Source organism: Hahella sp. CR1, assembly GCF_029813005.1.
GTDB lineage: Bacteria > Pseudomonadota > Gammaproteobacteria > Pseudomonadales > Oleiphilaceae > Hahella.
Genome location: NZ_JAPELK010000016.1, coordinates 57,672 through 114,294 on the forward strand (window position 1 = coordinate 57,672; position 56,623 = coordinate 114,294).

Here is a 56,623-nt window from a genome sequence, read left to right on the forward strand (position 1 = left end):
GGGATGGATAGCAAGAAAGAGAAGCGGGCCGCCGTATCCCTGTTCAGACCAAGAAATAAGGCTGACGTCATAGTGATGCCGGAGCGCGACGTGCCAGGAATCAGCGCCAGCGCCTGGGAGACGCCGATAATCAATGCATCTTTCAGAGTAAACTGGTCAATATCACGCGTCCCTACCTTGCGGTCGGCCAGCCCCAACAATACCCCGAAACCTATAGTCGCCAGTGCGATAACCAAAGCGGAACGCAGGTTCTCTTCAATCCAGCTGTCCAGCAGTACTCCCGCCAGGCCCGCTGGAATAGTGCCGAGAATAACCGCCCAGGCGAGGCGCGACTCTTGCGATGCGCCGCCGCCAGTAATCTGCTTAATCCATCCATTGAGCAAGTTGAAAATATCGGCGCGGAAATAAACCATAACCGCCAGTAAGGTGCCGACATGAACGGCCACGTCAAACGCCAATCCCTGATCCTGCCAGCCCCAAACCTCAGAGGGAAGAATCAAATGCGCGGAGCTGGAAATAGGAAGAAATTCCGTCAGCCCTTGAATCAGCGCCAAAACAACGATTTCAAGCCAAGTCATCTAAAATGTTCCCATAAAATATTAAGCACAAAAAAGCCCCTTAAAGTTCCACTTGTCGCGGTCGACGTCAAGCACGACATTCGTGAAAGTTTGGAGAGGTAAACAGAAAAGAAACACTAACGGCTTTTAGCGACCGGGAAGTTTTTTCCAGGCCACTTCATCACGCAAATAAATAGGCTGAGCTTCAATGGCGGACACAGTGCGCCCCATCTCAAACATCGACACAGACATTTCCGCCATTGCAGCCGCACGCGGCCCCCACTCAGGCTCCTGTATGGACGAGCTTTCGATCAACGCTGCCGGCAGACGCTCAAGATAAACCAGACCGCTCCCCAATATCGCCAGCTCCTGTTCCGAGACTTGCACATCGACCATTTCTGGAGGAGCCACTTGCTCTGCATAAACTTCTTTAACGCTACCCGAGGAATGCTCATAGCCCGCCCAATAGACTTCGTTCATACGCGCATCGAGCAGACAAACAACTTGGCCGGCAGGGCTTTCCTGGCGTTTGAACCACGCGAACGCCATCGCTTGCAACGTAGAAACAGGAATAACGGGCAAATCGGAGCCAAAAGCCAATCCCTGCACAATACCGGCTGCAATGCGGAGCCCGGTAAATGAGCCCGGCCCTCTTCCAAACGCCAGCGCATCCAACTGCCCCACACGCAGGCCGCTATCGCCAAGCAAACTATCAATCATAGGCAGGCAGCGCTTGGCGTGAGCTCTTGGCGTCGCTTCCAGCAATTCGGTCAACTCGCCGTCGTTCCATAAGGCTACGGAACAGGCGTCACTTGATGTATCGAGCGCGAGTATTTTTGCCATGAGGATTGTTCAATCAATTCTGAAGAGAAGGCGGCGCAGAACAGCGCCGCCCGGAGATGAAGATATAAATATTACTTCTACAGACCAGCGAAGACACGGTCACGAATTTCGTCTACTGAGCCAACGCCTTCAACGCGCAGGTATTCAGGCGCAGCGTCCGCATCCTTCTCCGCCCAGTTGCGGTAGTAATCGACCAGAGGCGCGGTTTGAGAATGGTAAACTTCCAAACGCTTACGCACAGTTTCTTCTTTATCGTCTTCACGCTGAACCAGTGGTTCGCCGGTAACGTCGTCCTTACCTTCCACCTTGGGTGGGTTGTAGTCGACGTGATAAACGCGACCGCTCGCTTCATGTACGCGACGTCCGCTCAAACGCTTGATGATTTCTTGATCATCTACGGCGATTTCTACGACATTATCAATTTTCACACCGGCTTCACGCAGCGCTTCCGCTTGCGGAATCGTGCGAGGAAAGCCGTCAAACAGGAAACCGTTGGCGCAATCGTCTTCTTTAATGCGGTCTTTGACCAGCGCGATAATGGTTTCATCTGACACCAATCCGCCCGACGCCATGACCTCTTTCACTTTCAGGCCCAGAGGAGAGCCTGCTTTTACCGCAGCGCGCAGCATGTCGCCAGTGGAAATCTGGGGTATCCCGAATTTCTTCATAATATTCTGCGCTTGCGTGCCCTTTCCGGCGCCGGGTGCGCCCAACAAAATAATTCTCATACCAATTACACTCCTGATCCAAGCAACAAATTCCTGTGCGCTTGCGCCGGCTACAGGCCGACGCAGCAGTCTGTCGACGAGTTATTATTGTCGAGTTCCATCATGGCCTTCTGTGAGACCACTCTCAACACATTGATTCTAATCGCATTTCCCCGCGATTCCGGCGACAATTCACATCCGATTAGAGACGCTGCACATTGTAGGGAAGATTAGCAAAGAGCTGAATTATACGGATATAGGCAGGTAACCTGAAGCGCCAATCTCGATAAAGCCGCCCGTGCGGCGGCTCCTTGGCGGATCTACCCCATCTGGAAGGCCAGTTGATTCAGTGAATCGCTGGATTGCTTCAGTTGTTCAAACACTTCAAATACGATCTCTGGCTGCATATCCAGACGCTTGGCGTAGTACACCGGATCATCTGGAACTTGATCGTCGCCTAGCTCAAGCTCTTTGAGCAAGCAGTTAGACAACTGAATCAGCAAGACATAATCCTCATAAGGGCCGTGATAATCTTTGACCTGATGCCCTGCGGCAGTCATGGAAACTTCCTTCGGCAACCGCCAATGCTCCAACAAAATGGAGCCCAGCATCCCATGCCCCAAACCGACCAGCTCCTTGGCGCCGCCCATGCCAAGCACTTGCTTTTCCAACACGGCCAACTCAGTCATCGGGTCCGCTTCCGCAAGTTTATTGAGCATGGTGTATTCGGGGCGGAACAAATGCCCCAAGAGCAAAATACCAAAGTTGTGCAGCAACCCGGTCAAATACGCCAGGGATGGATTGATGCGCTCATCCGGCACGTGAAAAGCCAGACGCTGCGCCAACAGGGAAACATGCAGCGCATGTCGCCAGAAACACACGATGCCAAGCGGGCCTTCATTGGGCAAATCAAAAGCCTTACTGGCGGAAATGGACAGCGCCAACTGACTGACGCGCTCAAATCCAAGGACGCGCATCACCGCATCTTTGACGCTTTCCAGCTTACCTCTGTATCCGTACAACGCCGAGCGGGCCTGTCGCATAATCTGCGCCGCAAGGCTGGGGTCCTGCTCAATAATCGCCGCCAATTCGCCTGCCGTCGCGTCTGGATCTGAGGTGGCCTGCAGTATCCGCGTCGCAACCGTTGGCATCGGCGGCAACTTGTAAAGACGCTTCAGCCGCTCCGCCACGCGCTCAGCGTTGGCTTCGCCTACATCGGGACTTTCTGGAGTATCTGATGATAAAGGATTCATTGCCTGCGCCTCGCAACAACCTTGCTTAAGTTTTATAGCACTACTCATCACTCTCTGAAAGCTTTCGCGATCCAAGCGCAGCAAAGTGTTATGACACCCTGACTGAATATATATCTGTTCCTTGGCGAACAGACGCTCATCGCATACGGCATGAACGCCATAAGCGTTGGCGATGGGGGGATGTGAGCCCGGTTCGCAGTCCCGGAAAAGGCGATCCGCCTGTCGGCCGGTCAGGCGCTGCAGGTTGCGCCGAATCGCGCCATTGAGGGCATCCAGGTTCATTTGCGTCCCGAATTCGGTGATCGCCATCACGACACCTTTGGCGTCCACCAGGATTTCCGCAACCGCCACACAATCAGGCAACACCTCAGCCGCCTTCAAAGCAGCGTCGATATTGCCTGCGCGATCATGGTGTATCTGTTGATACGGCACTCCCTGCCGATTCAGATACTGCATAACTCTGGATGCAAGCGGCACACTTCCCCCGTTCTACTAAATGAGTACAAATAATAGTTTAGTTTATATGTGGTTGAGGGGACGTGCGTGATATGAATCACATGCAAAGGTAAGCTTGCGTTGCGCAATGTTGGAGTTTGGTAACCGACCCGGCGACGCCGGGTCGGCGGCGGGATTAACCGGTATTACGCATACCGGCGGCGACGCCCGCCATCGTAACTTTGAGCGCTTTTTCAACCGTTTCCTTGTTGGTCTCGCCCTCAGCCCGATCACGCACCAATAGCTCTACCTGCAAGTAGTGCAGCGGGTCCGTATAGGGGTTACGAACCTGCAGAGAATGCATGAAGACCGGGTTATCCAGCAACAGTTCATCCTGCCCTTTCAGCTCATTGATCAAGCGCACGGCGCACCCCGCCCGGCGACGCAACTCATCCCCCAATGGATGCAGCTCGGGCTTAACCAGACGCTCCTCATAAAAGCGCGCGATCTCCGGGTCGACTTTGGACAACACCATTTCCAGCATGTCCACATGTGTCTCAAAGAATGGCCACCCGGTCAGCATCGCTTTCAACGTATCGGCGCCGCCATCGTTTACTGCGGTTTGCAGTGCGGTATCGCTACCCAACCAGGCAGGCAACATCAGTCGCATTTGCGTCCAGGCGAAAATCCATGGAATCGCGCGCAGACTTTCAACGCCGCCAGACGCCTTACGACGCGCAGGACGGCTGCCTAACGCCAGCTTGCCCAACTCCTGCTCCGGCGTCGCGGAACGAAAATACTCGACGAAACCTGGACGTTCACGCACCACTTCGCGATAGGAGTTCACCGCCAGTCCGGATAACTTGTCCATCATCTCGCGCCAAGCAGGCTCAGGCTGAGGCGGCGGCACCAGGGAAGCCTCCAATACCGCGCCGAGGTAGAGATTAAAGCTCTGCTTCGCGACCTTGGGCTGCCCGAACTTAAAGCGGATCATTTCACCTTGTTCAGTAATCCTGAAGTTACCCGCAACGGAACCTGGCGGTTGCGACAAAATGGCGCGGTTAGCAGGCCCGCCGCCACGACCGACCGTTCCACCACGACCGTGGAAAAGCGTCAGTTTCACATCGTGCTTCGCAGCCACTTTGACCAACGCCTCCTGCGCCTGATACTGAGCCCAGGCCGCCGCCATCTGCCCCGCATCTTTGGCGGAATCCGAGTAGCCGATCATGACCTCTTGTTTACCGCCGATGTACTCCCGATACCATGGAAGGTCCAACAAACGGCCAATGCTATCCGCCGCGCCTTGCAAGTCGCTCAGGGTCTCAAACAGCGGCGCAATCGGAATGCGATGGCGCATGCCGCTCTCACGCAGCAATAGAATCACCGCCAGCACATCGGATGGGTCGCTCGCCATGGAGATAACATAGGAAGCCAGTCCTTCTGGAGGCTGCATCGCCACCACCTTGCAGGTATCCAGGACCTCCTTGGCTTCCGCAGACGCGGGCCATTCTTTGGGAAGTAGCGGACGCCTGCCCTCCAGTTCCCGAATCAAAAACGCCTGTTTCTCTTCTTCCGTCCATTGCGAGTAATCGCCAATATCGAGGTAAGCGCATATTTCCTTCATAACGTCGCTGTGACGCTCGGAGTCCTGTCGGATATCCAGTCTTACCAATTGCAGGCCGAAACATTGCGCCCGACGAATAACGTCCAGTAGCGGCCCGTTGGCGATAACTTCCATGCCGCAATCCCGTAGCGAGCGATAGCACACCATTAACGGCTCAATCAGCTCCGCATTATTGAGCAATACATCAGCGGAAGGCTTTTTCGTGGAGTCCAAAGCCTCAGCGGCCCAGGCCCTTGTCGCCTCCAACCGGCTGCGTAACTTGGCGAGTATCTTCCGGTAAGGCTCACGGCTCTGCCCCGAAGCACGCGCCAGTTCGCCATTACACGCAGTCATAGATAGCTCTGAACGCAATGCCTCGATATCACGCAAATACAGGTCCGCCGCCATCCAACGACTCAACAAAAATACCTCGCGAGTGACCTCTGAGGTGACATTGGGATTACCGTCCCTGTCTCCTCCCATCCAGGATGCGAACCGCACGGGATTCACATTAATCGGCAGCCCTTCGCCAAAACGTTCCTGCAGAGCGGCGTCCATTTGACGCATGAAATCCGGCACCGCCTGCCATAACGAGTTCTCTATCACGGCGAAGCCCCACTTAGCCTCATCCACTGCGGTGGGACGCTCATAACGGATCTCATCCGTATGCCAGGCTTCGGTGATAAGGCGACGCAAACGCTCAACGATCTTGGCGTACTCTTCGTCCAGCAAGTCGCTACGGTCCAGGGATTCAAGACACTCAGAAATCTGGTCATATTTCTGAATCAAAGTGCGACGGGTAATTTCAGTGGGGTGCGCCGTCAGCACGAACTCCAGATTCAAGTCCGCCAGTTGCGCGAAGAATTTATCTTTACTGACGCCTTGGCCAATCAGGCGGTCAAACACGACTTCGATAGTGTCCAGGCGATTATCGACCAGTTCGCTGGCGGGCGCCCGACGCCTTACAATATGATATTGCTCAGCGATATTGGTAAGGTTAAGAAACTGGTTGAACGCTCTTGCAACCGGCGCCAGTTCCTCATCATTCAAGCCCGAAAGCACCTCTTTCAGCTGCTTTCTCTGGCTGATTTCCGCATTGCGGTCTGCTTTTGCGGCGATACGGATTTTCTCGATTTTATTGAATATTTCGTCGCCAAGGTGGTAGCGGATGCTCTGTCCCAACAACTCTCCCAGAAGGCGTACGTTTTCTCTCAGCTCTGGATGCAATTCCTTCATCATTTCTCTTACTCCGCCGCTTTTTCAAAAGTCTTTTCTTCGTTGACGTTTTGTTGCAATCGCTTTTTCTTAACTATAACTCAGTGAAATATCGAAAAATTCCGAACTAGAACAATAGCACCCCCCGTCTTGGTTGTCTCACCATTCATCCGCTTCGGAAGCCGCCCCGCCGTATACGGTCTAAACTGAATATAACCCCCGCGGAACCGCCCGCGTCACGTTCGGCCACCTTCTCAGGCCGCTACGTACATGCTCTTATGGCCCGATTATTGGGGGCCTCCTAGACTGAAATTGATGTCGTTTGTTTTACATAGGCCGCTTTATGAAAATTAACGCTCTCGTACAAAACTGGGAAAACACCGCTAACGTTCGCCTTACGAACAAGGAATATCCCCTGCGCCTGCGCATAGAAGATGCAGCCAGAGTCGCAGCCCTTGCAGAAATGTATCCACTTCGCAGTCAGGAAGAAATCATCAGCGAACTCCTGTCCGCCGCGCTGGATGAGCTGGAAAGCAGCTTTCCTTACGTGCAGGGAGTCAAAGTAGTGGCGGAAGATGAAATGGGCGACCCCATGTACGAAGATGTCGGCCCAACGCCAAGATTTTTGCAGTTGAGCAAGAAGTACATCAGCCTGCTCAAGCAAGAGCTGAAAGCGGCCAATAGCTAACCGTATGCAAAGATGCGCGCTGTCTGCGCGCATCTTGCCTTATAGGCCTTCTTCTTTAGCTTTATCCCAAAGCAAGTCCATTTCCTGCAACGACGCATCGTCCAGAGTCTTGCCCTGCTCTTGCAGTAGTGACTCGATGCGGGAAAAACGCCTGATGAATTTGGCGTTAGCCCTGCGCAAGGCCGCCTCGGGATCAGCCTTGACGAATCGCGCCAGATTCACGCAGCAAAAAAGCACATCTCCCAACTCATCTTCCAGCTTATCCTGATCTAGAACCGGCGCCGCCAGCTCGTGGCGTAGCTCATCTATTTCTTCATGGATCTTGTCGAGAACAGGGTTGATTTCCGGCCAGTCAAAGCCATGCAACGATGCTCGCTTCTGCAGCTTTTGCGCTCGCTGCAGCGCAGGCATGGCGTTGGGAATATCCGCCAATACACTTGAGGGCGCTGTCGACTCTTGCACTTCGCCCTGCTTCTTCAGCTCTCGTTCCTGCTGCTTAATGCGCTCCCAATTGGCCTTAATCTGTTCTTCGCTGATAGTTTCCCCTGGGGGCAAACGGCTTTCCAGGGTTCCATCAGGAAATACATGAGGATGCCGGCGCAACAGTTTACGCACGACGCCATCCACAATATCCGGCCATTGAAACAAGTCTTTCTCTTGCGCCAGTTGTGAATAGAAAACCGCCTGAAACAGCAAATCCCCCAGTTCATCACGCAAGTGCGGCCAATCTTCGCGCTCAATCGCATCCGCTACTTCATAGGTTTCCTCTATGGTGAACGGAACGATGGATGCAAAGTCCTGCTTCAAATCCCAGGGACAACCGTCCTTCGGGTCCCGCAGGCGGCGCATCAGATATAAAAGATCTTCCAGGGTGTATTGGACGCCCTTGTCTTTCTCGCTCATCACCCTTCTCCCGGTTTGGCGCGGCGCGCATCGATAATGTTGGGCAGCCTCCGAATACGGTCGAACATGCGGCCCAATACATCAATGGAAGTTACTTCCACGGTCAGACGAATATCCGCGGTACTCTGATTCTTGTCGGTATTTGTCAATGCCGCGGTCACGTTGATCTTCTCATTCGCCAGCAACAAGGTGATATCCCGCAATAGTCCGGGGCGGTCATAAGCATTAATAACCACATCCACAGGATAGGTGTACTCGGTATCGCCCCAACTCACTTCTATCATGCGATTGGGCTCGACCGTCTGTAGCTGCAGCGCGTTGATGCAATCTTGTCGGTGAATGGAAACACCCCGGCCAATAGTGATATAGCCGACAATGGGGTCGCCCGGGGCGGGCTTACAGCAGTTCGCCATCTGAGTCATCAGGTTACCGACGCCACGGATGTGAACATCGGAAGACTTAGCGCTTTCCTGCGCTGTTCGTAGGTGCAGCGACAACTGCTCATCCCGCGGCTCCAGCATGTTCTGCGCCGTGTGCGCCACCTGCATCGGCTTGAGATCGCCGGCGCCAATGGCGGCGAACATGTCTTCCGCGGAAGGATAGTTTACTTTTTGCGCCAGATCGTCGAAGTCCAGCTGCTCCAATGACAGACGTTTCAGCACACCTTGCAGGATATCGCGCCCTTCTTCGACATTTTGATCGCGATCCTGCAGCTTAAACCAATGGGTGATTTTCGCCCGCGCCCTGGAAGTATTGGCATAGCCCAGATCCGAGTTAAGCCAGTCGCGACTGGGGCGAGCCTGATTCGAGGTCAGAACCTGCACCTGATCGCCGGTTTTCAACTTGTAGTTAAGCGGTACGATTCGGCCGTGAATCTTGGCGCCCCGGCAAGCGTGCCCGATTTCCGTATGCACCTTGTAGGCGAAATCAATAGGCGTCGATCCTGCTGGCAAATCAATAACATGCCCGTCTGGCGTGAACACATAGATGCGGTCGCTGACGATGTCGTTGCGCCACTGATCAACAAGCTCTGAAGTCTTGCTTCCCAGTTCGTCCTGCCACTCGAGCACTTGCCGAAGCCAGGCGATTTTCTGCTCGTAACCGTGTGATTTCTGCTGCGTATCCGTGCCTTTATATAGCCAATGCGCACAGACGCCCAGCTCCGCTTCTTCATGCATTTTTTGCGTGCGGATCTGCACCTCCATGATTTTCCCGGAAGGACCCACTACTGCTGTGTGCAAAGATTGATACCCGTTTTGCTTCGGGTTGGCGATATAGTCGTCAAACTCATGGGGAATGTGGCGCCACAACGCATGCACCACCCCTAAGGCGGAGTAGCAGTCGCGAATGCTGGGAACCAGAATACGAATGGCGCGGATATCATAGACTTGCGAAAAGTCGATCCCCTTACGATGCATTTTGCGCCATATGCTGTAAATGTGCTTGGCCCGACCGGAAAGCTCCGCTTTGATGCCACTGGCTTCCAGCTCCTGACGCAAAGCGGAGAGCGCCTCCTCAATAAACTTCTGCCGGTCCAGGCGGCGCTCGTCCAGCAACTTGGCGATCTTTTTATAGGCGGTCTCATGCAGATAGCGGAAAGACAAATCTTCCAGCTCCCACTTCAGATAACCAATCCCCAAGCGGTGCGCCAACGGCGCGTAAATATCGAAAACTTCTCTGGCGACGCGGTGGCGTTTGTCGGACCCTGCGTTTTTGACGTCTCGAATGGCGCAGGTTCGCTCGGCCAGCTTAATCAACGCCACGCGCACGTCGTCGATCATGGTGACAAGCATGCGGCGAATGTTGTCCACCTGAGTCTGAGTCTGCCCCAGCACACTGCCCTGAATAGGATGACGCAGGCTGGAAATCGCCGCCATCTGGGAAACGCCTTCAATCAGTTTGGAGACTTCTTCGCCAAACTCTTCGTTCACTCTGACAAGGGAGAGCTTACCTTCACGCACCGCGCGGTAGAGCACAGCCGCAATCAAGCTGGGCGTATCCAGCTGCAGCTCTGACAGAATCTGCGTCATTTCCAAACCGGTCAGAAAGCTGCTGGAGCCTTCCGACCAAAGATTTCCGGCGCGCACCGCCTCTGATTCGATCTCTTTCGCCAGCAGGCAGGCGCGACGAAACGACGCCACATCCTCCAGTTCAACCTGTTGCTGTAAACGGTCAATCCAACCGTTGATATCAACTGACCCGTCCTGAGCCAAAGGATAATCTTCGCGAACTTTAACCATAGTGACGCCTTTCGCCAGACTCTCTTATTTTCTGAGTAACGGGCTTACGCTTTCTCGAATAAGGCCATTGACTCGACATGGGCCGTATGCGGGAACATATCCATTACCCCGGCCTTGATCAGCTTGTATCCCTGCGCCGCCAGAATGCCGGCGTCCCGCGCCAAAGTAGCGGGGTTACAGGACACATAAACAATTCGCTTCGCCCCAAAACGGGTCATTTGCTTCGCTAACTCTTCCGCGCCAGAGCGCGGCGGGTCCAGCAGGACTTTGTCATAAGTGCGCAGCCATGCATGCTTCGCCTCATTCACCGGAGCCAAGGGAAGATGCAGGTCCGCCGCATGAAACTCTACGTTGCTGACGCCGTTGATTTCCGCATTGGCGTAGCCTCGACGCACCATATCTTCGCTGCCCTCTACACCCACCACATGCGCCGCCGAGCGGGCAATAGGCAGAGTGAAGTTACCCAGTCCGCAAAACAGGTCAAGGATAGTCTCGCCCTCCTGCGGCTGCAGCCATTCCAGAGCCTGCGTCAACATGCGACGGTTGATATCGCGATTGACCTGAGTAAAGTCCATTGGATGGAACTGCATCGTCAAATCATAGTCGCTCAGTTGATAACTGAGCAGTTCCTGGCCATCTTTCGGCCACAATTTGGCGACGGTATCGGGACCTTTTGGTTGCAAATAGATTGCCAACCCGGTTTGCTCGGAGAAAGCGATCAGTTTTTGCAAATCATCTTCAGTAAGCGGGTCCATATGACGAATTACCAAGGCGCAAACATCATCGCCCGCCGCCACTTCGATCTGAGGAATGCGCTGATAGCCGGAGAGGCTTCGAATCAGCGCTTTCAGCTCAGGAATACGGCCGCCGACGGACTCGATCAATATCGGGCATTCGTCAATGGCGGTCAGGAAATTACTGTAGCGCTCGCGGAAGCCGACCAGAACTTCATCGCGCTTGGCGACATAACGCACGCCCAATCTTGCTTTTGTGCGATAACCGCGCCCCGCGCCCACCAGAGGCGGAACAACCTGCTCAGGCTTCAGGTCGCCAAAATGTCTTAGGTGATCCAGCAGCACAGACTCTTTGTGGCTGATCTGAAAGCCCAGATCAACATGCTGCATGCTGCAGCCGCCGCATAGTTTTGAGAATTGACAGTCAGGCTCAATGCGTTGTGGATGCTGCGTCAGCACCTCTTCTACAGCAAGCTCATCATAGCTGCGACGACTGTTTACATATCGCGCAGTCACAGTTTCGCCAGGCAATGCGCCTTCGACAAACAGGGTTTTGCCGTCTTTATGGGAGACGCCACGCCCTTCGTGACTGAGAGATTCAATTTCGCAGGTAATGGACTCTTGGGGTAACTTCTTTCTACGACGAGACATGCTTATAAACCTGGGCTATGGGGCCGATCTGGATAAAAAGCCGGCCATTATAGCGGCCTCCCGCAACAGATATAAGGGCTTTGGCGTCACGCTCCGGCGCGACCGCTTTAGCCGCGGAATACGCCGGTAGACAGGTAGCGGTCGCCCCGATCACAGATAATGGCGACGATCACCGCATTTTCAACCTCACGGGAAATTCGCAGCGCTCCAGCGATGGCGCCGCCGGAAGATACGCCACAGAAGATCCCCTCTTCCCGGGCCAGGGCGCGCATGGTCTCTTCGGCTTCCTGTTGAGCGATATCCAAAACCAGATCCACGGACTCAGGCTGGTATATTTTGGGCAGATACTCTTCCGGCCAGCGACGAATGCCAGGAATAGAGGCTCCGTCAGCAGGCTGCAGCCCGACAATCTGAATCTCCGGATTGCGCTCTTTGAGGTAACGAGAGGTCCCCATGATGGTGCCGGTGGTTCCCATGGAGCTGACGAAGTGAGTAATAGCGCCATCAGTTTGCCGCCAGATTTCCGGGCCCGTCGTCTTGTAGTGCGCCAGGGGGTTATCCGGGTTAGCGAACTGATCCAGCACCTTGCCTTTTCCTTCTGACTCCATTTGCTTGGCGAGGTCACGCGCGCCTTCCATGCCCTCTTCTTTGGATACCGAGATGATTTCCGCACCATAGGCGGTCATTGCGGCGCGGCGCTCTTCACTCATATGCGCAGGCATGATCAGGACCATACGGTAGCCTTTGATCGCTGCAGCCATAGCCAGAGCAATCCCGGTATTGCCGCTGGTCGCTTCAATCAACCTATCGCCAGGCCGGATGTCGCCCCGATTTTCCGCCTCATGAATCATGCTCATGGCGGGACGGTCTTTGACTGATCCCGCTGGATTATTCCCTTCAAGTTTCGCCAGAATGACGTTACTGGTGTCGCCGGGCAGTCTCTGCAATCGAACAAGCGGTGTGTTTCCAACGTAGGCTTCAATCGTGGGGTATGACATCTTTAACGTTCGCTTCTTTTTAAATTCAATCAATTAGCTGTAGAATCGGAAAAGTCCTTGTCCGCTGCGGCGGCGCTGTGACAATGACTCGACGTCGCCTGAGCAAAAATCCGGTCCCTGTTACGCCATCGAACCATTTCCGTCGATAGCCGCGTTCGGACTTGATATTGGCCGAACATCGGCCATGATAAGCAATAATCTGAGAGTGGCGATATATTCTTTTTTAATATAAAAATCACTTTATATCATAAATACCATAATATGCCGTTTATCCGCGCCTCCTCTACAAGCCGCCGAAGGGCCCCTGCATGAAACGTTGGGGAATAAAAGTAAAGGTCATCTTATTGACCTTGGCGCCATCGCTCACTATTGCGTTCACGTTGTCCGCAGCCTTTGTATTTACACGCCTGGACGATCTTAGCGACGTGCTTCTGGAGCGCGGCTCCGACTCCGCCCGTCACCTCGCAAACGCTGCGGAGTATGGCGTTTTCACCGGAAACCGTCGTCAATTGATTGGGTTAACCAACGCCGTATTGGAAGAGAAAGACATTCGTTCAGTCTCGATTTACGGACGCCAGCGTCAGATATTGGCCCATGCCGGTCCGCGCATTCAGGAAGAGCATACAATCCCCGCCAGCTTATCCACCCAGCTTACGATTTACTCCAGCGAGGATGTGCTGCGCTTCACCGCGCCGGTCACCTTACAGGACCTTAGCCTGAGCGAAGACGCCAACTTACAGGAGTCTGAAACCACCAATGGTCTGCAGGACAACATTTTGGGCTGGGCTGTCATTGAAGTCTCCCGAGCGCCGACACAGGTCGCCAAATATCGGACCATTCTCTTTGCCGTCAGCGCCGTGTTCAGCGCAATTATTGTCTGCACTATCCTGGCGTTGCGTTTAAGTCGCGACCTTACCTCGCCACTGTCTCAAGTGGCGCAAGCGCTTACTCGTATAAAAGAAGGCAAGCTGGACACACGTGTCTATATAGAAGCGAGCCCCGAGCTGGCTTTGCTGCAAGACGGCATCAACTCCATGGCGGAAGCTCTCGCCAAGGCCCGCAGTGAGATGCAGCAGAATATAGATCAAGCCACGGAAGACCTGAGAGAGACTCTGGAAACCATAGAAATCCAGAATATTGAATTGGACATGGCTCGCAAAGAAGCGATCGAAGCCAGCCGGGTGAAGTCCGAGTTTCTCGCCAACATGTCCCATGAAATCCGCACACCGCTTAACGGCATCATCGGGTTCACGCATCTTCTGCTGAAATCCAATTTGGGACCACAGCAACGGGACCAGCTCAACACCATCCTGAAGTCGTCCGAGATCCTGCTGACGATCATCAACGACATCCTCGACTTCTCAAAAATCGAGGCTGGCAAGCTGGTGCTGGACAACACCACCGTCAACCTTCAGGAAATCGTGGAAGACGTTCTCACCATGCTCGCCCCGGGGGCCCACGAGAAAAACCTGGATCTGGCGGGACTCGTCTATTCCGATGTTCCCAGCCACATCATGGGCGATCCGCTGCGCATCAAACAGATCGTCACCAATCTGGTCAACAACGGTATTAAATTCACTCAAAGCGGCGAAGTGGTGGTGCGCGTCATGCTGGAGGACGAGTCCGACGAGCGCTCGCTCATCAAAATAACGGTCACAGACAGCGGCGTAGGACTCTCTCGCGTTCAGCAGCAGACGCTCTTCAGCGCATTCAGTCAGGCGGATGCGTCAACGGCAAGGCGTTTTGGCGGCACGGGTCTTGGTCTGGTCATTTCCAGACGCCTAACCGAGCAAATGGGCGGTCAGATCGGAGTAGAGAGCGAGCTTGGCAAAGGGTCGACATTCTGGATCGAGCTTCCTGTTGAAATCGCCCCCAACCAACCGGACAACGAGCTTAACCACCGTTTGTTCGAGGGCGAGCGCGTCATCTATCTTGAGCACCAGAAAAAAACTGGACTGGCGGTGGAGCACACACTCAACAAATGGGGCTCCAATGTCACGCAGGTGGACAATATCAAAGACTTGGCGGACAAGGTGGAAGAGGCTCAACGCAAAGGCGAAGGCTTCGCCGTCGCGATTATTGGCCTGACCCGCCACCACTTGCGTTCTAACTCGTACCTGCAGACCGTGCGCAAGCTGGAATATAAACTCGACTGCCGAACGCTAATACTGACCCCCACCATCGACACCGGCAACGAAGAGCCGCCAATATTGACTGACGCCTCAACGTTCCTGATCAAGCCGGCGTCACAGCGACGGCTGGCGAATGCGCTTAGCTGGCTGATTGAAGGACGTTCTGAAGAAGAGGAAGCCCCATCAGCAATATCCATCAAGCAACTGAACGCCACCAGCGGCCGCAAGCCGTTGGTATTAGCGGTTGATGACAACCTCGCCAACCTCAAACTGGTGGAAGCCTTTCTGTTAGACCTGGGAGCCGTGGTGGAAACCGCCATGAGCGGCTACGAAGCACTCACCAAAGCCAAGCAGAAGCGCTTTGACGTGATTTTCATGGACGTACAAATGCCTGGAATGGACGGAGTGGAAACTACGATCAAGATTCGTGAGTTTGAGGCAGGCAAGCGACGCACGCCGATCATCGCCCTCACCGCGCACGCGATGTCAGAAGAGCGCAAACAGCTATTACAGAGCGGCTTTGACGACTACCTCACCAAACCCACTAATGAAGATGAACTGCAGCGCATTATAGAGCGCAGAACCGGCTTCCAGTTGTCCCCGCAACCATTGCTGACTCAACAGCCTGTGCGAGAGCCCGGCAAGATAAAGCCGTCAGTGAAAGCCGCCACCGAGCCATGTGTGGATATTCGCAGTTGCGTCACGCTTGCTGGAGGCAAAAAAGGACTGGCGGAAGAGTTATTTTCCATGCTGCTTGAGAATCTACCGGAAGAGCGCAAGTCTATTGAAAGCGCCTGGGAGCAACAGGACAGGTCTGAGCTGCTGGAGCGTGTTCACCGCCTGCATGGCGCGACGCGCTACTGCGGAGTCCCCTTGCTACGCAACGCGGCAGCGGAGCTGGAAGGACAGATCAAGCGCGACGTAGAGCCACTGGAAACGGCTGTTTCCGCGCTCTTTGAAGAGATAGAAAGAGTGCTTTACTGGTCAGACAGAAATGACTGGCAAACGGAGTTCAGGGAGTATCAAACTCAGTCAGCTCCTCAGTCCTAGCGAGGCTGGGATTTCGCAGTACCTGACTTCGGCGGCGGTTAGCCCTTAGTTAGTTTAAGGTAACTGCGCATCAGCTCCCGGGAGTGCAGCGGACGACCGCCTAACAGTTCATCCAGGCAGCGACGCGTCAGCTTCTTGGCGGCGGCGAGACTCCCAGGAACAGACCAGTCCCGCTCAGCCATTGCAAGCAGATGCCGCCCCTCTATCACAATTGAGTATGGCTCTGGCGTTCGACTAACGCCTTCGGTAAGGGAAAAGTGATAAGCAATATTACTTTTCACCACATCCCCTGTCGCGCTCTCGACACAAAAATCCACGCCAAAGCCCAGCTCATTAAGCAGCGTAAACTCCAACTCCCGTAATCCGGGCTCAAGATTCGTTTGGGGAAGCGACAAAAATGTCAGGCTTGATTTATAAGCGTCAAAAACGTCCCGACTGCTTTCCAATGGCTGCAGCAGCTTCAGCAACAACTCATTGAGATAAAGGCCAGCATAGATAGCGGCCCCCGCCAGAGGATAACGGAGGTTAGTGGTTTCGCATCGAATGAGGGATTTGAGTTCGCCGCGCCCTCCCAGCTCAACCTCCAGTTCAGTAAAAGGCTGGAGTGTGTTTAGAGCGCCTTTCCTGCGACCGCCGCCTTTCATAACAGCGGAAGCTTTACCGTCAGCTTCGGTAAGCAGATCGACAATCTGGCTGCTTTCGCGATACGGCCGACTATGCAGCACATAGGCGGCTTGCAGCGAAACCCGGTGCATAGCGGCCGATATTTCCGTTAGCGGTCGTCGTAACCCAGGCTTTGCAGAGCGCGCTCGTTATCGCTCCAGCCAGACTTCACTTTCACCCAGGTTTCCAACATGACTTTGCTTTCAAACAACTTTTCCATGTCCTTACGCGCATCGGAACCAATCCGCTTGATTCGCTCCCCTTTCTGGCCGATCACAATCTTTTTCTGACCTTCTCTTTCCACCAGGATCAGAGCGCTAATACGCAGCAATGCGCCTTCACGCTTAAACTGCTCGATCTCTACAGCAATTTCATAAGGCACTTCGTTGCCTAACTGGCGCATGACTTTTTCACGAATAATTTCCACCGCCATAAAACGTTCGCTACGATCCGTGATTTGATCTTCAGGGAAGAAATGAATCCCCTGCGGCAGCATTTCGTTAATAACAGTTTCCAATCGATCAATATTCAGTCCACGTAGAGCGGAAAGTGGAATAATGTGCTGAAACTCGCACATCTTCTGCACTTTATCGATAAATGGCAGCAGATCGTCTTTATTTTCCAGCTTGTCCACTTTATTGATCGCCAGAATGCGCGGACGATTCACCTTGGCGATTTTTGACAAGACGTAGTCGTCTTCTTCTGTCCAGCGCTTCCTATCAACGACAAAAACTATCACATCCGCATCTTTAATCGCTGAAGAGGACGCTTTGTTCAGCACCCGATTAAGGGCTTTCTTGTCCAACTGGTGCAAGCCTGGCGTATCGACATAAATAGCCTGGTAGTCACCCTCTGTCTTGATACCTAAAATCTGATGCCGGGTAGTTTGCGGCTTCTTCGAGGTAATACTGATCTTCTGCCCCAGTATATGGTTCAACAGGGTGGACTTACCTACGTTCGGCCGACCTACAATCGCAACATAACCGCAGCGGCTATTTTCTTGTGAACTTACTTCAATACTCACTGATCCACTCCTAACGCCACCAATGCTTGTTTCGCCGCTTTCTGCTCCGCCACTCTCCGGCTGCCGCCAGTCCCTTCTGTCGGGTCAGACAGGCCGTCTATTTCACACCGCACATGGAAAGTTTGGGCATGCGCTTCTCCCTGTACGGAAATAACCTCGTAGCGTGGCAGATTAAGCTGACGCGCCTGCAAATATTCCTGCAAACGTGTCTTGGAGTCTTTCTGAGTATCCTTGAGGTTAAGCTTCTGCAAACGGGTTTCAAACCAGTTAAGCACCCTGTCGGCGCAGACTTCAAAGCCAGCATCTAAATAAATGGCGCCAATGATGGACTCCAACGCATCAGCCAGGATAGATTCCCGACGAAAGCCGCCGCTCTTCATCTCCCCTGACCCTAGGCGCAGATACTCACCCAGATCAAATTCCCTGGCGATTTCAGCCAGAGTCACCCCTTTTACCATTCTGGCGCGCAAACGACTCAACTGCCCTTCCCGCGCTTCTTCAAAACGACCAAAGAGGTAATCGGCGATAATAAAATTGAGGACAGAGTCCCCTAAAAATTCCAAGCGCTCATTATTACGACCACCGAAGCTGCGGTGGGTAAGCGCCAAAGTAAGCAAAGCAGGCTCTTTAAATGTATATCCAAGCGCACGTTGCAGTCTTTCCAGCTTAGCTGTCACTGATTATTGGCTTCCAATTGATGATGAAATGAAACAACGGCATCAATATTACTGACAATATTGGTGCGAACTTCATATATTAACGCCACAACGACCTTTGTTTTTTCTCGAGTGATTTTTATATTTTTTTTATCAAAGTTACGCACGCTGTTAACAGTAAAGTGTTTGTCCAGGTGGGAAATAATTTGCTCGTTTGACAGCTTGGCCAAGTCAGATTCACGCTTCAGGCCATCCAGAGAAGAAGAAACCGCAAAGTCATCAATATAAATAGGCCCAATCTTCAACCCTAAAGTGATAACGGAAATACCTATCAGTATCCAAACCAACACCATGACAAAAGAAGCACCCTGTTGATTCTTGCGCATATTCACTCCTTATCATCCTTTTATTAATCGATATTATTTAGAGAGTAGACGTTAACTCACTGTTTTTACACTAATGCGCACTTACTGTATCGAACCAACTCGTGAGAAAGAGGGCAATGACAAAAACTTTTCCCAGTGCATCCAGATAGCGAATGCCCTACCAACGATATTTTCATCTGGCACAAGTCCGATGTAACGACTATCTTTACTGCGATCCCGGTTGTCGCCCATCATGAAATATTTGCCTTCCGGCACGACCCATTTGCCTTCATGCCCAGTGTTTGGATAGTTTTCCTTTATGATGCGATGAAGTTTTTCACCCAGTTGCTCTTCGTAATAAAGCTCTCTGGGAGCGCCCGCGGGCAATGCGGCGATTAGCTTTTCATCAATAGGCTCACCATTGATGGTCAGCCGCTTGTCTTTATATTCCACTGTATCGCCAGGAACACCCACTACTCGCTTGATATAGTTGGTAGTGTTATCTTCCGGAGTGCGAAACACCATCACATCTCCCCGTTGCGGATCTCCCAAATCCAGGAACTTATACCCCAAAACAGGAACTCGCAGCCCATAGGAATACTTGTTAACAAGGATAAAGTCGCCCACTTCCAGAGTAGGCATCATGGATTGGGACGGGATCTGGAAGGGCTCGATAAGAAAGGAGCGGACCACCAATACCAAAAACAGAACAGGAAAGAAAGACCGGGAATACTCCACCACAACCGGCTCTTTGATCATCGCGTTGCTTCCCCCACGCGTCCTGACCTTAACAAATAGCCAAAAGCCTAACCAAATCAGACCTGAGACCAGGGTCAGTACAACCAGAATCAAAGAGAAATCAAAGTCCATCGTGTGTCCTATTCAGTTTGTATTTATTGCTTTCAGTCCGCAATTTGGCTTATTTATCGACCTTCAGCACAGCGAGAAACGCGTCCTGTGGAATTTCAACGCTGCCCACCTGCTTCATCCGCTTCTTACCTTCTTTCTGCTTCTGCAACAGCTTTTTCTTCCGTGAAACGTCGCCGCCATAACATTTGGCCAATACGTTCTTGCGTAACGCTTTAACGGTAGTTCTGGATACAATCTGTCCACCGATAGCCGCCTGAATCGCCACATCGAACATTTGACGCGGAATCAGCTCTTTCATTTTTTCCGTCAGCAGGCGGCCACGCGAGGCGGAGTTATCGCGGTGAACGATCAGCGCCAATGCATCGACTTTATCGCCATTGATCAGAATATCCAGACGCACCAGGTTAGCGGCCTGGAAACGAACAAAGTGGTAGTCCAAAGACGCATAGCCGCGGCTTACCGACTTGAGTCGATCAAAGAAGTCCAGTACGACTTCTCCCATCGGCAATTCATAGGATAGTGCGACCTGGTTCCCCAGGAACTGCATATTCTTCTGTACGCCGCGCTTCTCCACACAGAGAGCGATGACGTTGCCAAGATAAGTCTGCGGCACAAGAATATTGGCCTCAACGATAGGCTCGCGCATTTCCTCAATAAACCCAGGGTCCGGCAGCCTGGAAGGGTTATCGACTTTAATGACTTCGTTCTTTTTGGTCAGGACTTCATAGACTACCGTCGGCGCAGTAGTGATCAAATCCAGGTCGTATTCCCGCTCCAAGCGCTCCTGGATAATTTCCATATGCAGCATCCCCAGGAAGCCGCAGCGGAAACCAAACCCTAAGGCGTCAGAGGTTTCGGGCTCGAAAAATAATGACGCATCGTTGAGCGTCAACTTGTCCAACGCATCACGGAAGTCTTCGTAGTCGTCAGAGCTGACGGGGAATACGCCCGCGTATACCTGAGGCTGCACACGTTTGAACCCAGGCAAAGAAGCTACATCCGGCGTTTTCGCCAGTGTAATGGTGTCACCGACGGGAGCTCCGTGGATATCTTTAATGCCAGCGATAACATATCCCACTTCCCCCGCCTTCAGGCAGCCGGTCTCCGTACGCTTCGGGGTGAATACGCCGATTGAAGTCACCAGCTCCTGGGTCTTGGTCGACTTGATCAGGATTTTATCGCCTTTGTTCAGCGTTCCGTTTTTAACCCGCACCAAAGACACAACGCCCAGATAGTTATCAAACCAGGAGTCGATAATAAGGGCTTGCAACGGCGCATCCGGATCGCCTTCAGGGGGCGGCACTAACTGAACAATTTGCTCCAGACTCTCCTGGATGCCCATACCAGCTTTGGCGCTGGCTTCCACGGCGCCGGCGGCGTCAATGCCGATGATCTCTTCAATTTCATGGCGCACGCGCGCTGGTTCCGCCTGCGGCAGGTCCATCTTGTTCAGAATGGGAATAACTTCCAGCCCCATTTCGATGGCGGTGTAACAGTTCGCCACAGACTGTGCTTCAACGCCTTGCGCGGCGTCAACCACCAGCAAAGCGCCTTCACAGGCGGCCAAAGAACGAGAAACTTCATAAGAGAAGTCCACGTGTCCGGGAGTATCGATAAAATTCAGCTGATAACGGGAGCCATCTTTTGCGTCGTAATAGAGCGTTACGCTCTGCGCCTTGATGGTAATGCCCCGCTCTCGCTCGATATCCATAGAGTCGAGTACCTGTTCGGACATTTCCCGATCAGACAAACCGCCGCAATATTGAATAAAGCGGTCAGCCAAAGTGGACTTGCCATGGTCGATGTGGGCAATGATAGAAAAATTTCTAATATGGTTGAGTTTACTCACGGACTACTGTCACTCAGATTCAAAGTTGAAGGCGGCGAAATTTTAACAGCTCCGCCGAGTAAATTGCAGCGAATTAACAAAATACCCTCAGAATTCACACCGATATTGGGAGAAACGCCACTTTCCCTACAATAAAACGAGCAACGGCCGGGCTTCACCCTAAGAAACCCGGCCGCCCGCTTGCCCAGTCAGACCTGGGCCTACTTGTTGTTCAGCTTCAATACAATGAATGCTGGATTGCCCTGACGGATAATCAGTACTGGCAGCGACTTGCCAACCGGCAGCTTCTCAACCACCTCATGGAACTGCGCCACGGACTCTACATCTTTGTTGTTGATGCTGCTGATCACGTCATTGGGCTGAATTCCCGCCGTCGCCGCAGGTCCTGGGAACACTTGCGCCACCATGACGCCTCTCGATACCTGCATGCTCTCTTTTTCTTCATCCGTCAGATCGCGAACCTGTAAGTTCAGGGCGTTATTCTGCGGAGCGGTCTGACCTGCCGGTACGCTGGCCACGCCGTTGTCGTCCGCCGGCAACTGACCGATCTCGACATCGACATCCATTTCATCCCCACGTCGAACCACTTTCATTGTCGCCTTCACTCCCGGCGTGGTGCGCCCTACCAGATGCGGCAACTCAGAGGACAATCCAATCTCATTGCCGTTATAGCTGACAATGACGTCCCCTGGCTGCAGGCCGGCCTTATCGGCGGGGGAACCTTTCATGACCTGCGCCACCAATGCGCCACGCGGCTTGTTGAGATTGAAGGACTCCGCCAGATCCTTATTCACTTCCTGAATCAGCACACCCAACCAACCGCGCTTGACCGCGCCGGTGTCTTTCAGCTGATTCATCACATCCAATGCAACATCAATAGGAATCGCAAATGAAACGCCCATGAATCCACCTGAACGGGTGTAAATCTGAGAGTTGATGCCGACAACCTCCCCTTCGAGGTTGAACAGCGGCCCGCCCGAATTGCCAGGATTAATCGCCACGTCCGTCTGGATAAAAGGGACGTAACTTTCATTCGGCAGGCTGCGCCCCTTGGCGCTGACGATGCCTGCCGTCACGGTATATTCAAATCCAAACGGAGAGCCAATGGCGACAACCCACTCACCCACCTTTAACTCAGAAGACTTGCCCAACTTAAGAACAGGCAGATCATCCGCTTCCACCTTCAAAACCGCCAAATCCGACTTTTCATCCGATCCGATCAGCTTCGCCGTCAGTTCACGACGGTCCATCAGCCGGACGAAGATTTCATCTGCGCCCGCTACGACATGGTTGTTGGTAAGGATGTAGCCATCTTTGGACACGATGAAGCCCGACCCCATGGACTGGGCTTCCTGCGGGCCTCTGCGACGGTATGGGTCGCCAAAGAAGTGACGAAAGAATTCAGGAATCTGATCTTGCTCGGGACCGCCAAAATAATACTGGGCGCTATCGTCTCCGACTTTACGTACGGTGCTGATGTTTACCACCGCCGGAGAAGTTTTCTCCACCAATCCGGTGAAGTCAGGTAGATCAACGGCCCCTGCTCGCATGCTGATGACGGCGCTCATCCAAACCAGCAAAACCGCCGTATATTTCTGACAAACCTTCATATGCAACTCCACTTGGTTACCCAAACCACCCACGCGAAGCATGGGCACAGTCGTTTGACCCAGGCGCTCCAACCAGACGAGCCAACGCCTCTCGGCTCACATAGTGGCGTCAGATTTCCTTTAGACAATTGGAACTAGGCTATACGACGCTTAACAAAGCTTGCGTAATAATTGGGGATGGTAGGAGGGATTGCAAGACAGCCTTGATGACAAGATTTTAACAAAAACAAAGCCTAAGCCCAGTCCTGACAGGCCCGCCAGGGCCACGCCAAGATCCGGCCAATGCAGCAGAGATTGACTGACCCCAGCCAAAATGATCATCGCAATCAGAGGCGCCAGATAAACCAACAGAGAGGCGTTGAGCAACGCCTGCTCAGCAACGCCAATCTCCACTTCGTCTCCGACGTCGACATCAAACGTTTTCGCCACTTTAATCTGGGTCGAGGCGCCATCGCTCATCTGATTGAGAAGTCGCGAACCGCAGCCCTTTCGGGCTGAGCAGCTCTGGCAGACGGACTCCCTGATGGTCCTTACCCAGACTTCATGGTCGCCGACAGCAACAACTTTTCCGGTTTCCAGTATCAAGAGGCGTCTCCAGCGGATGGACTTGACTTCATATTATCCGCCACCCGCTTGACTGTCTCAATGGGCACCTCACCCACAACCGTAATGACGTAGGTCATGCCTCCGTGCCTGATATGTTTCGAGTAAGCAGTGGTCGCTCCCATGCGTGAAGCCCCTTCCGGCATGGCCTGGGGGCTATTCTCTTCGACAAATATGCTGAACATGGTCAAACCGTCGCTGTATACCTGCGTGCGCATATCTCCAGGCATTATATCGTTGCGCTTGGTTACGTTAGGCGACATGCTGAACCCCTTCGGAAGCCAGGCGGGCATCCATTGCTCCGGCAAAGTCTCTGAGGTTTCTCCTTGTTTTGGCTCTAACGCTTTAGTATCCGCCTCAGGCATTGAAGGCGCCAGCTCCTGGTCCGTCACTTGCGCCCCCAGCTCCAGCACCGTGTACTGGAAGTGCTCCAGCACCTCGCCCTTACGGTTGGTCAGAAGAGATTTGAGCAGCATACCGGAGTTTTTCTCCAGCCACAGGTAGTAGCTGTAGCGGTACTGATCCTTGGCCATGACCGCCATTTTCAACACATCATGCCCGGCTACCCGCTCCTCTCCGGCCATTTTCAACTCGTAGACCGAGTCAACATCGGAGCCGCCATTCAAAACCGCCCCCGGAAAAGGCCCGGTGTAGGCAGCCTGCTCCAGTCGAACCTGCTTGCCGCCGGGAAACACGCAAATCAGCATGTCTCCGTCTCGAATGATCTCCCTCATCTCACCGTCCATGGCGACCAAACGCTCTTTCTCAACGCCATTCTGCGAACGATGAAAGACCTTCATTGAGCTCATTTCATCACCACGGCTATAGATAAATGCGCCACGGTAAGAGAGTTCCTGACGCGCCTCCAACATGCGCTGCAGCCATTCTTGCGGCCCTGACGCCTGCGCTGACGCCGAAATCAAAGACATCAGCGCTAAAACCCAGACCAGACTCCACTGTCGGATATCATCCTTGATCGCCGCCGCTTTACGAATTACCAGTTTCATTGCTTACCTGCGCTGCTCCGTTCCTTGCCCCTCTACCACCTCAAAGGCGCTCAAACGGGCATAAGGAGAAATAACCTGCGAGCCGTTTAGCGCAGCCTGCTCGGCATGCTTCATCAAATAGGCGTTCAACCTTCTCGCATGCTCTGCGGAGAATTGAACCGCATCTTCGCTTTCCGCACCGGAATCCGCCACCAAATGAGAGCCGGCGCCGTTCACATTCAACGCCGGCGCACTTTGCTGTCCGCTGGCGACCGCAGGAGCAGGTTGCGTCGTGTTTGGCCCGCCGGAGAATTCCACCATAAATACAGCAGCGAAAGCGACCGACGCTGCAACAGCGACTCCTCGCCACCAACCGCCGCCGGCGCGAGCCTCTTCTGGCTCAGCCTCCTCTTCTACAACGTTCTCATTGCGATCAACGCCTTCCTCTTCCTCCAGCGCTGACCAAATGCCCTGCCTCAGATCAACATGCGCCCATTGCGCAGCCTCTTCGTGGAGCTCATCGCGAACACGCTGATACCGACTCCAGGTCGCCATCACCTCTTCATCGTGGGACTGCGCCAATATACGGCGCACCTCCAGCTCATCCGCTTCTCCATCCAAAAGCGCGGACATAGATTCTTTCAGTCGTTCATTCATAACCGTCAACCTCTGCAAATCCGGAGCCTGTGCGCCGCTCCGGCTTCTCTGTAATACTTTTCATTTCGCCAACCCTGGTGATTCCCGGCGTCCCCGTTGGAAAAACCCATGACGCTCCAGCCTTCCCTCGTTCTCCGCCCATTTCAGGCGCGCATTTTCTGTTCCAACATCGGCGCAATTCGCGCATCCACCGCGTCCCGGGCCCTGAAAATTCTCGATCGCACAGTCCCTACGGGGCATTGCATGATCTCTGCGATTTCTTCATAGCTAAGGCCATCGAACTCACGCAGCGTCAGGGCTGAGCGTAAATCTTCAGGCAACTCATCCAGCGCCTGGAATATCGCCTGTTTAACCTGATCGCGGTGTACTTGGCGCTCAGGGGAGTCAATATCTTTCAAAGCGGAGCCGCCCTCATATAAAACCGCCTCGTCCGCGTCCACATCCTCCCCTGGGGGGCGACGCCCTTGAGCCATAAGGTGATTTTTCGCCGCATTGATAGCGATACGGTAAAGCCAAGTGTAAAACGCGCTCTCACCCCGAAAATTGGCGAGCGCCTTATAGGCTTTGATGAAGGCTTCCTGCGCAACATCCATCACTTCGTGATGATCGCGGATATAGCGGGCGATAATCGCCATGACTTTGCTTTGATATTTCACCACAAGCATGTCAAAGGCGCGCTTGTCGCCACGCTGAACCCGCTCAACCAATTGTTGGTCTGTCGTCTTGTTAGGAGCGCTCATATTTTCCTTATTATCCAGTAATTCAGCGCGACCACGCGTTGATTCAAGAGCGGTCAAAACCTGCACTGACATAAAAGAACCACCGTTTGCTGCGTCTATAAAAGTTGATTGCATAGCCCTATAGACACAACTTTTTTCGGATAGTTCACTCTTAGCCATTAATGTTAGTATATTCAGCTATTCTGCTTGGGCCCAACAACTATCCGGCCCTTTTTCCTGGCTGTTTTTTCCTGATTGCTGGAGTCACGCAAAGGCTATGAGTTTAAGCTTCGAACACGATGTTCTCATTATCGGCAGCGGCGCCGCTGGCCTTACCGTCGCCCTGAATCTTCCTTCCGATTTAAGAGTGGCGGTATTGTCCAAGACTGAGCTCAAAAGCGGCTCCACGCTCTGGGCGCAAGGCGGTATCGCAGCGGTGCTGGACGATGACGACAGCACAGAATCCCATCTGCAGGACACACTGGTGGCCGGCGCAGGGCTGTGCGACAAAGACAGCGTACGCTTTACCGTTGAACATGGTCGTGAGGCGATTGAATGGCTGATCTCCCAGGGAGTGCAGTTCGATACGGACGAATCCGAAGAATCCACGCAAAAATACCACCTCACCAAGGAAGGCGGACATAGCCACCGCCGGATTGTCCACGCCGCAGACGCCACCGGCCGCGCAGTATCCGGCTCTCTGGCCGACCGCGCGCGCGAAAAAGCCAATATTGAAATATTCGAAGACCGCGTCGGCATCGACCTGATCACTCATAGCAAGCTGTTTCTTCCCGGCAACCGCTGTGTCGGCGCTTATGTGTTGAATAAGAAAACCAGCCATGTGGAGCTGTTCCGCGCCAAATTTGTGGTGCTCGCCACCGGCGGCGCCAGCAAAGTCTACCTCTATACCAGCAATCCTGACGTGGCCACCGGCGACGGCATCGCTATGGCCTGGCGCGCAGGCTGCCGCATGGGCAACATGGAATTCAATCAATTCCACCCGACATGCCTCTATCATCCTCAAGCGAAATCCTTTTTGATTACAGAAGCCGTTCGCGGCGAAGGCGGCAAGCTTCTACTACCCAACGGCAAGCGCTTCATGGGTCAGTTTGACGAGCGCGAAGAGCTCGCTCCACGTGACGTCGTCGCCCGCGCCATCGACCACGAAATGAAACGACTTGGCGCGGACTGCCTGTATCTGGATATCAGCCATAAAGACAAAGATTTTATCCTCGGACATTTTCCCACAGTGCACCAGCGCTGCCTGTCTTACGGTATTGATATCACCAAAGAGCCCATTCCCGTGGTTCCCGCCGCTCACTACACCTGCGGAGGCGTGGTTACCGACAGCGCCGGCCGTACGGACCTGAACTCTCTATACGCCGTAGGCGAAACTGCATTTACCGGACTCCACGGGGCTAACCGCATGGCCAGCAACTCCCTGCTGGAGTGCCTGGTATTCGGAAAGTCCTGCGCAGAAGACATCGCCAGCCGTATCGCCCACACGCCAGAGCCGCCGCCCGCTCCCTCCTGGGACGAAAGTCAGGTGACAGACTCCGACGAAGATGTTGTGATCTCGCACAACTGGGACGAACTGCGCCGCTTCATGTGGGACTACGTCGGCATCGTACGGACCAACAAACGCCTGCAACGCGCCAAGCATCGCGTAGACCTGTTGCATCAGGAAATCCGTGAGTATTACAGCAACTATAAAGTGTCCAATGACCTGCTTGAGCTGCGTAATCTGGTGACGGTTGCGGACCTGATTATCTGCTCGGCGATTCAACGCAAAGAAAGCCGCGGCCTGCATTACACCCTGGACTACCCCCACCCGCTCAAAACGCCGGAAAACACGATTTTAACCCCCGTTAATTTTCCCGCTGAGCCTTGGTGAACGTTTATAAATCGCCCCGATAAAGTTTCACGCCGCCATGGGTGGCGGCGAGAGCCTGGGACCGTTATCATGCAGCCAGAATGACGGCCCACGGGCAACATACAGAGGCGCACATGACTGAAGATGTAGAATACAAGCGTTTATTCTGGCACAGCCGACGCGGAATGCTGGAGTTGGACGTGCTGCTGGTTCCCTTTCTCAAGGAAGCCTACCCCGAACTCCCGGACGAAGACAAAGCGCGCTACCGTATGCTCTTAGAGTGTGAAGATACGGATATGTTCCAGTGGTTTATGCAAAAATCCACGCCGGAAGATCCCGATCTGGCGCGCATCGTTAAAATCATCCTAGACCGTGTTCAACCAAGCTACGATTGAGTTGCGACCATCGCTACAGTTGACGCTGTTCTTTACCGTCTTTTTCGGACTGATTGGCGTAGTGTTGTTGGCTCTGGCGATGCCGATCTGGCTAAAACTTTCTTTGAGCGCCCTGTTAGGCGCTCATTTTGTCTTCACCGTCGGCCAGTATGCTCTGTTAACCTGGCCGACTAGCGTGATAAAAATCCGCTATGAAAAAACCGGCGACGAAGACGTGAAAGTCAGGCTATTCAAGCGCAATCAACGCGAGCTGGATACCCGTCTGCACGGAGACACTTGCGTCACTCCAATTGTTACCTTGCTGGTTTGTCATACAGGCTGGCGAGACTTGGTGTTTCTCGTCCGGGATAATTGCGATCCGGATGCATTTCGCCGTTTTCGAGTTTGTTTACGCTTCGCCAGGAATTAAGGGAGATCCATCTATATGACGTCCTTTTGGAACGCCTTCGCCGCCCCCGTAAATACCCCAGCGGCGCAGGTAAGCGACAACGCCCCGCATCTCCACAGGCTGACCAACGTCGCCTTACTGGAAATAAAAGGGCCCGACGCCATCAAATTCATGCAAGGTCAATTTACCTGCGACGTTCAGGATATTACCAGCAATCATTCTTCGCTGGCCGCCTGCTGCACCCCCAAGGGCCGCATGGTTGCATTGTTCCGCATAGCGCAAGCCGAACCTGACTGCTATTTGTTGAGACTTCCCGTGGAAGTCGCGCAAAGCTTTCTCGCTCATCTTAATAAGTACAAGGTGTTTTATAAGTGCACTGTCACCTTGCTGGAAAATTGGGGCGTGATAGGGCTGAGCGGAGATCTGGATGGGCTGCAGCCTATCTCGTCTAACATTCCTACTTCCGCAGATGCCAGTCAGTCCGGCGAAGGCATGTTGCTTATCCGCACACCGGGAGAAGCCTCCCGAGTGGAGTGCTGGCTGGATATCGACCGGGCGTCAAAGGTAATACCAGAGCTGGACAATCAATGCGCGGCCGGCTCTATTGAGGATTGGGAACGCCTGGAAGTTCTCTCAGGGTTGGGAGAGGTTTACCCTGAGACCCTGGATGAGTTTATCCCGCAAATGCTGAACCTGCAGGCGCTGGGCGCCATCAGCTTCAAGAAGGGCTGCTATACGGGGCAAGAAATCGTCGCCCGCATGCAATACCTCGGCACCTTGAAGAAACGCATGTTTTTACTCTTTTCTGATAACTTAACCCCTGCGCCCGGCTCAGCGGTTATCGACGAGACCGGCGTCCGCATTGGTTCAGTCGTGCGCAGCGCTCAAGGACAAATCCTAGCCGTGCTGGATAAGTCTGCGGCAATGGACAAAGCGCCACGTCTGGAGGAGGCTCCGGACGCCTCATTGCAACTACTTGAACTTCCCTACGCAATTGAAGAAGTTAGTAACACAAAGAGAAAGCTTTAGCATAATTCCAAGCCTTAGCGGCGCGTTTCTATGCGCCGCCGACAAGCATCCCCCAAAAATTCTGCTATAACTTAAATTGGACCTTGCAAGAGGCGGAAGCGCTTCTCAGTGGGCCCGAATCCAATGCAGCCAACCTATTCACGGATATGCAAATGGCAGAATTAGAAGAGAAAATCAAAGCAGACATACTTCAGGCAATAGATTCCGATAAGCTGGTGCTGCCCACCCTTCCGGAGGTCGCTCTGCAAGTTCGAGAAGTGGCGGAGAACCCGGACTCCTCCGTTCAGGACCTCGCTAAAGTCATTAGCAACGACACCGCCATGACGGCCCGCATTATACGTGTATGCAACAGCCCGCTTTTACGCGGCAGCAGGGAAATATCGAACCTGACCATGGCGATTGGCCGCCTCGGCATGGCCTACACCGCAAACCTCGCGACAGGGCTGGCGATGGAGCAAATGTTCCAGGCCACCTCGGAACAGATAGATCAACGCATGCGGGAAATCTGGCGCAGCAGTACGGAAGTGGCCGGCATCTGCCACGTGCTCGCGCAACACTACACTAAGTTAAAACCCGACCAAGCGACCTTGGCGGGACTGGTGCACCAGATCGGCGCCCTACCTGTACTGACCTATATCGAACACCACGACATTCATGTCGACAATGAAACTCTCGACAAGCTGATCGAAACCCTTCAGCCCACGATTGGGCAATACATTCTCAAAAAGTGGGACTTCCCTGCAGAACTCCAAATCGTGCCTACAGAGTTCAGCAACTTCCATCGGGAAGCGCCCAGTGTCGATTACGCAGATGTGGTAATGGTCGCCAAGCTGCAAAGCCTGATAGGCAGCCAACATCCTTATACGGAGATGGATTGGGGGCAGATATCGGCGTTCAACCGACTCGGACTCGACCCGGAAATAGACATGAACGAAGCGGAGGATTTAAGCGCGGAAATGGAAGCCGCCATGGCGCTGCTTTCACCTTCCTGACGCAAACGAAAAACGGCGGACCTGGGTCCGCCGCTTTGGCCTTACTCTACAGAGGCTGGCTCTTTCTTGATCAGTCGCCCCTTCTCGTCCAATCGATCCTTCGGAGGCAGTCGCCAGTCAATCGCTTTCTTCTGATGAGCACGCAGATAGTCATTCGTGCTGGCGAAATGACCGCACCCCATAAAACCGCGATGGGCGGATAACGGCGACGGGTGAACACTTTCCAACACGCAGTGACGCTGGCGGTCGATAAAGGCGCCTTTGCGCTGGGCGTAACTGCCCCACAACAAAAACACCACATTTTCCCGCTCGCTGTTTATCAGCTGTATCACTCTGTCAGTGAACTGCTCCCAGCCTTTCCCCTGGTGCGAGGCGGCCTTGCTCTGCTCCACAGTCAGCACGCTGTTCAGCAGCAAAACGCCTTGTTGCGCCCAATAGGCCAGACATCCATGCTCAGGCACGCCCAATCCGAGCTCGTTGTTGATTTCCTTAAAGATATTCACCAACGATGGCGGCGGCGCTATCCCTGGCAGCACAGAAAAGCTAAGCCCATGCGCCTGACCCGGACCGTGATAAGGGTCCTGCCCTAATATAACTACCGACACATTCTCAAAAGGCGTCGAGTTGAGAGCATTGAAGCAATTATCCAGGCTGGGGTATATCACCTTGCCCAGTCCGTCTTGCGCCCCAAGAAACTGCTCCAGTTGCACCATGTAGGGCTTGGAAAACTCGTCTTTCAGGGCGTCCTTCCAGCGGGTGTCTGGGGCCAAAGCCCCAAACAGCACCTCTGCGCAGCTTTGCATCTGCATTCTCCTTTTCTCTATCCGTTCAATGTGGCGGAACGATCAGTCCGCCAACGGGCGCATATGGGGGAACAAAATAACGTCCCGAATTGAGGGCGAATCGGTCAGCAGCATCACCAATCGATCAATGCCAATGCCCTCACCCGCAGTAGGCGGCATGCCGTGCTCAAGCGCGGTGATGTAGTCTTCGTCGAAGAACATCGCTTCATCGTCGCCCGCCTCTTTCTCTTCCACTTGCTTACGGAAGCGCTCAGCCTGATCTTCCGGATCGTTCAACTCCGAGAATCCGTTAGCGATTTCTCTACCGCCCACGAAAAACTCAAACCTGTCAGTGACGAAAGGATTATCGTCATTACGACGCGCCAATGGCGATACTTCCGTCGGATACTCAGTAATAAAGGTCGGTTGCATCAAACGATGCTCAACTGTCTTCTCGAAGATTTCGATTTGAACCTTGCCCAGACCCCAGGATGCTTTAAGAGGAATACCCAGGTCCGTCGCCACTTTTTTGGCGCCGTCCATATTATCAATATCCGCCAGCGTCAATTCAGGATTGAAGTGAAGAATAGACTCCACGACGGTCATACGCAGGAAAGGCTTGCCGAAGTCATAGACGATTTCATCGACCACCTCGCCCTCCGCATTCTTGGAGGTGTTGCGCACTTCCGTCGTTCCCAGCGCTTCCTGAGCCACCCAACGCAGCATTTCCTCGGTCAGGTTCATCAGGTCTTTGTAGTCTGCGAACGCCTGATAGAATTCGATCATGGTGAATTCAGGATTATGGCGAGTGGACAAACCCTCATTGCGGAAGTTGCGGTTAATTTCAAATACCCGCTCAAAGCCGCCGACCACCAGACGCTTCAGATAAAGCTCCGGCGCGATACGCAGGAACATCTCAATATCCAGAGCATTGTGATAGGTCACAAAGGGACGCGCCGTGGCGCCGCCAGGAATGACCTGCAACATCGGCGTCTCCGCCTCAATAAAGTCACGCTTGGTCAGGAAATAGCGGATGCTTTCGATCACTTTGGAGCGAATACGGAAGGTTTCCCGCGCTTCTTCATTCGTGATCAGGTCCAGATAACGCTGGCGATAGCGCATTTCAGTGTTCGTCAGACCTTTATGCTTGTCCGGCAAAGGGCGCAACGCTTTCACCATCAAACGCGGATTTTCCATATTCACGTACAGATCGCCCTTGCCTGATTTATGCAGAGCGCCTTCCGCCGCCACAATATCGCCCAAATCCCACAGTTTGACGTTTTCCAACTGTTCCGGCGGCAAGCCCTTACGATCTACGTACAGCTGAATACGCCCCGTCGTGTCCTGTATGACGACAAAAGGTCCACGCATCGCCATGATGCGGCCAGACACTTTCGCGCGCACGCCCGCTTCTTCCAGCTCTTCCTTGCTTTTATCACCATAACGAGCCTGCAGGTCTGCACAGTAGCTGTCGCGACGAAAATCATTCGGAAACGCCTGCCCCTTTTCCCGCAACTTACCCAGCTTGCCCCGGCGCTCAGCGATCAGTTTGTTTTCATCTATTGCAGGATTTTGGTTCTCTGTCATGGTTTGTTTAATCCACTATTTATCAATCAATTAGCAAAAATTACGGGTCGAGACATAAGCGAAGGGCCTGATTACAGGCCCTGCTTCAAACTCGCCTCGATAAACTCATCAATATCGCCGTCAAGCACCGCCTGACAATTGGAGTTTTCTATTGAAGTACGCAAGTCTTTGATACGCGACTGGTCCAAAACATAAGACCGGATCTGGCTGCCCCAACCAATATCGGACTTACTATCTTCCAGTTGCTGCGCTTCGGCATTGCGCTTTTGTATTTCAAGCTCATACAGTTTCGCTTTCAGCTGCTTCATGGCCTGATCTTTGTTTTTGTGCTGAGAACGATCGTTCTGGCACTGCGTCACGATGCCGGAGGGCATGTGCGTGATACGTACTGCGGACTCAGTCCGGTTAACGTGCTGGCCGCCAGCGCCTGAGGCGCGATAAACGTCTATGCGCAGATCCGCCGGGTTGATGTCGATTTCGATATCGTCATCCACTTCTGGAGAAACAAACACAGACGCAAAGGAAGTATGACGACGGTTGCCAGAGTCAAACGGCGACTTACGCACCAAACGGTGTACGCCCGTTTCCGTGCGCAGCCAGCCGTAAGCGTATTCACCCTGGAAGTGAATCGTGGCGCTTTTGATACCGGCCACTTCACCGGGGGACTCCTCAATCAAGTCAGTTTTGAATCCACGACGCTCGCCCCAACGCAGATACATACGCAGCATCATGCTCGCCCAATCCTGCGCTTCGGTGCCGCCGGAACCCGCCTGAATATCCAGGTAGGCGTTATTGGGGTCCATTTCTCCCGCAAACATCCGACGGAACTCCAAAGTCTCCACCTGTGCGCGGATTGACTCCAATTCGGTTTCCACTTCAGAGACAGCATCCGCGTCCTGCTCTTCCACCGCCATATCCAGCAAGTCGGAACAATCCGTCAATCCGCCGGTCACGTCATCGACGGTTTTAACTACCACTTCAAGGGAGGAACGCTCTTTACCAAGACCTTGCGCGCGCTCAGGATTATTCCACACGCTGGGATCTTCGAGCTCCCTTTCTACTTCAACCAGACGCTCTTTCTTGACGTCGTAGTCAAAGATACCTCCGTAAAGATTCTACGCGGGAGCGCAAGTCCTTGATGGTATTAACTATTGGATTCACTTCTAACATAATCGTCGGGGCCTCAAAAAACAGTTGAAACACGGCAGCGGATCATCCGCCGACCGTAAAGAAAGCCCGCTATTGTAAACAAACTGAACAGTGAGATACACCTAGGAAAAGACGATAGACAGCCTAATTATAAGGCTCCAGATACTCGATGAGCAGTTGCAGATTGCTCTGCCCGCGAAACTCATTTACGTCGAGCCTGAAAACCACCTTTACCCGGTCCCATTCACTGAACGGCGTCGCGGGATCAATATTGAAGTATATCGCGTCATAGCAATTGCCTGAGCGATTATCCGCCAGCGTCATCTTGAGATGGCGCTCGCCGACAATCCGGCAGCTGGCGATGCGGAACTGGCCGTCAAACAGAGGCTCAGGAAAGGATTGCCCCCACGGCCCCGCATTCTTCAAAGTAATCGCCATATTCATGCAAAGCTCTTCGGGAGACAGCTCGCCATCCGTCAAGAGTTTCGCCTGCAGATCGTCCGCACTCACAGCCGCTGCGACAACCTCTTGAAACGCTTCCGAAAAAGCAGTGAAGTTTTCCGGCCGTAAAGACAGTCCCGCCGCCATGGCGTGACCGCCGAACTTGGACAACAGCCCACTGCGCTTGGTGGCGACCGCATCCAACGCATCACGAATATGCAACCCGGGTATTGATCGAGCCGACCCTTTTAGCTCGCCATTATCTCCGGGCGCAAAAGCAATAACGGGGCGGTGCATACGGTCCTTGATGCGCGAAGCTAAAATTCCCACCACACCCTGGTGCCAGCTTTCATCATAAAGACAAACCGCCGCCGGAGGGTTGTCGTAAGTCCAGTTCATACGATCCAGAATCGAAAGCGCCTGTGCTTGCATGTCGCGCTCTATTTCTTTGCGCGCCTGATTCAATCCATCAAGTTCCTGCGCAATCATCAACGCCTTGGTGGGATCCTCCGTCAGCAACAGTTCGATGCCCACGGTCATATCTTCCAAACGACCCGCTGCATTGAGCCTCGGGGCAATTGAGAACCCCAGATCGGAAGCGCTAAGCTTTTCCTGATTACGTCCAGCCACTTGCAGCAGAGCATTAATGCCAGGGCGGCAGCGCTTGGCGCGGATGCGTCGCAGCCCCTGCTCTACCAGGATGCGGTTGTTAGCGTCCAGCGACACCACATCGGCGACTGTTCCCAGCGCAACCAAATCCAGTAAATTAGCCAGGTTTGGCTCTATCATACCCGTAGCGGCGAACCACCCCTTGTCGCGTAACGCCTGCCGCAACGCCAGCATCACGTAGAAAATCACTCCTACCCCAGCGATAGATTTACTGGGAAAGTCGCAACCGGGTTGATTGGGATTAACAATTGCGTCAGCTTCCGGCAACTCGTCACCCGCCAAGTGATGGTCTGTCACGATGACTTGCAATCCAGCCCGTTTGGCGGCTTTTACGCCCTCAATGCTGGCGATGCCGTTATCCACCGTAATCAGCACATCCGGCTGACGTGACAACGCCACATCGACTATCTCAGGAGACAGGCCATAGCCGAACTCAAAACGATTGGGGACAATGTAGTCCACATAGGCCGCGCCAAACATACGCAACGCCAACACCCCCAAAGCCGTACTGGTGGCTCCGTCAGCGTCAAAGTCGCCTACGAAAATTATGCGCTGATTGCGCTGCAACGCTTCCGCCAGAATATCCGCTGCGCTTTGCGCGCCCGCCAGACTATCCAGTTGCAGCAGATGGCTTAACGAGTACTCCAGTTCATCACAACTGGCGACGCCTCTGGAGGCATAGATCCGCTGCAGCAAAGGAGGAAGCCCAGCTTGATTAAGGCATTCCGCCGGAACAGGACGACGTTCGATACGTTTTTTCGATATGGTTTGGGAGAGCTCGCTCACCGGCTATCCAATTTGTTGGTTGGCTAAATAGGAGTGACTCGTGACGGGACCATGTAAATAGTCACCGCCACGATCTGTCAATGGAGATTATTTCTTGAGCTGATCCTGCACAAAGCGCTGCACCGCCTGCAAGTCATTCGGCAACACCGTGAAGCGCTCTTCTCTGTCGAACAGATCAGACATATGAGCAGGTAGCTTCGGTTCTTCCTCGACGCCGGCTTTAACCACAGCTTCAGGGAATTTCGCGGCGTGCGCAGTCGCCAGAATCACCATTGGGGCACTTTTATCGCGACGGCAGGCTCGAGCGGCCTTGATGCCAATCGCTGTATGCGGATCTACAATCTCTTCCGTTTCGGCATAAATCTGATCGATACTCGCCAGAGTAGATTCGTCATCCACAGCGTAGGAGTCAAACAACTCCCTGGCATGACGCCAGCGATACTCCTCAATTGCTACATCCTCTTTATTCATCTTCTCCATAAGTTCCGCCAACAAAGAGCCATTACGACCATGTAGATCAAACAACAGGCGCTCAAAGTTGCTGGACACAACAATATCCATACTTGGAGATAGCGTATGTTGTAATGGCTGCAGGTTGTACTGGTTATTGCTCATAAAACGATGCAGCACATCATTGCGATTTGTGGCGATGACCAACTGGCTCACCGGCAATCCCATATTGCGCGCGAGGTAACCAGCAAAGATATCGCCAAAATTCCCTGTAGGCACAGAGAAAGCGACACTACGGTGAGGCGCCCCCACACTCAGCCCGGCATGGAAATAGTAAACGATCTGCGCCATGATCCGCGCCCAGTTGATCGAGTTCACCGCAACGAGAGGTCGACCACCCAAAAACGCCTGATCGCCAAAGCTCGCCTTAACCATCCGCTGACAGTCATCGAAGTTTCCTTCGATCGCCAGATTATGAACATTATCGCCCGGCGCCGTAGTCATTTGCCTACGCTGAACCTCAGAAACGCGACCATGGGGATGAAGAATGAAAATATCGACATGCTTGGAATGACGACAGCCTTCAATCGCCGCAGATCCAGTATCACCGGAAGTGGCTCCCAGAATCGCCACTTTCTGTCCACGCTTTTCAAGGAAATGATCAACCAAACGTCCCAGCAATTGCAGCGCGTAATCCTTAAACGCCAGAGTGGGCCCGTGAAATAGCTCCATCACCCATTCATTCGCCGAAATCTGCTTCAGCGGCGCCACAGCGGAATGAGCGAATTCTGAATATGCGTCATTGACGATCGCGGTGAACTCTTCGATAGACAGAGAGTCTTCCACGAATGGATACATGACCTTGACCGCCAGCTCCGGGTAACTCAGCCCAGCCCAAGAGGCAATCTCCTCAGGGGTAAAACGAGGTAAAAACTCAGGCACGTACAGGCCGCCATCCGAAGCTAACCCGGTCAACAGAACCTCTTCAAAGTTAAGCGCAGGCGCTTTGCCTCTGGTGCTTACATACTTCACGATTTAAACCCTTTGCCTTTAGCGCAACGCCAATTACCGCGCTGCGCGTTCATCTAATACTGTTAATCGAAAACCCTGCACCGGCAAGGCTTTCTATATTTATTCAACTGAATGATTCAACGCGAATACGCGTCACTTTGCCAACCACATCAGGGAGCGCCTCGATCACCGCCAAGGCATGATTCATATTCATTTCCTGCACCCGGTGAGTCAGCATAATCATGGGGATCAGCCCGTCATGCTGCTCGCTTTCCTTCTGCACAATCGACTCAATATTGATGCTGTGTTCACTCAGAATCTGAGCGACATTGGCCAGCACTCCAGGATGATCCTGCACAAGAATGCGCAAATAATAAGCGCTAACAACTTCCTCCACTGGAACCACCTCAAGATCATTGAGGTGCTCAGGGTTATGCCCCAGAGAAGGAACGCCAACCGCCACGCCTTGACGCGACGCCCTGGCGATATCCACTAAGTCTGCAACTACCGCAGACGCTGTAGCCTCAGCGCCAGCGCCAGCGCCGTAATACAAAGTCGGCCCCACAGCGTCGCCGTCGACCATCACGGCGTTCATAACGCCATCGACTTTTGCGATCAGCTGAGTTTCTGGCACCAACGTTGGATGTACACGTAGCTCAACACCGTGTTCCAAACGTCTCGCTATGCCCAAGTGCTTGATGCGGTAACCGAACTCTTCCGCATACTGAACGTCTTCCGGCGCAATCGCACTGATGCCTTCCGTATAGGCGCGCTTGAATTGCAGCGGAATACCGAATGCAACGGACGCCAAAATGGTCAGCTTATGCGCAGCGTCAATGCCTTCCACATCAAATGTCGGGTCTGCTTCAGCATATCCTAAGGCTTGCGCCTCTTTCAGCACATCCTCAAACGCGCGACCTTTGTCACGCATTTCCGTCAAAATGAAGTTGCCAGTACCGTTAATAATTCCAGCCAGCCAGTTGATTCGGTTTGCAGCAAGGCCCTCACGCAGCGCCTTGATCACCGGCACGCCACCAGCCACAGCCGCTTCAAACGCCACTGTGACGCCCTTGCGCGCAGCCAACTCAAAAATTTCGCCGCCATGCTCTGCAATTAACGCCTTGTTGGCGGTAACCACATGTTTGCCGTTCTCGATCGCTTTGAGGATCAACTCTTTCGCGATTGTCGTGCCGCCAAGCAGCTCAACAACGACCTCAACTTCAGGGTCAGAAGTTACAGCGAAGATATCAGTGGTAAATTGCGTTGAGTCCAGCTCACAAGCCGGATTCATCCGACGGGATGCGACACGGATTACTTCAATAGCCATACCCGCACGCGCCGCAATATCAACACCATTGCGCGCCAGCACGTTAAAAGTTCCACTACCTACAGTGCCCAATCCACAAATAGCTATTTTCATCTACCACGTCTCCACAACATTACGCGCTTACTATGGCGCATTTAAGAGTGCCTTAGTCCAGTATCAAACCATCTTTACGAAACATCGCCTTAATGCCACGGATCGCCTGCCGCGTACGATGTTCGTTTTCAATCAGTGCGAAACGCACGTACTCATCGCCATAATGCCCAAAGCCAAGACCTGGAGATACCGCCACCTTCGCCTCCAGCAACAGCTTTTTAGAAAACTCCAGTGACCCCATGTGGCGATAGTGTTCAGGAATTTTCGCCCAAACGAACATGGTTGCTTTAGGCGGAGTTACATCCCAGCCAATACTGTCCAAACCCCGGCATAGTACGTCGCGACGGGACTGATACATCGCTCGGATTTCTTCCACACAAGCCTGATCGCCCTCCAATGCAGCAATCGCCGCCACTTGAATCGGGGTAAAAGTACCGTAATCCAGATAAGACTTAATGCGAGCCAAAGCTGCTATCAGTTCTGCGTTTCCACAACAGAATCCAACGCGCCAGCCAGGCATATTATAGCTTTTAGACAGAGAGAAGAATTCCACCGCCACTTCCTTCGCCCCAGGAACTTGCAAAATCGAAGGTGCTTTATAACCGTCAAATACGATATCCGCATAAGCGATATCCTGCACAACCCAGATTTTATGCTCTCGGGCGATGGCAATGACTTTTTCGAAAAAGTCCAATTCAACACACTGGGAAGTGGGGTTGCCAGGGAAGTTCAAGACCAGCATTTTGGGGCGGGGCCATGAATCGAGAATCGCCTTTTCCAACTCAGTGAAAAAAGCATCCGTATCCTCGCCCAGTGGGATATGTCGAATATCTGCGCCAGCAATGACAAACCCATAAGGATGAATCGGGTAGCTCGGGTTTGGCACCAGCACGGCATCTCCTGGCCCCATTGTCGCCAAGGCCAAGTGAGCAAGCCCCTCTTTCGAGCCAATGGTGACTATCGCTTCTTTCTCAGGGTCCAAATCCACATCAAAGCGGTTTTTATACCATCCGGCAATGGCCTTTCTTAGCCTGGGGATACCCTTGGACTGAGAGTAACGATGCGTATCATCCCTCTGCACAGTTTCAGTCAACTTGTCGACTATATGCTTAGGGGTTGGTTGGTCAGGGTTCCCCATGCCAAAGTCAATAATATCCTCCCCCCTCGCTCGCGCCTGCTGCTTGAGCTCCCCAACAATGTTAAAAACATAGGGCGGCAAGCGACTGATGCGCGGAAATTCCATTACGATCTCCTGAACGGCCAGAGGGCGATGATTAAGATGAATACAATATTGGGAACAGGCCACGATAACCCGCCCCCCGGAGTGTGTCAACGCAGCGCAGCTCTTATTTTACAAGGAGAGCAAGGGGTCTTAACTCACCCTGACACAACCTGATCACAGGATATGGCGCCACCAGAAAACAGCGGCTAACCTGTTAATTAATTCCTTTTGGCGCAGACTGGCATTACGGAAATATAGATGGCCACTCAAACCAGAAAATCAGCTAAGTATTGCTTATCAAGAGCTCTTCTTTTCGTTCCATTGCTTCTCGCTGGATGCGATAGCAGCACACCTTTTACTGGACTGAGTAATTATGAACTAAGCATGGAATTCCGAGCGTGCCAAAAAGAGGGGCTATCTCCCGGGGGAGCTCAAAGATGCAACAATATTGAAAGGGAGTGTGAAATAAGGAAGGACGAGAAAAACTTTCGCTGCTAGCGGAAGAGAATGTCTCACTTCCGCTAGCCAAACTTCTACTACTTAACTTCCAACCCCAAGCCTTTAGCAAGAGAGTCAGCAGGCACATATCCTGGAATCAAGCGACCATCATGCAGCACGATGGCTGGAGTCCCGCTAATACCAATCTGATTCCCCAAATTATATTGATCTGCGACTGGATTTTTACAGTCCTTGGAAGCCGGAGTTTTCCCTAGTTTCGCTTCTGTCAGAGCAGTCTGCTGGTCATCAGCACACCAAACGGAAACCATTTTTTGATAGCTTCCCGACCCTACGCCCGCACGAGGATAAGCCAAATAGTTAACTTGCACGCCCAGCTCATTTAAACGAGGAATTTCCTTATGCAGCTTCCGACAGTATCCGCAGTCCACGTCCGTAAATACAGTGATAGAAGCCTTCACCACTTCGGGCTTGAATACGATCATTTTTGACTCATCAATCGAGTTGACCAACTCTGCGCGTGTCTCTTCACGCCGGCGCTCCGCCAAGTTAGTGATGCGCCCCTCGCTCACCTGGTAGATATCACCCGCCACGAAATATTGCCCATCGGCGCTGGTGTAAAGCAGCTGCGGATTATTGGACTCCACTTCATACACTCCCGGTATTGGGCTAGGGCTAACCTTTAGGATTTTCAGCCCAGGCACAGCCTCAGCCAACCGTTGCTTGATCACTTTCACGGCTTGCTCTTGCTGCTCGTCGGCGCGCGCTCCGAAAGCGACCGACAGTGCCATTAATACCAATACAAAAGGGCGCATTACGTGCATGAATATACCTTCATCCGTTCTTGAATATATAGTTAGACCCTAAAATTACACAAATGTTCCTATCAAAACTAGGTCAATTGTGTAACGTGAAATAGATTTAACCTAACCCTTTCAGGCCCATTCCCAAATGAAGCAAGTACTCATAAAATCAGGAACGAGGGTGATGTTTTGAATGCAGTTGCTGCAGCCGCGCCTTGGCCACATGGGTATATATCTGGGTAGTAGATAAGTCACTATGCCCAAGAAGCAATTGGACCACGCGCAGATCCGCTCCATGATTCAGTAAGTGAGTGGCGAATGCGTGACGAAGTGTATGTGGCGTTATGTTCTTAGCAATCCCACTGCGTGACGCATATAGCTTGATACGATACCAGAAGGTTTGCCTCGTCATCCCCCCGCCACGCAAACTCGGGAAAAGGACGCCATCTTCTCGCCCCCCCGTCAATTCGGGCCGAACACCTTTGATATAGGCCTCTAATTGCTCTATCGCTTGCTCCCCCAAAGGAGTCAGTCTTTCCTTATCCCCCTTTCCAACGACACGCAACACCCCCTGCCTCAAGTTAACCTGATAAAGCTGAAGCCCAATCAGCTCTGACACCCGCAATCCGCTAGCGTACAACACTTCCAACATCACTTTATCCCGGGCTTCAATCGGCAACGAAATATCCGGCTCCGCCAGCAACCTATCCACTTCAGCCTCAGATATCGCACCTGGCAATAGCCGCCCCACTTTGGGGTGCTCAATCCTTAACGTCGGATCCTCCCGAATAACCCCCTCCCTCAACAGATAGCGATAGAATTTTCTCAATGTCGACAACATACGAGCTGAAGAAGCGCTCTTAGCGCCTTTCTGCATACTGGCAGCCAAAAAGGAAAATAAATCTTCCCGAGAAGCTTCAATAAGCGTTTTTTCACTTCTCGCTAGCCATTCCGCCAAGCGCACAAGATCCGACCGGTAGGACATCCTTGTGTTTTCAGACAGCCCCTGCTCCAGCCACAACATCTCCAAGAATCTATCGATAACTCCCTGGCAAGCCTGCGAAAAACTCATATTACTAGTCATCTTTCCTTTTCAAACTTCCAGCCTGACCACAAACAAAAAAGGGCGATCAACTGACCGCCCTTTTTTGAATAAACCGAAGCCGGAATTAATCCAACTTCTCTTTGATGCGAGCAGCCTTACCGCTAAGATCACGAAGGTGATACAACTTAGCCTTGCGAACGTCGCCACGACGCTTCACGTTGATGCTGTCGACCAAACGGCTGTGAGTCTGGAAAGTTCTCTCCACACCAACACCATATGAAACTTTACGAACAGTAAAAGAAGAGTTCAGACCACGGTTTCTTTTTGCGATCACAACACCTTCGAAAGCCTGCAGACGCTCACGAGAGCCTTCGACTACTTTCACACTTACAGTTACTGTATCACCCGGAGCAAACTCTGGGATTTCTTTAGTCATTTGCTCAGCTTCAAGCTGGCTAATGATTGTGTTTTTGCTGCTCATGGCTCGCTCCTAACTAATCCGAAGTAATCCTACGTTTCTGATATTAACTGCCCGCGCCGCAACTCTTGTATGATTTGAGCTTCTTCTTCGGATAGCTCACGCTGCTCGAGCAAATCGGGTCTGCGCTGAAGCGTTCTAAGCAAAGACTGCTCCAACCTCCAACGCCTAATCTTTTCATGATTGCCACTCAACAAAACCTCAGGAACCCGCTTATCGCGATATACCTCTGGTCTCGTGTAATGAGGACAATCCAGCAAGCTATTCTCGAAAGAGTCCTGCTCAGCAGACTCATTGTGACCGAGCACTCCTGGCGCAAGCCGAGAAACACTATCGATAATAGCCATAGCGGCAATCTCGCCACCACTAAGAACAAAGTCACCCAAAGACCACTCTTCGTCGACTTCATCCTCAATCAATCTTTCATCAATCCCTTCGTAACGACCACACAGAAGAATCAATCCTGGGACATTTAACGCCGAGCGAACCAAAGCTTGATCTATTCGCCTCCCCTGAGGAGACAGATAAATAACTTTACTTCCCGCAGGAGCCACAGACTTCGCCGCATTTAATGCAGCCTCTAAAGGCTCCACCTTCATCAGCATTCCAGGACCACCGCCATACGGCCTATCATCTACCGTGCGATAGTTATCGGTTGCGTAATCCCTGGGATTCCAAGAGCAAACTTCTATCGAACTCTGCTTGATAGCCTTGCCCACCACGCCAAAGTCCGTAACCGACTTCAGCATTTCCGGAAATAAAGTTATGACGCCAAACCACACTTTAAAAATCCGGATCCCAGTCAACAACCATTAAATTCTTATCCAGATCAATATTCTCTATGAATTGGCCTGGCAAGTAAGGAATTAGCCGCTCACGCTTATCAATGCTTTCCGCAGATCCTGCAACGACAAGCACATCATTAGCGCCAGTTTCAATCAAATGACTCACCCGCCCTATATTTACCCCTTCAGAGGTAACAACGGTGAGCCCTTCCAATTGACGCCAATAGAATTCACCCTCTTCCAAAACTGGAAGCTCTGACGGCTCAATCTCAATCTGACAACCAACATAGTTTTTTGCCATATCTCGATCATCCACGCCAGCTAGCGCAATAACGATCCCTTTACCCTGAGGCTTACCAGATCGAAGCTTTGCGCCCGAGCGATTTCCATCTTCGCGCACCAATTCCCAATTAGCGTACCGAAGCATATTCTCCGGTGGCGACGTGAAAGAATGAACTTTCAGCCAACCTTTTACGCCATACACACCGACGATTTTGCCTATGCAAATTTTCTCATTCATCGGCGTGCTTCACCAACCTGCTTAAGCGCTGGCCTTCACCAGATCACGAACGCGATCAGACATCTGAGCGCCACGCTCAACCCAGAACTGCAGACGCTCTGCGTCTACACGGACACGCTCGTCGTTACCGCGCGCAGTGGGATTGAAGAAACCTACACGCTCAATGAAACGGCCGTCACGGGCGTTTCTGCTATCAGTCACGTTAAGGTGATAAAAAGGACGTTTTTTTGAACCGCCACGCGCTAGTCGAATTGTAACCATCTCAGTTTGAATCCTGTTGTAAATAAACCAATGTTGTTGGCTCAACACCTGAAAGGGCGCATATTCTACGCAATAATTCAAGCATTGAAAACCTTTTTGTTTGCTCCCTGGCAATTAGACGCCAGAACTACCTCATGCGCCCCATTGGAGGCATTCCACCACCAGGAGGCATCATTCCTCCCATTCCCCGCATCATATTCATGACGCCACCCTTCTTACTAAACTTTTTCATCATCTTCTGCATTTGCTTGTGCTGCTTAAGAAGGCGATTCACGTCTTGAATTTGCAGACCAGCCCCCATGGCAATCCGACGCTTGCGCGAATTGCTTACAACATCCGGAAACCGCCGCTCATGCGGAGTCATTGAATTTATCAACGCCTCCATATGCACAAACATCTTATCGTTCATATGCTGTTGCGCAACTTGAGAGATTTGCCCCATTCCCGGCAACTTATCCAGCATGCCAGCCATTCCGCCCATATTTTTCATTTGCTGTAGTTGGTCACGGAAATCTTCGAGATCAAAGGACTTCCCTTTTATAACTTTCTTGGCGAGCTTCTCAGCCTTCTTCTTATCAAGCTTGCGCTCAGCCTCCTCTATAAGAGAGAGCACATCCCCCATACCAAGGATTCTTGACGCCACTCGATCTGGATGAAACGGCTCTAAGGCCTCAACTTTCTCCCCCATCCCCATGAATTTGATGGGTTTGCCAGTAATAGAACGCACAGACAAGGCGGCGCCGCCACGAGCATCACCATCCGCCTTCGTCAAAATCACGCCAGTCAAAGGCAGAGCATCATTGAACGCCTTAGCGGTATTCGCCGCATCCTGCCCCGTCATGGCGTCAACAACAAATAAAGTTTCAATCGGATTGACTGCAGCATGCAGACGCTTGATTTCGGACATCATATCCGCGTCAATATGCAACCGCCCCGCCGTATCAACAATCACCACGTCATTAAAACGCTTGCGAGCCTCAGCAATTGCCGCACTTGCAATATCAACGGGATCTTGGTCAGCAGTGCTCGGGAAGAAATTAACCCCGACATCCCCCGCCAAGGTTTCCAGCTGTTTAATAGCGGCGGGACGATATACGTCCGCACTCACCACCATGACAGATTTTTTGCGACGCTCCTTTAGGAACCGCGCCAACTTACCCACAGACGTCGTTTTACCAGCGCCCTGCAAGCCCGCCATCAAAATCACGGCTGGAGGCTGGCAATTAAGATTCAAGTCTTCATTCGCCTGCCCCATGACAGCAATAAGCTCATTCTGCACAACGCGAATAAACTCCTGCCCCGGCGTCAGGCTTCGCATCACGTCCTGACCTACGGCCTTCGCTTTAACGCTATCTACGAATTCTTTTACGACGGGGAGAGCAACATCAGCCTCCAGCAAAGCCATGCGAACTTCCCTGAGAGTTTCCTTGATGTTGTCTTCAGTTAGTTTCGCCTGGCCGGTAATCTTTTTTAGGCTGTCGGACAACCTTTCCGTCAGACTATCAAACATATAGCGTTCCCCTTAATAATCAGGTATGTCGTAAAAGGGCTTGGATTATATCCAACCCTACGGCATACTTCATCTAACAAATGGACCCAGCCGAAACCTATTTTTCCAACTCTTTGTTTATTAGGCGACTTTCGGCGCTTTTAAGTAAGCGCAAGAATATGCCAAAGCGCCTCATTTCCATAAACAAAGACAACAACCAGCAGGGCCAAAACAGCTAACACACCCCAGCCGACATGACTGACATTTAATGAGCGTTGTCACCCTTAGCATAGTCGCCACCGTTTTTTACACTGTCGCCACAGCCTTTCAATACGCTGTTTACGAGGGCAAGACACCACAACGCCCGCACTTGGCCGGAGCCATTGGCTTTCTGGCTGTCGCAGCGCACGCAGTTAGCGTTTGGCTACTGAGCTCAACCTCTCTCGGAGCAGATTTCGGCTTTTTCAAAATCATCTCAATAATCAGCCTATTCCTCAGCGCTTTGATTGTTTCCTTCGCATACATAAAACCCGTACACAACCTGAAGCTGCTAATTTACCCCATAGCGATCATAACAGTCATTGCAGCCGTCAGCTTTAAAGGCCCCACTCAGGTGGTAGAGCCCGGACACGTGGGGCTCATGGCGCACATCACCTTATCAGTGATTGCATACTCCGTATTTAGTCTGGCCGGATTACAAGCCTTACTTCTCTATGCCCAAAACAAGCAGCTGAAGTCTCACATGACCAGCCGACTTGTAAAAGCGCTCCCCCCTCTTCAAACCACCGAAGATATTTTATTTGAGATGATCTGGACAGGCCTGATCCTTCTCACTATGGCGATAATAACTGGTAGCTTTTTTGTGGAGGACCTGTTCGCACAACATTTGGTCCACAAGACAGCGCTTTCGATTTTATCCTGGCTTATCTTCGCTCTCTTGGCCGTTGGCCGTAACCTATGGGGCTGGAGAGGCTTGCTCGCCGCCAGACTGACAATTGGCGGATGCTTACTGCTAGCCCTAGGGTTTCTGGGCAGCAAGATCGCTTTAGAGTTTATCATTCAACCCAAAATCTGATCTTGACACGCCCCCAAGCGTTTCTATGATGACTTCGTAATCACAACAAACGGTTTAACGCTCCCCTTGAACGACTTATCCACCACTTTTCTTTTCGTAGTATTGATCATCCTGATAGCCCTCTCTGGGTTCTTTTCCGGCTCAGAAACAGGAATGATGACCCTGAACCGCTATCGTTTAAGGCACATGGCCAAAAACGGACACAAAGGCGCAAAACGCGCGAACACCTTACTGCAGCGTCCAGACCAGCTAATCGGCGTCATTCTGATAGGCAATAACTTCGTCAACATACTCGCCTCCGCAATCGCCACCGTTATTGCTACCCGCCTATGGGGAGACGCCGGCGTTGCTATCGCCACATCAGCATTGACAATAACTATCCTGGTTTTTTCTGAGGTTACACCCAAAACGCTCGCCGCCCTCTACCCGGAGCGAGTAGCATTTCCCGCCTCAGTAGCGCTAATCCCTCTCCTAAAGCTCCTTTATCCCTTTGTACGGTGCGTCAATATCGCCTCCAACTCGCTATTGCGCCTATTTGGAGTCACCGAGTCTCAGGCAGGATCTGACCACTTGTCTCGCGAAGAGCTACGCACCTTGGTTCACGAGGCGGGAGTCCGCATCCCAAAACGACACAGACAAATGCTTCTGAGCATCCTGGATCTGGAGAAAGTCACCATAGAGGACATCATGATCCCACGAAATGAAATTACGGGGATCGACATAGAGGACGACATTGATGAGATTGTCGAACAACTAAGATCAGCTCAACACACCCGACTGCCAGTCTACCGGGGGGATATAAACAACATTATAGGCATCCTCCACCTCCGCAATGCCGCCAAATTTCTCACTCAGAACGAGATAAACAAGGCGATGATCATGCAAAGCTGCCGTGAGCCCTACTTCATTCCAGAAGGCACTCCGCTAAACACCCAGCTTTTTAACTTCCAGAAAGAAAAGCGGCGAATTGCGGTTGTTGTAGACGAATACGGCGACGTACAAGGCATAGCCACCCTGGAAGATATACTGGAAGAGATTGTCGGAGAGTTCACCACCGATATCGCCGCCACCAGCCCAGACATCACGCCAATGGACGACAACCGTTACATGATCGATGGCTTTGCGACAATCCGCACGATCAACAAAATACTGGGGTGGAGACTTCCCACCGACGGCCCCAAAACGCTAAACGGACTTATCATGGAACTGCTGGAGACCATTCCAGAGAATCCAACATGCCTTAAGCTGCACGGGTACAATGTGGAAATCAAACAGGTCAAAGACAATGTCGTTAAGGCCGCCATCGTCCACGACCCATTCGCCCCTCCAAAGAGCAGCAAAAAGAAAAAAGCCGCCCAACAGTAAATAATACGCGCCGGAAACTCATTCAAATCAATGTCCGGCGCCCCTCCATATGCAGTTAGCGAATAAAAAAAAATCGCTTAAAAGATCAAAATATAAGCTACTTCTTGACTAAAAATAGCCGGAACACTATGAAGTAATAGTGACCATAAAAATAAGAAGGAGGCTTCCTATATGATCCTGGGCCACACGTTAGGTCTTTTCACGCATCCAGATCAGGAATGGCTGTCAATACGCGAAGAGCGCGCCACAACCGGGCGACTGTACGTACAACACACGCTATTACTGGCCTTAATTCCAACCATCGCCGCTTATATCGGCTCCACGCAAGTGGGCTGGACCATTGGCAGCGAAGAAACCGTCAAGCTAACTCAAGTAAGCGCCTTTAACTTATGCGCGCTTTTCTACGTGGCGATGCTGTCCGGAATCTATATTCTGGGCAAATTCATCGACTTCATGGCAATTACTTATGGCGTGGACAAAAATGCGCCCAGAGGTATTGAGCTGGCTGCATACGCAGCAACACCATTATTTATTATGGGAGCCATAGCCGTTTACCCCAATATTTGGGTAGACATGTTCGCAGGATTAGTCGGGGTATCGTACTCTGTATATCTTCTTTACGAAGGTCTACCGATTCTGATGAAAATCCCTAAAGAAAGAGGCTTTATGTTCGCCACAAGCGTTCTGACCGTTGGTCTGGTTATGCTTGTAGCTTTAATCGCCACCAGTGTTGTCATTTGGAGCGTTGGCATCGGTCCGGTTTATACGAACTGAAGCTATTAACGCCTTTACCTATGCGGTCGACTCTAGGGGCGACCGCATAGAATAGACTAAAACGGCGCAATACAGCCTAAGATGGCAAGACCGTTTTAGTAACTTATGGTAGATTTTTGTATATAAAGCCGTAAAATAGACGGCAATTATTATAACGACTCACCGCCAAACTCATACCCAAAAAAAATAACAATATCTGTTGTCAGCTTGTTTTTGACGCCCCATTTGGGTGCAACAGGAGAAGTTTATGAATAAGGGGAGCGGTGTAAGTTACATTCGCGAGCGCGTGAAGGCTCACCCAAAGCCCGCGGATGAGCAGTTGCTTACGCGTATTCGCGATCACTCCATCTCAATGCTCCTTAACTTCCTCAACAGCATGTTCGATGGTGTTGATGATTCTTTCTTTGAACTAGCGAATCACGCTCATACAAATAATGAGCAGAATCGCTATTTCGAAGCCATGCGTGAGATCCGGATAAAACGGAAGGGGATAGAAAACCACTTCCAGCAGGAACTCGCACGCCTGTTCAATCAACCCCCCTCTCAGCACAAGTCCAGCGAGACATTGTCCGACAATGTTGATGTAGATGTGCTGAGTCTGGTGCAGAACGACGCCCTGGAAGAGTCCGTCGCGATTAACAGCATGATCAGCAAGGCAAGAGCTAACTTCTCCGGCTCGCTATTGCAGTTTCAGACTCGCGTATCCAGTGTGTATGGCGAAACCAATGAAGAAAATGCGGTCAACCCATTAGACCCTGAGCATATCTGCAAGGCATTTTCCGACGCCTGTATCGGTCTTGATATCGAAATAAAAGAAAAGCTGATCGTTTATAAACAATTCGACCGCTATGTAATGGGCAACTTGGTCGAGAGTCTTGAAGAGGCCAACAAAATAATGATTCAGGCGGGTGTTATGCCTAACCTGAAATATACAGCCAAAAAGTCCCGCGTCACTCCCCGGTCAACTTCCGACGTCTCCGCCCGCCCTTTGGAAGCGCAAAGCGATGCAAACAGTCATGACGGCGCAGGCGATGTTTTTAGTCAAGTACAAGAGCTACTGTCCGCGCTCAGGAACACGCCTTCAGACTCTTCTGAGCAGCAACAAGGCGCAAACGTTGGAGCCGGAGGACGACAAGCCCCGCCCCCAGGAAACGTGCAATTCATTGCAGACGCCGACTTACTTTCAATCCTATCCCGTTTGCAGCATAGCGTTCGCACTGAGAATCTGGCGGAAGGGCCCGTCGTAGCGTTAGATCTGCGCTCAGCGGTGCAAGGGTTGCTGACCGAAGAAAGCCAAAAGTCAGGCAAGGCGACAGCGCTTGATCAAGTTGATGAAGACCTCATCAACTTGGTCTCCATGCTTTTCGAGTTCATCCTTGATGACTACAACCTGTCGGCTCCGATTCAGGTTCTAATTAGTCGCCTGCAAATTCCTATTCTCAAAGTCGCAATCAGAGACAAAAGTTTCTTTAGCAAGCCATCTCACCCTGCCCGCAAGCTGTTAAACGCACTGGCGAAAGCAGGCATTGGCTGGAGTGACGCATCAGAGAAAAAACGCGACAAGCTCTACGAACAAATCCACCGCGCCGTTCAGCGCATCCTTGAGGAGTTCAACGGCGAAAGCGAGCTTTTCGAAGAGATATACCAAGAGTTCTCTCAATATTTAAGCCGCGAAGAACGCAAGGCCAAACTAGTTGAGCAGAGGACCAAAGAAGCGGAAATTGGCCGCGTCAAGTCCCATAAAGCCCATCAGGTGGTAGAACAGATTCTCAGCGAGAAAATCGCTGCGCAACCTCTCCCACCTGTTGCCGTTGAACTACTTCGCGGCGGCTGGAGCCGCGTTATGTTCCTGGCTTACTTAAAAGAAGACACGGAACATCGCCTGAATCAGTGCACCAAAGTGGTGGATGAACTAACTTGGTGCTTACAGCCCCATGCCGAAGTTGAAGCCAGACAGCGCTGGGTTAAAGTTGTTCCCCAGTTACTCAAAAACCTCAAAGCTGGCTTGAAAGAGGTTTCCTACAACTCAGCCAAGCTTGAGCACATGCTGGGAGAACTGAAGAAGGCGCTGACAGAAACCTTCAAGCAACAGTCTATAACCAGCGCACAGAATGACGCACCCAAGCCGCCCGTATCGGTCCCAGTAGTCATAGAACAAAAACTCACTCCTGCCGCAAAAACAGCAGTAGAACGTCAGAGCGAGTACGAAGACGCCGCACTGGCGGAGTATCTCGCCAAAGTGGACGAGATGGAGTGTGGAGCCTGGATTGAGTTTTCTCTGGTAAATGGCGCTCGCTTCAGATGCAAGCTGTCCACAAAGATCGAAGACTCCGACACCTACATATTCGTTAACCGCCTAGGACTGAAAGTCGTCGAGAAGACCCGAGGCGAACTGGCTCACGAATTACGTAAAGGGCGCATCAAAGCGCTGGAAGAAGGCCTCCTGTTCGACAGGGCGATGGATGCTGTTATTGGCAACCTGAGAAAGATGTCAGGCAAGGCGGCGTGAGGCGGAATAGGACTACCCGCTTCACATAACTGACGGAAACTCATTTCTACCGCCCTGGGAAATAAGTTAAATTCACTGCAGACCTCAAGTTCTATGTATTTTATGTCTGACAGTGAATTTAACGGCGCGCGCGCCACCAACGCTATTTTCTTCTCCATCCTCGCCCACGCAGGCATACTCTTTCTACTATTTTCCATCCAGCTTCCACCAAAAGAAAACCCAACAATTACAGTCACTCTCAGCTCACGAGCGCCCGCCGCCCCAGAAGCTCAAACTAATAACAAACCCACACAAGCCGATACGCCAAAGGACATTGTCGACGACACGCCGCCATGGAAAGGCGCACAACAAGACACCTTCTCGGGAATACCTCGCAGCAATGCAAATCGCACTAACCTGAACTGGGTGAGCGACCTGTTTAAAGGCGAGCCGCTCTCTGGCGACAAGAAACCCAATAAACCAGAAAACAAAACATATGAGATGGACGCATCCGTCCTAGAGCTATTGAAAAGCCAACCATCAACACACTCGACTTTTTGGCCATACCTCGTGCGCCACTTGGCGCAAAATCGCCTCTACAACAATCAATACGAATATAGCGACCTCACAGAGCCCCGCATGGTCGTGCTCAAGTTGCAGTTTCAAGAAACAGGAATGCTAGTTAAAGCGGAGGTAGAGAGAAGTAGTGGGAACGAGAAGCTGGACGCTGCGGCGATTCGCAGCGCATACGCCGCCAACCCCTATCAACGCCCACCTTCTACAGACAGCGTATTTGGATACAGTTATCTAGTGCAAATCCTGTACACCCCTGCCAGCTAAGCTATAGCTGCAGGTCCAAAGCCGCATATTTGAAATGGTTATTCTGCGACTGCAGCGCCTTTCACCATTCCCTGCAATTCGCCAGATTCGTACAACTCAGTGACGATATCGCACCCGCCTACCAACTCGCCTTTAATATAAAGCTGAGGATAGGTCGGCCAGTTAGAGTAGGTTTTCAGCGCTTCACGAATTTCTGGATGCTCCAGAATATTCACATAAGCAAATTTCTCACCGCAGGCCATCAACGCCTGAACAGTACGAGCGGAGAATCCGCACTGAGGAGCATTGGGCGACCCCTTCATAAAAAGAATGACAGGGTTGCTGGTCAATTGCTCTTTGATAACTTCGATGACATCCATAAACCTAACCTTTAATAACAGTCATTGAGTGATTGGTTGACTATTTTACTATGTTTTTATGCGCTAGCGATGACGATTTAAACAGGCATCGACATAGAGCGCAAAAAATAAGGCTCTTCGCCCCTTCTGGAGCGGAAGTATACGCGAAAAGAGACACTTCTTCAGGGGCAAATAATCGTCTATTAATCTAGAAATTTGAGCCAGATCAGCGCCTCCCTGGGCTTCGTTGCCATGTGTAACAATTATCTATACTATAGCTGTTGGAACAGGCAGCCGGGGCTGCCTTTTTGCGTTATATAGGGTTTTCAACCATATATAGAGTTTAAGGTTGTATATAAGAGGACGAAGAAAATGGCCGGTCCAACCCTGATGAATACTTATGGCAGACTGCCCATCGCCTTTACGCATGGAGAAGGTTGCTGGTTATACGATACTCAAGGCAACCGCTATTTTGACTCAGTAACCGGAATCGCCGTATGTGGACTGGGTCATGCGCACCCTGCCGTTTCCGAAGCAGTTTGCAGCCAGTCCAAGAAGCTTTTGCACTGCTCCAATCTTTATCAGGTTCCTCTACAGCAACAACTGGGCGATCTATTGTGCCAAGTCGCCGGTATGGACAGTGTCTTCTTTTGCAACTCCGGCGCCGAAGCCAACGAAGCCGCCATCAAGCTTGCCCGTCTATACGGCAAAAAGAAGGGCATTGAATCCCCCTCAATCATCGTCATGGATCACTCTTTCCACGGCCGCACTCTCGCGACATTGAGCGCAACCGGCAACCGCAAAGTTCAGGCCGGATTTGAGCCATTGGTGTCAGGCTTCGTTAGAGCGCCATACAACGATATGAAAACCCTGGAGAATATCGCCCGCGCCAACAATAATATTGTCGCGGTAATGATGGAGCCTATCCAGGGCGAAGGCGGCGTTAACATCGCGCCAGTAGAATATCTTCATGCAGTAAGAAAACTATGTGACTCCAAAGGCTGGCTGCTGATGCTGGATGAAGTGCAAACCGGCAACGGCCGCACTGGCGCTTACTTCGCTTACCAGGACTATGGTATCGCCCCCGATGTCGTAACAACGGCCAAAGGTCTGGGTAATGGCGTACCTATTGGCGCCTGCCTGGCCAAAGGCGTCGCTTCCGAAGTGTTCCATCCCGGTTCTCATGGCTCGACATTTGGCGGCAATCCACTTGCCTGCGCAGCGGCGATGGCGGTCATTAAGACGATTCAAAGCAACAATTTGACCGAAAGAGCCCGTACTCTTGGCGAGCAAATCCTCAGCAAGCTGAAGCAGGAATTCGGTGGCGCCGAATATATCAAGGACATTCGCGGCAAGGGCTTGATGATCGGCATAGAAATGACTGAGCCCTGCCCCGAATTAGTTCCTCTGGCGCAAACAGTGGGACTTCTGATCAATGTCACGTCTGATCGCGTTATCCGTTTGTTGCCTGCTCTGACCATGACGGACGTTGAAGCCGAACATCTAGTAACGACACTGGTGCGACTGATCAAGCTCTACGCAGCGGACGATCGAAAAAAACCAAGGTAGGTTTATAGCCGTGCATACTGAAAGGCGACCGCCGTCGTCTTTCATTCCTTCTATATTTGACTTAAACCTACTGAAATGGCGAGTAACGCACCATGAGCATCAGACATTTTCTGACATTGTGTGACTTTTCCCCGGCTGAACTGGAATATCTGATTGAGCGGGCCATCCAGCTTAAAGCCAAGCATAAAAGCAAACAGGCCTATACGCCGATGCAAGGCCAGGTTCTGGGTATGATTTTTGAGAAGTCCTCCACTCGTACTCGCGTCTCTTTTGAGGCGGGAGCGGCGCAGTTGGGCGGCTCAGCCATATTTCTTTCGCCCCGCGATACACAGCTGGGCCGCGGAGAACCTATTGAGGATAGCGCTCGGGTTCTGTCGCGCATGGTCGACATCATCATGATTCGCACCTTTGAACACAGCAAACTTGAACTCTTCGCCAAGTATTCTTCTGCACCGGTCATTAATGCGCTGACTGACGACTACCACCCCTGCCAGCTTCTCGCAGACATACAGACCCATGTCGAACACAGAGGCTCTATCCGAGGCAGGAAAGTCGCCTGGATTGGCGACGGCAACAATATGTGCAACTCATACATCAACGCTGCGCGCCAATTCGGGTTTGAACTGGCGGTCGCCTGCCCTGAAGGATATGAGCCCATGCAGTCGTTAGTAGAGCAGAATGCGGACCGGGTAAAAATATTTCGCAACCCGTCCGACGCCGTCGCAGGCGCCCACTTGGTCGTTACCGACGTATGGGCTTCCATGGGACAAGAGCAAGAGCAGGCAGAGCGGGAAAAGGCTTTCTCCCAATTCCAGGTTTCCCCTGAGTTAATGAATAAAGCCGCGCCCGATGCGCTGTTCATGCATTGTTTGCCCGCACACCGAGGCGAGGAAATCAGCACAGACATGCTTGATGACCAACGCTCCGTTGTCTGGGACGAAGCAGAGAACCGCCTGCATGCGCAAAAGGCCCTCATGGAATTCCTGCTCTACGGCAAGCAGGTTTAACATGGCGGCGAGCGCTCCTCTGCTGGAGGCCAAAGACCTCAGCTGCGGCTATGGTGATCAGGCTGTCGTATCTCATCTGTCTTTTCAGCTGAACAAAGGCGAAATAGCCAGCCTGCTAGGCCCCAGCGGCTGCGGCAAGACGACGGTTCTGCGTGTATTGGCGGGCTTTCAGCCCGTCTTTGCGGGAGAGGTAAGAGTAAACGGCGCGCCTGTTTCTACGCCATCCGCCACTGTGCCGACGGAGAAACGCCAAGTCGGCATGGTATTCCAGGATTATGCGCTCTTCCCTCACTTAAGCGTCGCCGCAAATATCAGGTTTGGCCTGCATAATTGCAGTGCGACGGAAGCAGACGCAAAGCTGAAAGACATGCTGGAGCTTACCGGTATGACAGCTTACGCGAATGCTTACCCTCACCAACTTTCTGGAGGCCAGCAGCAACGCGTCGCCTTAGCTCGCGCACTTGCGCCAGACCCAGTGCTGCTGCTAATGGACGAGCCTTTCTCCAATCTGGATGCAGAACTTCGCTCGCGCCTTAGCCTGGACGTCAGGGAAATACTCAAAAAGCGGGACATCACCGCAATTTTGGTGACCCACGACCAAAACGAAGCCTTCGCCATGGCTGATCACGTTGGCATTTTGCACGGCGGAGGCTTACAGCAGTGGGATACCCCCTATAACCTGTATCATGAGCCCGCCAACCGCTTTGTCGCCAACTTTATCGGCCGCGGAGCCCTATTACCCGGCGTATTGACCACCCATGACAGCGTTGAAACGGAGCTTGGCGTCATTCGCGGCAACAGGGCTTACCCCTGGAATCCGCAGCAGACTGTCGAAGTATTGATCCGTCCTGACGACTTAGTATTCGACGATACCTCCCCTCAAAAAGCCAAGATTATCGATAAGATATTCGCTGGCTCCTCAACCCTCTATCGGCTACTGCTCAGCTCTGGCCGCAAACTGGAAGCGCTGACGCCCAGCCACCAGGACTTCCCTATTGATGCGGAAGTCGCCATTCGCCTGAAAGCAGAACATTTAATCGCGTTTAAAAAATAAAGGCGCAGCTGAAGTCTGAAGTCTGAAGTCTGAAGTCTGAAGTCTGAAGTCTGAAGTCTGAAGTCTGAAGT

Annotated in this window: 50 protein-coding genes (1 of these 50 running past the window's edge); 15 read left to right on the top strand and 35 right to left on the bottom strand. The window is 52.2% G+C overall.

From position 1 onward, the window contains the following. The 5 genes from ONV78_RS27595 to ppc form a co-directional block, all read right to left on the bottom strand. Positions 1–578, bottom strand: the 5' portion of a protein-coding gene (locus tag ONV78_RS27595) for an undecaprenyl-diphosphate phosphatase (RefSeq protein WP_279507767.1). Its footprint begins 223 nt before the window's first position; only the first 578 of its 801 coding nucleotides appear in the window; the start codon lies at positions 576–578; the stop codon falls past the left edge of the window. Positions 579–704: 126 nt separating this feature from the next. After that, the gene (gene tsaB / locus ONV78_RS27600; RefSeq protein WP_279507768.1) at positions 705–1,400 is read right to left on the bottom strand and encodes a tRNA (adenosine(37)-N6)-threonylcarbamoyltransferase complex dimerization subunit type 1 TsaB; all 696 of its coding nucleotides are present in this window, start codon (positions 1,398–1,400) and stop codon (positions 705–707) included. Positions 1,401–1,477: 77 nt separating this feature from the next. After that, complete coding sequence (adk, locus tag ONV78_RS27605; protein WP_216738472.1) at positions 1,478–2,128, bottom strand: adenylate kinase; 651 nt, start codon at positions 2,126–2,128, stop codon at positions 1,478–1,480. A gap of 299 nt (positions 2,129–2,427) precedes the next feature. Continuing rightward, the gene (locus ONV78_RS27610; protein WP_279507769.1) at positions 2,428–3,837 is read right to left on the bottom strand and encodes an HDOD domain-containing protein; all 1,410 of its coding nucleotides are present in this window, start codon (positions 3,835–3,837) and stop codon (positions 2,428–2,430) included. 154 nt (positions 3,838–3,991) lie between these two features. After that, positions 3,992–6,637 (bottom strand): phosphoenolpyruvate carboxylase, encoded by a 2,646-nt coding sequence (gene ppc / locus ONV78_RS27615; protein ID WP_279507770.1) that lies wholly within the window; start codon positions 6,635–6,637, stop codon positions 3,992–3,994. A 319-nt stretch (positions 6,638–6,956) separates the two neighbouring features. Here ppc and ONV78_RS27620 point away from each other — a divergent pair, with 319 nt between their 5' ends. Next, the gene (locus ONV78_RS27620) at positions 6,957–7,301 is read left to right on the top strand and encodes a type 1 pili tip component (protein ID WP_216738475.1); all 345 of its coding nucleotides are present in this window, start codon (positions 6,957–6,959) and stop codon (positions 7,299–7,301) included. A gap of 39 nt (positions 7,302–7,340) precedes the next feature. On the opposite strand, the gene mazG is transcribed toward ONV78_RS27620, so the two are convergent. From mazG to cysM, 4 genes are all read right to left on the bottom strand, one after another. After that, on the bottom strand, positions 7,341–8,204 hold the full coding sequence (gene mazG, locus ONV78_RS27625; protein ID WP_279507771.1) for a nucleoside triphosphate pyrophosphohydrolase: 864 nt from the start codon (positions 8,202–8,204) through the stop codon (positions 7,341–7,343). Continuing rightward, positions 8,204–10,444, bottom strand: coding sequence for a GTP diphosphokinase (gene relA, locus ONV78_RS27630; protein ID WP_279507772.1), 2,241 nt, complete (start codon positions 10,442–10,444; stop codon positions 8,204–8,206). Before relA ends, mazG begins: the two co-directional genes overlap by 1 nt. A gap of 44 nt (positions 10,445–10,488) precedes the next feature. After that, the gene (gene rlmD, locus ONV78_RS27635) at positions 10,489–11,829 is read right to left on the bottom strand and encodes a 23S rRNA (uracil(1939)-C(5))-methyltransferase RlmD (RefSeq protein WP_279507773.1); all 1,341 of its coding nucleotides are present in this window, start codon (positions 11,827–11,829) and stop codon (positions 10,489–10,491) included. A gap of 107 nt (positions 11,830–11,936) precedes the next feature. Further along, a complete protein-coding gene (cysM, locus tag ONV78_RS27640) occupies positions 11,937–12,827 on the bottom strand; it encodes a cysteine synthase CysM (protein WP_279507774.1) in 891 nt (296 codons plus the stop codon). 308 nt (positions 12,828–13,135) lie between these two features. Between cysM and ONV78_RS27645 the strand changes: the two genes are divergently transcribed. Beyond that, on the top strand, positions 13,136–16,009 hold the full coding sequence (locus ONV78_RS27645) for a response regulator (RefSeq protein WP_216738480.1): 2,874 nt from the start codon (positions 13,136–13,138) through the stop codon (positions 16,007–16,009). A 38-nt stretch (positions 16,010–16,047) separates the two neighbouring features. Here ONV78_RS27645 and recO read toward each other — a convergent pair whose 3' ends face one another. From recO to rpoE, 11 genes are all read right to left on the bottom strand, one after another. Then, positions 16,048–16,764 (bottom strand): DNA repair protein RecO, encoded by a 717-nt coding sequence (gene recO, locus ONV78_RS27650; protein WP_279507775.1) that lies wholly within the window; start codon positions 16,762–16,764, stop codon positions 16,048–16,050. Positions 16,765–16,781: 17 nt separating this feature from the next. Next, positions 16,782–17,696, bottom strand: a complete 915-nt coding sequence (gene era, locus ONV78_RS27655; RefSeq protein ID WP_216738482.1) for a GTPase Era — start codon at positions 17,694–17,696, stop codon at positions 16,782–16,784. Then, positions 17,693–18,373 (bottom strand): ribonuclease III, encoded by a 681-nt coding sequence (rnc, locus tag ONV78_RS27660; RefSeq protein ID WP_216738483.1) that lies wholly within the window; start codon positions 18,371–18,373, stop codon positions 17,693–17,695. Before rnc ends, era begins: the two co-directional genes overlap by 4 nt. Further along, the gene (locus ONV78_RS27665) at positions 18,370–18,738 is read right to left on the bottom strand and encodes a DUF4845 domain-containing protein (protein ID WP_279507776.1); all 369 of its coding nucleotides are present in this window, start codon (positions 18,736–18,738) and stop codon (positions 18,370–18,372) included. The genes rnc and ONV78_RS27665 overlap by 4 nt, the downstream gene beginning before the upstream one ends. An 81-nt stretch (positions 18,739–18,819) precedes the next feature. Then, complete coding sequence (lepB, locus tag ONV78_RS27670; protein ID WP_279507777.1) at positions 18,820–19,587, bottom strand: signal peptidase I; 768 nt, start codon at positions 19,585–19,587, stop codon at positions 18,820–18,822. 49 nt (positions 19,588–19,636) lie between these two features. Then, on the bottom strand, positions 19,637–21,436 hold the full coding sequence (gene lepA / locus ONV78_RS27675) for a translation elongation factor 4 (RefSeq protein WP_216738486.1): 1,800 nt from the start codon (positions 21,434–21,436) through the stop codon (positions 19,637–19,639). A gap of 200 nt (positions 21,437–21,636) precedes the next feature. Then, positions 21,637–23,046, bottom strand: coding sequence for a DegQ family serine endoprotease (locus ONV78_RS27680; protein ID WP_279507778.1), 1,410 nt, complete (start codon positions 23,044–23,046; stop codon positions 21,637–21,639). A 150-nt stretch (positions 23,047–23,196) separates the two neighbouring features. Beyond that, positions 23,197–23,631, bottom strand: a complete 435-nt coding sequence (locus ONV78_RS27685) for a SoxR reducing system RseC family protein (protein WP_279507779.1) — start codon at positions 23,629–23,631, stop codon at positions 23,197–23,199. Continuing rightward, entirely contained in the window at positions 23,628–24,656 is a 1,029-nt protein-coding gene (locus tag ONV78_RS27690; protein WP_279507780.1) for a MucB/RseB C-terminal domain-containing protein, read from the bottom strand. Before ONV78_RS27690 ends, ONV78_RS27685 begins: the two co-directional genes overlap by 4 nt. A 3-nt stretch (positions 24,657–24,659) precedes the next feature. After that, positions 24,660–25,292, bottom strand: a complete 633-nt coding sequence (locus ONV78_RS27695) for a sigma-E factor negative regulatory protein (RefSeq protein WP_279507781.1) — start codon at positions 25,290–25,292, stop codon at positions 24,660–24,662. Between the two features lie 143 nt (positions 25,293–25,435). After that, a complete protein-coding gene (rpoE, locus tag ONV78_RS27700; RefSeq protein ID WP_216738491.1) occupies positions 25,436–26,032 on the bottom strand; it encodes an RNA polymerase sigma factor RpoE in 597 nt (198 codons plus the stop codon). 256 nt (positions 26,033–26,288) lie between these two features. Between rpoE and nadB the strand changes: the two genes are divergently transcribed. The 5 genes from nadB (at position 26,289) to ONV78_RS27725 (ending at position 30,688) form a co-directional block, all read left to right on the top strand. Beyond that, positions 26,289–27,905, top strand: coding sequence for an L-aspartate oxidase (nadB, locus tag ONV78_RS27705; RefSeq protein ID WP_216738492.1), 1,617 nt, complete (start codon positions 26,289–26,291; stop codon positions 27,903–27,905). 113 nt (positions 27,906–28,018) lie between these two features. Then, complete coding sequence (locus ONV78_RS27710) at positions 28,019–28,279, top strand: succinate dehydrogenase assembly factor 2 (RefSeq protein ID WP_011395704.1); 261 nt, start codon at positions 28,019–28,021, stop codon at positions 28,277–28,279. Further along, a complete protein-coding gene (locus tag ONV78_RS27715) occupies positions 28,257–28,688 on the top strand; it encodes a protein YgfX (protein WP_279507782.1) in 432 nt (143 codons plus the stop codon). Before ONV78_RS27710 ends, ONV78_RS27715 begins: the two co-directional genes overlap by 23 nt. Before the next feature lie 15 nt (positions 28,689–28,703). Then, positions 28,704–29,696, top strand: a complete 993-nt coding sequence (locus ONV78_RS27720) for a hypothetical protein (protein WP_279507783.1) — start codon at positions 28,704–28,706, stop codon at positions 29,694–29,696. 152 nt (positions 29,697–29,848) lie between these two features. Then, positions 29,849–30,688, top strand: a complete 840-nt coding sequence (locus ONV78_RS27725; protein ID WP_279507784.1) for an HDOD domain-containing protein — start codon at positions 29,849–29,851, stop codon at positions 30,686–30,688. A gap of 41 nt (positions 30,689–30,729) precedes the next feature. Here the strand turns inward: ONV78_RS27725 and ung are convergent, their stop codons facing one another. The 14 genes from ung to ffh all read right to left on the bottom strand — a co-directional run bounded on the left by ung (position 30,730) and on the right by ffh (position 46,063). Continuing rightward, positions 30,730–31,491, bottom strand: coding sequence for a uracil-DNA glycosylase (gene ung / locus ONV78_RS27730; protein WP_279507785.1), 762 nt, complete (start codon positions 31,489–31,491; stop codon positions 30,730–30,732). Between the two features lie 42 nt (positions 31,492–31,533). Continuing rightward, positions 31,534–33,057 (bottom strand): lysine--tRNA ligase, encoded by a 1,524-nt coding sequence (gene lysS / locus ONV78_RS27735; RefSeq protein WP_279507786.1) that lies wholly within the window; start codon positions 33,055–33,057, stop codon positions 31,534–31,536. 71 nt (positions 33,058–33,128) lie between these two features. Beyond that, positions 33,129–34,227 (bottom strand): peptide chain release factor 2 gene (prfB, locus tag ONV78_RS27740; RefSeq protein ID WP_279507787.1). Its coding sequence is split into 2 segments (ribosomal slippage): positions 33,129–34,151 and positions 34,153–34,227, totalling 1,098 coding nucleotides; the frame shifts between segments, so codons are not numbered across the junction. 123 nt (positions 34,228–34,350) lie between these two features. Then, positions 34,351–36,009 (bottom strand): single-stranded-DNA-specific exonuclease RecJ, encoded by a 1,659-nt coding sequence (gene recJ, locus ONV78_RS27745; RefSeq protein ID WP_279507800.1) that lies wholly within the window; start codon positions 36,007–36,009, stop codon positions 34,351–34,353. A gap of 180 nt (positions 36,010–36,189) precedes the next feature. Then, positions 36,190–37,584 (bottom strand): threonine synthase, encoded by a 1,395-nt coding sequence (gene thrC / locus ONV78_RS27750; protein WP_279507788.1) that lies wholly within the window; start codon positions 37,582–37,584, stop codon positions 36,190–36,192. Positions 37,585–37,687: 103 nt separating this feature from the next. Next, entirely contained in the window at positions 37,688–38,983 is a 1,296-nt protein-coding gene (locus ONV78_RS27755; protein ID WP_216738500.1) for a homoserine dehydrogenase, read from the bottom strand. A 52-nt stretch (positions 38,984–39,035) separates the two neighbouring features. Continuing rightward, a complete protein-coding gene (alaC, locus tag ONV78_RS27760) occupies positions 39,036–40,226 on the bottom strand; it encodes an alanine transaminase (protein WP_279507789.1) in 1,191 nt (396 codons plus the stop codon). A 515-nt stretch (positions 40,227–40,741) separates the two neighbouring features. Further along, positions 40,742–41,485 carry a DsbC family protein gene (locus ONV78_RS27765; RefSeq protein ID WP_216738502.1) on the bottom strand — a complete coding sequence of 248 codons (744 nt, stop codon included), beginning with the start codon at positions 41,483–41,485 and terminating at the stop codon, positions 40,742–40,744. 148 nt (positions 41,486–41,633) lie between these two features. Then, positions 41,634–42,536, bottom strand: a complete 903-nt coding sequence (xerD, locus tag ONV78_RS27770; RefSeq protein ID WP_279507790.1) for a site-specific tyrosine recombinase XerD — start codon at positions 42,534–42,536, stop codon at positions 41,634–41,636. Between the two features lie 97 nt (positions 42,537–42,633). Further along, complete coding sequence (gene rplS, locus ONV78_RS27775) at positions 42,634–42,990, bottom strand: 50S ribosomal protein L19 (protein WP_127972772.1); 357 nt, start codon at positions 42,988–42,990, stop codon at positions 42,634–42,636. A gap of 29 nt (positions 42,991–43,019) precedes the next feature. Further along, positions 43,020–43,769 (bottom strand): tRNA (guanosine(37)-N1)-methyltransferase TrmD, encoded by a 750-nt coding sequence (gene trmD, locus ONV78_RS27780; RefSeq protein ID WP_279507791.1) that lies wholly within the window; start codon positions 43,767–43,769, stop codon positions 43,020–43,022. Between the two features lies 1 nt (position 43,770). Continuing rightward, entirely contained in the window at positions 43,771–44,292 is a 522-nt protein-coding gene (rimM, locus tag ONV78_RS27785) for a ribosome maturation factor RimM (RefSeq protein WP_279507792.1), read from the bottom strand. A gap of 21 nt (positions 44,293–44,313) precedes the next feature. After that, entirely contained in the window at positions 44,314–44,553 is a 240-nt protein-coding gene (rpsP, locus tag ONV78_RS27790; RefSeq protein ID WP_216738506.1) for a 30S ribosomal protein S16, read from the bottom strand. Between the two features lie 127 nt (positions 44,554–44,680). Then, the gene (gene ffh / locus ONV78_RS27795) at positions 44,681–46,063 is read right to left on the bottom strand and encodes a signal recognition particle protein (protein ID WP_216738507.1); all 1,383 of its coding nucleotides are present in this window, start codon (positions 46,061–46,063) and stop codon (positions 44,681–44,683) included. Between the two features lie 247 nt (positions 46,064–46,310). On the opposite strand from ffh, the gene ccsA reads away from it, so the two are divergent. From ccsA to ONV78_RS27820, 5 genes are all read left to right on the top strand, one after another. Next, on the top strand, positions 46,311–47,117 hold the full coding sequence (ccsA, locus tag ONV78_RS27800; protein ID WP_279507793.1) for a cytochrome c biogenesis protein CcsA: 807 nt from the start codon (positions 46,311–46,313) through the stop codon (positions 47,115–47,117). Positions 47,118–47,183: 66 nt separating this feature from the next. Continuing rightward, on the top strand, positions 47,184–48,482 hold the full coding sequence (locus ONV78_RS27805; protein ID WP_279507794.1) for an HlyC/CorC family transporter: 1,299 nt from the start codon (positions 47,184–47,186) through the stop codon (positions 48,480–48,482). Between the two features lie 171 nt (positions 48,483–48,653). Continuing rightward, entirely contained in the window at positions 48,654–49,256 is a 603-nt protein-coding gene (locus ONV78_RS27810) for a Yip1 family protein (RefSeq protein WP_216738509.1), read from the top strand. A 247-nt stretch (positions 49,257–49,503) separates the two neighbouring features. After that, positions 49,504–51,765: a DUF1631 domain-containing protein gene (locus ONV78_RS27815; RefSeq protein WP_279507795.1), complete on the top strand. Its 2,262-nt coding sequence runs from the start codon at positions 49,504–49,506 to the stop codon at positions 51,763–51,765. Between the two features lie 93 nt (positions 51,766–51,858). Then, positions 51,859–52,584: a TonB C-terminal domain-containing protein gene (locus ONV78_RS27820; RefSeq protein WP_279507796.1), complete on the top strand. Its 726-nt coding sequence runs from the start codon at positions 51,859–51,861 to the stop codon at positions 52,582–52,584. A gap of 38 nt (positions 52,585–52,622) precedes the next feature. Here the strand turns inward: ONV78_RS27820 and grxD are convergent, their stop codons facing one another. Next, positions 52,623–52,943, bottom strand: a complete 321-nt coding sequence (gene grxD, locus ONV78_RS27825) for a Grx4 family monothiol glutaredoxin (protein WP_127972779.1) — start codon at positions 52,941–52,943, stop codon at positions 52,623–52,625. A gap of 351 nt (positions 52,944–53,294) precedes the next feature. On the opposite strand from grxD, the gene ONV78_RS27830 reads away from it, so the two are divergent. The 3 genes from ONV78_RS27830 (at position 53,295) to ONV78_RS27840 (ending at position 56,552) form a co-directional block, all read left to right on the top strand. Then, entirely contained in the window at positions 53,295–54,491 is a 1,197-nt protein-coding gene (locus tag ONV78_RS27830) for an aspartate aminotransferase family protein (protein WP_216738512.1), read from the top strand. 92 nt (positions 54,492–54,583) lie between these two features. Then, positions 54,584–55,498: an ornithine carbamoyltransferase gene (gene argF / locus ONV78_RS27835; RefSeq protein WP_279507797.1), complete on the top strand. Its 915-nt coding sequence runs from the start codon at positions 54,584–54,586 to the stop codon at positions 55,496–55,498. Between the two features lies 1 nt (position 55,499). Next, complete coding sequence (locus ONV78_RS27840) at positions 55,500–56,552, top strand: ABC transporter ATP-binding protein (protein ID WP_279507798.1); 1,053 nt, start codon at positions 55,500–55,502, stop codon at positions 56,550–56,552. Positions 56,553–56,623 lie beyond the last annotated feature (71 nt).

Bases quoted from the DNA above. Each gene is read 5' to 3' on its own strand.
- adk (WP_216738472.1), bottom strand. From the start codon at position 2,128: ATGAGAATTATTTTGTTGGGCGCACCCGGCGCCGGAAAGGGCACGCAA.
- alaC (WP_279507789.1), bottom strand. From the start codon at position 40,226: ATGGAATTTCCGCGCATCAGTCGCTTGCCGCCCTATGTTTTTAACATT.
- relA (WP_279507772.1), bottom strand. From the start codon at position 10,444: ATGGTTAAAGTTCGCGAAGATTATCCTTTGGCTCAGGACGGGTCAGTT.
- argF (WP_279507797.1), top strand. From the start codon at position 54,584: ATGAGCATCAGACATTTTCTGACATTGTGTGACTTTTCCCCGGCTGAA.
- rpsP (WP_216738506.1), bottom strand. From the start codon at position 44,553: ATGGTTACAATTCGACTAGCGCGTGGCGGTTCAAAAAAACGTCCTTTT.
- ung (WP_279507785.1), bottom strand. From the start codon at position 31,491: ATGCAAAGCTGCGCAGAGGTGCTGTTTGGGGCTTTGGCCCCAGACACC.
- rplS (WP_127972772.1), bottom strand. From the start codon at position 42,990: ATGAGCAGCAAAAACACAATCATTAGCCAGCTTGAAGCTGAGCAAATG.
- ONV78_RS27820 (WP_279507796.1), top strand. From the start codon at position 51,859: ATGTATTTTATGTCTGACAGTGAATTTAACGGCGCGCGCGCCACCAAC.
- ONV78_RS27815 (WP_279507795.1), top strand. From the start codon at position 49,504: ATGAATAAGGGGAGCGGTGTAAGTTACATTCGCGAGCGCGTGAAGGCT.
- tsaB (WP_279507768.1), bottom strand. From the start codon at position 1,400: ATGGCAAAAATACTCGCGCTCGATACATCAAGTGACGCCTGTTCCGTA.
- ONV78_RS27690 (WP_279507780.1), bottom strand. From the start codon at position 24,656: ATGAAACTGGTAATTCGTAAAGCGGCGGCGATCAAGGATGATATCCGA.
- ONV78_RS27765 (WP_216738502.1), bottom strand. From the start codon at position 41,485: ATGCACGTAATGCGCCCTTTTGTATTGGTATTAATGGCACTGTCGGTC.
- ONV78_RS27710 (WP_011395704.1), top strand. From the start codon at position 28,019: ATGACTGAAGATGTAGAATACAAGCGTTTATTCTGGCACAGCCGACGC.
- grxD (WP_127972779.1), bottom strand. From the start codon at position 52,943: ATGGATGTCATCGAAGTTATCAAAGAGCAATTGACCAGCAACCCTGTC.
- nadB (WP_216738492.1), top strand. From the start codon at position 26,289: ATGAGTTTAAGCTTCGAACACGATGTTCTCATTATCGGCAGCGGCGCC.
- rpoE (WP_216738491.1), bottom strand. From the start codon at position 26,032: ATGAGCGCTCCTAACAAGACGACAGACCAACAATTGGTTGAGCGGGTT.
- xerD (WP_279507790.1), bottom strand. From the start codon at position 42,536: ATGAGTTTTTCGCAGGCTTGCCAGGGAGTTATCGATAGATTCTTGGAG.
- ONV78_RS27830 (WP_216738512.1), top strand. From the start codon at position 53,295: ATGGCCGGTCCAACCCTGATGAATACTTATGGCAGACTGCCCATCGCC.
- mazG (WP_279507771.1), bottom strand. From the start codon at position 8,204: ATGAGCGAGAAAGACAAGGGCGTCCAATACACCCTGGAAGATCTTTTA.
- ONV78_RS27645 (WP_216738480.1), top strand. From the start codon at position 13,136: ATGAAACGTTGGGGAATAAAAGTAAAGGTCATCTTATTGACCTTGGCG.
- ONV78_RS27695 (WP_279507781.1), bottom strand. From the start codon at position 25,292: ATGAATGAACGACTGAAAGAATCTATGTCCGCGCTTTTGGATGGAGAA.
- lepB (WP_279507777.1), bottom strand. From the start codon at position 19,587: ATGGACTTTGATTTCTCTTTGATTCTGGTTGTACTGACCCTGGTCTCA.
- ONV78_RS27665 (WP_279507776.1), bottom strand. From the start codon at position 18,738: ATGCGCAAGAATCAACAGGGTGCTTCTTTTGTCATGGTGTTGGTTTGG.
- ONV78_RS27810 (WP_216738509.1), top strand. From the start codon at position 48,654: ATGATCCTGGGCCACACGTTAGGTCTTTTCACGCATCCAGATCAGGAA.
- ONV78_RS27720 (WP_279507783.1), top strand. From the start codon at position 28,704: ATGACGTCCTTTTGGAACGCCTTCGCCGCCCCCGTAAATACCCCAGCG.
- lysS (WP_279507786.1), bottom strand. From the start codon at position 33,057: ATGACAGAGAACCAAAATCCTGCAATAGATGAAAACAAACTGATCGCT.
- ONV78_RS27755 (WP_216738500.1), bottom strand. From the start codon at position 38,983: ATGAAAATAGCTATTTGTGGATTGGGCACTGTAGGTAGTGGAACTTTT.
- rimM (WP_279507792.1), bottom strand. From the start codon at position 44,292: ATGAATGAGAAAATTTGCATAGGCAAAATCGTCGGTGTGTATGGCGTA.
- ONV78_RS27725 (WP_279507784.1), top strand. From the start codon at position 29,849: ATGGCAGAATTAGAAGAGAAAATCAAAGCAGACATACTTCAGGCAATA.
- ONV78_RS27680 (WP_279507778.1), bottom strand. From the start codon at position 23,046: ATGAAGGTTTGTCAGAAATATACGGCGGTTTTGCTGGTTTGGATGAGC.
- ONV78_RS27620 (WP_216738475.1), top strand. From the start codon at position 6,957: ATGAAAATTAACGCTCTCGTACAAAACTGGGAAAACACCGCTAACGTT.
- rlmD (WP_279507773.1), bottom strand. From the start codon at position 11,829: ATGTCTCGTCGTAGAAAGAAGTTACCCCAAGAGTCCATTACCTGCGAA.
- ppc (WP_279507770.1), bottom strand. From the start codon at position 6,637: ATGATGAAGGAATTGCATCCAGAGCTGAGAGAAAACGTACGCCTTCTG.
- recO (WP_279507775.1), bottom strand. From the start codon at position 16,764: ATGCACCGGGTTTCGCTGCAAGCCGCCTATGTGCTGCATAGTCGGCCG.
- ffh (WP_216738507.1), bottom strand. From the start codon at position 46,063: ATGTTTGATAGTCTGACGGAAAGGTTGTCCGACAGCCTAAAAAAGATT.
- cysM (WP_279507774.1), bottom strand. From the start codon at position 12,827: ATGTCATACCCCACGATTGAAGCCTACGTTGGAAACACACCGCTTGTT.
- ccsA (WP_279507793.1), top strand. From the start codon at position 46,311: ATGAGCGTTGTCACCCTTAGCATAGTCGCCACCGTTTTTTACACTGTC.
- ONV78_RS27840 (WP_279507798.1), top strand. From the start codon at position 55,500: ATGGCGGCGAGCGCTCCTCTGCTGGAGGCCAAAGACCTCAGCTGCGGC.